The sequence below is a fragment of the Pseudomonas sp. W22_MBD1_FP4 genome (assembly GCF_052113765.1).
Classification (GTDB): Bacteria; Pseudomonadota; Gammaproteobacteria; order Pseudomonadales; family Pseudomonadaceae; genus Aquipseudomonas; species Aquipseudomonas sivasensis.
The window spans coordinates 1-55822 of record NZ_JBGQOI010000010.1; the positions used below are offsets into that span (position 1 = coordinate 1).

The 55822-nt window shown below is 61.3% G+C and carries 54 protein-coding genes; 25 read left to right on the top strand and 29 right to left on the bottom strand.

The annotated features are described in order from the left end of the window. Positions 1-444 precede the first annotated feature (444 nt). The 5 genes from ACEN2T_RS14400 to ACEN2T_RS14420 all read right to left on the bottom strand — a co-directional run bounded on the left by ACEN2T_RS14400 (position 445) and on the right by ACEN2T_RS14420 (position 6938). Positions 445-1218 (bottom strand): TonB family protein, encoded by a 774-nt coding sequence (locus ACEN2T_RS14400; protein WP_442116886.1) that lies wholly within the window; start codon positions 1216-1218, stop codon positions 445-447. Then, positions 1215-1661: a protein TolR gene (tolR, locus tag ACEN2T_RS14405; protein ID WP_032889397.1), complete on the bottom strand. Its 447-nt coding sequence runs from the start codon at positions 1659-1661 to the stop codon at positions 1215-1217. The genes ACEN2T_RS14400 and tolR overlap by 4 nt, the downstream gene beginning before the upstream one ends. Positions 1662-1675: 14 nt before the next feature. Next, on the bottom strand, positions 1676-2368 hold the full coding sequence (gene tolQ, locus ACEN2T_RS14410) for a protein TolQ (protein ID WP_442116887.1): 693 nt from the start codon (positions 2366-2368) through the stop codon (positions 1676-1678). A 46-nt stretch (positions 2369-2414) separates the two neighbouring features. Continuing rightward, a complete protein-coding gene (locus ACEN2T_RS14415; protein ID WP_032889402.1) occupies positions 2415-4280 on the bottom strand; it encodes a phytase in 1866 nt (621 codons plus the stop codon). A 144-nt stretch (positions 4281-4424) separates the two neighbouring features. Next, a complete protein-coding gene (locus ACEN2T_RS14420) occupies positions 4425-6938 on the bottom strand; it encodes a TonB-dependent receptor (protein WP_442116888.1) in 2514 nt (837 codons plus the stop codon). Positions 6939-7320: 382 nt separating this feature from the next. Here ACEN2T_RS14420 and ACEN2T_RS14425 point away from each other — a divergent pair, with 382 nt between their 5' ends. Continuing rightward, positions 7321-8235, top strand: coding sequence for a GGDEF domain-containing protein (locus ACEN2T_RS14425; RefSeq protein WP_032889407.1), 915 nt, complete (start codon positions 7321-7323; stop codon positions 8233-8235). 1 nt (position 8236) lies between these two features. Next, positions 8237-9274, top strand: a complete 1038-nt coding sequence (locus tag ACEN2T_RS14430) for an AraC family transcriptional regulator (RefSeq protein ID WP_095184515.1) — start codon at positions 8237-8239, stop codon at positions 9272-9274. On the opposite strand, the gene ACEN2T_RS14435 is transcribed toward ACEN2T_RS14430, so the two are convergent. The 6 genes from ACEN2T_RS14435 to ACEN2T_RS14460 form a co-directional block, all read right to left on the bottom strand. Then, positions 9261-10142 (bottom strand): LysR family transcriptional regulator, encoded by an 882-nt coding sequence (locus ACEN2T_RS14435; protein WP_095184514.1) that lies wholly within the window; start codon positions 10140-10142, stop codon positions 9261-9263. The genes ACEN2T_RS14430 and ACEN2T_RS14435 overlap by 14 nt on opposite strands. Positions 10143-10321: 179 nt before the next feature. Continuing rightward, on the bottom strand, positions 10322-10939 hold the full coding sequence (gene ycaC / locus ACEN2T_RS14440; protein ID WP_032889415.1) for an isochorismate family cysteine hydrolase YcaC: 618 nt from the start codon (positions 10937-10939) through the stop codon (positions 10322-10324). Positions 10940-10960: 21 nt separating this feature from the next. Further along, positions 10961-12799: an amidohydrolase gene (locus ACEN2T_RS14445; protein ID WP_181639940.1), complete on the bottom strand. Its 1839-nt coding sequence runs from the start codon at positions 12797-12799 to the stop codon at positions 10961-10963. Next, positions 12796-13386 carry an antibiotic biosynthesis monooxygenase gene (locus ACEN2T_RS14450; RefSeq protein ID WP_122681833.1) on the bottom strand — a complete coding sequence of 197 codons (591 nt, stop codon included), beginning with the start codon at positions 13384-13386 and terminating at the stop codon, positions 12796-12798. Before ACEN2T_RS14450 ends, ACEN2T_RS14445 begins: the two co-directional genes overlap by 4 nt. A gap of 88 nt (positions 13387-13474) precedes the next feature. Next, positions 13475-14062 (bottom strand): NUDIX domain-containing protein, encoded by a 588-nt coding sequence (locus ACEN2T_RS14455; protein WP_442116889.1) that lies wholly within the window; start codon positions 14060-14062, stop codon positions 13475-13477. Positions 14063-14097: 35 nt separating this feature from the next. After that, positions 14098-14943: an SDR family NAD(P)-dependent oxidoreductase gene (locus tag ACEN2T_RS14460; RefSeq protein ID WP_442116890.1), complete on the bottom strand. Its 846-nt coding sequence runs from the start codon at positions 14941-14943 to the stop codon at positions 14098-14100. Positions 14944-15105: 162 nt separating this feature from the next. On the opposite strand from ACEN2T_RS14460, the gene ACEN2T_RS14465 reads away from it, so the two are divergent. Further along, positions 15106-16032, top strand: a complete 927-nt coding sequence (locus ACEN2T_RS14465; RefSeq protein WP_032889428.1) for an alpha/beta hydrolase — start codon at positions 15106-15108, stop codon at positions 16030-16032. 192 nt (positions 16033-16224) lie between these two features. Here ACEN2T_RS14465 and ACEN2T_RS14470 read toward each other — a convergent pair whose 3' ends face one another. Next, positions 16225-17385 carry an alpha-hydroxy acid oxidase gene (locus ACEN2T_RS14470; protein WP_032889430.1) on the bottom strand — a complete coding sequence of 387 codons (1161 nt, stop codon included), beginning with the start codon at positions 17383-17385 and terminating at the stop codon, positions 16225-16227. A 121-nt stretch (positions 17386-17506) separates the two neighbouring features. Here ACEN2T_RS14470 and ACEN2T_RS14475 point away from each other — a divergent pair, with 121 nt between their 5' ends. Continuing rightward, on the top strand, positions 17507-18292 hold the full coding sequence (locus ACEN2T_RS14475; RefSeq protein WP_032889432.1) for a DeoR/GlpR family DNA-binding transcription regulator: 786 nt from the start codon (positions 17507-17509) through the stop codon (positions 18290-18292). Here the strand turns inward: ACEN2T_RS14475 and ACEN2T_RS14480 are convergent. Next, positions 18257-18994 carry a DUF72 domain-containing protein gene (locus tag ACEN2T_RS14480; protein ID WP_241089547.1) on the bottom strand — a complete coding sequence of 246 codons (738 nt, stop codon included), beginning with the start codon at positions 18992-18994 and terminating at the stop codon, positions 18257-18259. The genes ACEN2T_RS14475 and ACEN2T_RS14480 overlap by 36 nt on opposite strands. Continuing rightward, positions 18991-19422, bottom strand: a complete 432-nt coding sequence (locus ACEN2T_RS14485; protein WP_095184510.1) for a DNA methylase — start codon at positions 19420-19422, stop codon at positions 18991-18993. Before ACEN2T_RS14485 ends, ACEN2T_RS14480 begins: the two co-directional genes overlap by 4 nt. Before the next feature lie 340 nt (positions 19423-19762). Here ACEN2T_RS14485 and ACEN2T_RS14490 point away from each other — a divergent pair, with 340 nt between their 5' ends. Continuing rightward, on the top strand, positions 19763-20323 hold the full coding sequence (locus ACEN2T_RS14490; RefSeq protein ID WP_032889437.1) for a type 1 glutamine amidotransferase domain-containing protein: 561 nt from the start codon (positions 19763-19765) through the stop codon (positions 20321-20323). 62 nt (positions 20324-20385) lie between these two features. On the opposite strand, the gene ACEN2T_RS14495 is transcribed toward ACEN2T_RS14490, so the two are convergent. After that, complete coding sequence (locus ACEN2T_RS14495; RefSeq protein ID WP_095184509.1) at positions 20386-20592, bottom strand: PLDc N-terminal domain-containing protein; 207 nt, start codon at positions 20590-20592, stop codon at positions 20386-20388. 324 nt (positions 20593-20916) lie between these two features. Here ACEN2T_RS14495 and ACEN2T_RS14500 point away from each other — a divergent pair, with 324 nt between their 5' ends. Together ACEN2T_RS14500 and ACEN2T_RS14505 are read left to right on the top strand one after the other, a co-directional pair. Then, positions 20917-21393, top strand: coding sequence for a hemerythrin domain-containing protein (locus tag ACEN2T_RS14500; RefSeq protein ID WP_032889441.1), 477 nt, complete (start codon positions 20917-20919; stop codon positions 21391-21393). 61 nt (positions 21394-21454) lie between these two features. Beyond that, positions 21455-21736: a hypothetical protein gene (locus ACEN2T_RS14505; protein ID WP_442116891.1), complete on the top strand. Its 282-nt coding sequence runs from the start codon at positions 21455-21457 to the stop codon at positions 21734-21736. A 124-nt stretch (positions 21737-21860) separates the two neighbouring features. On the opposite strand, the gene ACEN2T_RS14510 is transcribed toward ACEN2T_RS14505, so the two are convergent. After that, positions 21861-22406, bottom strand: a complete 546-nt coding sequence (locus ACEN2T_RS14510; RefSeq protein ID WP_032889445.1) for a putative natural product biosynthesis protein — start codon at positions 22404-22406, stop codon at positions 21861-21863. A 62-nt stretch (positions 22407-22468) separates the two neighbouring features. Next, on the bottom strand, positions 22469-22852 hold the full coding sequence (locus tag ACEN2T_RS14515) for a DUF2946 domain-containing protein (protein ID WP_442116892.1): 384 nt from the start codon (positions 22850-22852) through the stop codon (positions 22469-22471). Between the two features lie 181 nt (positions 22853-23033). Here ACEN2T_RS14515 and ACEN2T_RS14520 point away from each other — a divergent pair, with 181 nt between their 5' ends. Further along, positions 23034-23639: an SCO family protein gene (locus ACEN2T_RS14520; RefSeq protein ID WP_032889449.1), complete on the top strand. Its 606-nt coding sequence runs from the start codon at positions 23034-23036 to the stop codon at positions 23637-23639. Then, positions 23639-24121, top strand: a complete 483-nt coding sequence (locus tag ACEN2T_RS14525; protein ID WP_095184506.1) for a copper chaperone PCu(A)C — start codon at positions 23639-23641, stop codon at positions 24119-24121. Before ACEN2T_RS14520 ends, ACEN2T_RS14525 begins: the two co-directional genes overlap by 1 nt. A 10-nt stretch (positions 24122-24131) precedes the next feature. Here the strand turns inward: ACEN2T_RS14525 and ACEN2T_RS14530 are convergent, their stop codons facing one another. Continuing rightward, positions 24132-24461 (bottom strand): DHCW motif cupin fold protein, encoded by a 330-nt coding sequence (locus ACEN2T_RS14530; protein ID WP_122756576.1) that lies wholly within the window; start codon positions 24459-24461, stop codon positions 24132-24134. 140 nt (positions 24462-24601) lie between these two features. On the opposite strand from ACEN2T_RS14530, the gene ACEN2T_RS14535 reads away from it, so the two are divergent. Then, positions 24602-25087, top strand: coding sequence for an HIT family protein (locus tag ACEN2T_RS14535; RefSeq protein ID WP_442116893.1), 486 nt, complete (start codon positions 24602-24604; stop codon positions 25085-25087). Between the two features lie 80 nt (positions 25088-25167). On the opposite strand, the gene ACEN2T_RS14540 is transcribed toward ACEN2T_RS14535, so the two are convergent. Beyond that, the gene (locus ACEN2T_RS14540; RefSeq protein WP_442116894.1) at positions 25168-25635 is read right to left on the bottom strand and encodes a GNAT family N-acetyltransferase; all 468 of its coding nucleotides are present in this window, start codon (positions 25633-25635) and stop codon (positions 25168-25170) included. 206 nt (positions 25636-25841) lie between these two features. Here ACEN2T_RS14540 and ACEN2T_RS14545 point away from each other — a divergent pair, with 206 nt between their 5' ends. The 3 genes from ACEN2T_RS14545 (at position 25842) to ACEN2T_RS14555 (ending at position 28050) form a co-directional block, all read left to right on the top strand. Further along, positions 25842-26342 (top strand): GNAT family N-acetyltransferase, encoded by a 501-nt coding sequence (locus tag ACEN2T_RS14545; RefSeq protein ID WP_442116895.1) that lies wholly within the window; start codon positions 25842-25844, stop codon positions 26340-26342. Between the two features lie 144 nt (positions 26343-26486). Then, complete coding sequence (locus ACEN2T_RS14550; protein WP_442116896.1) at positions 26487-27578, top strand: hypothetical protein; 1092 nt, start codon at positions 26487-26489, stop codon at positions 27576-27578. Between the two features lie 46 nt (positions 27579-27624). Further along, positions 27625-28050 (top strand): GNAT family N-acetyltransferase, encoded by a 426-nt coding sequence (locus ACEN2T_RS14555; RefSeq protein WP_442116897.1) that lies wholly within the window; start codon positions 27625-27627, stop codon positions 28048-28050. 20 nt (positions 28051-28070) lie between these two features. Here ACEN2T_RS14555 and ACEN2T_RS14560 read toward each other — a convergent pair whose 3' ends face one another. Then, entirely contained in the window at positions 28071-29300 is a 1230-nt protein-coding gene (locus ACEN2T_RS14560) for a TPM domain-containing protein (protein ID WP_442116898.1), read from the bottom strand. A gap of 128 nt (positions 29301-29428) precedes the next feature. Between ACEN2T_RS14560 and ACEN2T_RS14565 the strand changes: the two genes are divergently transcribed. Both ACEN2T_RS14565 and ACEN2T_RS14570 read left to right on the top strand, forming a co-directional pair. Continuing rightward, a complete protein-coding gene (locus ACEN2T_RS14565) occupies positions 29429-30244 on the top strand; it encodes an alpha/beta fold hydrolase (RefSeq protein WP_099602237.1) in 816 nt (271 codons plus the stop codon). Continuing rightward, the gene (locus tag ACEN2T_RS14570; protein ID WP_032889468.1) at positions 30234-31376 is read left to right on the top strand and encodes a PAS domain-containing sensor histidine kinase; all 1143 of its coding nucleotides are present in this window, start codon (positions 30234-30236) and stop codon (positions 31374-31376) included. Before ACEN2T_RS14565 ends, ACEN2T_RS14570 begins: the two co-directional genes overlap by 11 nt. On the opposite strand, the gene dapF is transcribed toward ACEN2T_RS14570, so the two are convergent. Then, positions 31364-32167: a diaminopimelate epimerase gene (gene dapF, locus ACEN2T_RS14575; protein WP_032889470.1), complete on the bottom strand. Its 804-nt coding sequence runs from the start codon at positions 32165-32167 to the stop codon at positions 31364-31366. The two genes, ACEN2T_RS14570 and dapF, sit on opposite strands and share 13 nt — an antisense overlap. A 79-nt stretch (positions 32168-32246) precedes the next feature. Between dapF and ACEN2T_RS14580 the strand changes: the two genes are divergently transcribed. The 6 genes from ACEN2T_RS14580 (at position 32247) to ACEN2T_RS14605 (ending at position 41910) form a co-directional block, all read left to right on the top strand. Next, complete coding sequence (locus ACEN2T_RS14580) at positions 32247-32738, top strand: AAA family ATPase (protein WP_442116899.1); 492 nt, start codon at positions 32247-32249, stop codon at positions 32736-32738. A 121-nt stretch (positions 32739-32859) separates the two neighbouring features. Continuing rightward, positions 32860-33363 (top strand): sigma-70 family RNA polymerase sigma factor, encoded by a 504-nt coding sequence (locus tag ACEN2T_RS14585; protein WP_032889474.1) that lies wholly within the window; start codon positions 32860-32862, stop codon positions 33361-33363. A gap of 109 nt (positions 33364-33472) precedes the next feature. After that, positions 33473-34432 carry a FecR family protein gene (locus ACEN2T_RS14590; protein ID WP_442116900.1) on the top strand — a complete coding sequence of 320 codons (960 nt, stop codon included), beginning with the start codon at positions 33473-33475 and terminating at the stop codon, positions 34430-34432. A gap of 139 nt (positions 34433-34571) precedes the next feature. After that, positions 34572-37391: a TonB-dependent receptor gene (locus tag ACEN2T_RS14595; RefSeq protein ID WP_099602235.1), complete on the top strand. Its 2820-nt coding sequence runs from the start codon at positions 34572-34574 to the stop codon at positions 37389-37391. 29 nt (positions 37392-37420) lie between these two features. Further along, entirely contained in the window at positions 37421-40177 is a 2757-nt protein-coding gene (locus ACEN2T_RS14600; RefSeq protein WP_442116901.1) for an insulinase family protein, read from the top strand. Next, the gene (locus ACEN2T_RS14605; protein WP_442116902.1) at positions 40174-41910 is read left to right on the top strand and encodes an ABC transporter ATP-binding protein/permease; all 1737 of its coding nucleotides are present in this window, start codon (positions 40174-40176) and stop codon (positions 41908-41910) included. The genes ACEN2T_RS14600 and ACEN2T_RS14605 overlap by 4 nt, the downstream gene beginning before the upstream one ends. Before the next feature lie 7 nt (positions 41911-41917). Here ACEN2T_RS14605 and ACEN2T_RS14610 read toward each other — a convergent pair whose 3' ends face one another. Next, positions 41918-43519, bottom strand: a complete 1602-nt coding sequence (locus tag ACEN2T_RS14610) for a L,D-transpeptidase family protein (RefSeq protein ID WP_099602232.1) — start codon at positions 43517-43519, stop codon at positions 41918-41920. Between the two features lie 40 nt (positions 43520-43559). On the opposite strand from ACEN2T_RS14610, the gene ACEN2T_RS14615 reads away from it, so the two are divergent. Further along, complete coding sequence (locus ACEN2T_RS14615; protein WP_442116903.1) at positions 43560-44270, top strand: murein L,D-transpeptidase catalytic domain family protein; 711 nt, start codon at positions 43560-43562, stop codon at positions 44268-44270. Between the two features lie 30 nt (positions 44271-44300). Next, positions 44301-45047 carry a creatininase family protein gene (locus ACEN2T_RS14620; RefSeq protein ID WP_099602230.1) on the top strand — a complete coding sequence of 249 codons (747 nt, stop codon included), beginning with the start codon at positions 44301-44303 and terminating at the stop codon, positions 45045-45047. A gap of 99 nt (positions 45048-45146) precedes the next feature. Here the strand turns inward: ACEN2T_RS14620 and ACEN2T_RS14625 are convergent, their stop codons facing one another. Both ACEN2T_RS14625 and ACEN2T_RS14630 read right to left on the bottom strand, forming a co-directional pair. Then, positions 45147-45479 (bottom strand): hypothetical protein, encoded by a 333-nt coding sequence (locus ACEN2T_RS14625; RefSeq protein ID WP_095185009.1) that lies wholly within the window; start codon positions 45477-45479, stop codon positions 45147-45149. A gap of 34 nt (positions 45480-45513) precedes the next feature. Further along, positions 45514-46158, bottom strand: a complete 645-nt coding sequence (locus tag ACEN2T_RS14630) for a hypothetical protein (protein WP_032889485.1) — start codon at positions 46156-46158, stop codon at positions 45514-45516. Positions 46159-46288: 130 nt separating this feature from the next. Between ACEN2T_RS14630 and ACEN2T_RS14635 the strand changes: the two genes are divergently transcribed. Continuing rightward, positions 46289-46561 (top strand): hypothetical protein, encoded by a 273-nt coding sequence (locus ACEN2T_RS14635; RefSeq protein ID WP_179178824.1) that lies wholly within the window; start codon positions 46289-46291, stop codon positions 46559-46561. Here ACEN2T_RS14635 and yfcF read toward each other — a convergent pair. The 4 genes from yfcF to ACEN2T_RS14655 form a co-directional block, all read right to left on the bottom strand. Next, complete coding sequence (yfcF, locus tag ACEN2T_RS14640) at positions 46536-47168, bottom strand: glutathione transferase (protein ID WP_442116904.1); 633 nt, start codon at positions 47166-47168, stop codon at positions 46536-46538. The two genes, ACEN2T_RS14635 and yfcF, sit on opposite strands and share 26 nt — an antisense overlap. A gap of 233 nt (positions 47169-47401) precedes the next feature. Further along, the gene (locus ACEN2T_RS14645) at positions 47402-49837 is read right to left on the bottom strand and encodes a TonB-dependent siderophore receptor (RefSeq protein WP_442116905.1); all 2436 of its coding nucleotides are present in this window, start codon (positions 49835-49837) and stop codon (positions 47402-47404) included. Between the two features lie 89 nt (positions 49838-49926). Next, on the bottom strand, positions 49927-50880 hold the full coding sequence (locus ACEN2T_RS14650) for a FecR domain-containing protein (protein ID WP_442116906.1): 954 nt from the start codon (positions 50878-50880) through the stop codon (positions 49927-49929). Further along, the gene (locus ACEN2T_RS14655; protein ID WP_095184486.1) at positions 50877-51374 is read right to left on the bottom strand and encodes a sigma-70 family RNA polymerase sigma factor; all 498 of its coding nucleotides are present in this window, start codon (positions 51372-51374) and stop codon (positions 50877-50879) included. The genes ACEN2T_RS14650 and ACEN2T_RS14655 overlap by 4 nt, the downstream gene beginning before the upstream one ends. A gap of 134 nt (positions 51375-51508) precedes the next feature. Between ACEN2T_RS14655 and ACEN2T_RS14660 the strand changes: the two genes are divergently transcribed. Then, a complete protein-coding gene (locus tag ACEN2T_RS14660) occupies positions 51509-52663 on the top strand; it encodes a DUF1624 domain-containing protein (protein ID WP_442116907.1) in 1155 nt (384 codons plus the stop codon). 729 nt (positions 52664-53392) lie between these two features. Here the strand turns inward: ACEN2T_RS14660 and metE are convergent. Further along, positions 53393-55681 carry a 5-methyltetrahydropteroyltriglutamate--homocysteine S-methyltransferase gene (gene metE, locus ACEN2T_RS14665; RefSeq protein WP_122756505.1) on the bottom strand — a complete coding sequence of 763 codons (2289 nt, stop codon included), beginning with the start codon at positions 55679-55681 and terminating at the stop codon, positions 53393-53395. Between the last annotated feature and the right edge of the window lie 141 nt (positions 55682-55822).

Genomic DNA, 55822 nt, shown 5'->3' on the forward strand with positions numbered 1-55822 from the left:
CCTCATCGGGAGCAAGCCCCCTCCCACATTTGGACGGAGTTGGAGCTGAGAACCCGGTCGGCTCTAAGGCCGCCGCGGCCTTGCTTTTGATCTGAAATCGCCCCGTCAACCACGATGGCCGGAATTCGACGTTGATTTGGGGGGTAAACCGGCAGGGATGCCGGTTTAGCCGCCCTGCGCCATGGATGGCGCGTGGCGGCGGCCCCCCAAATCAATGTCGGATTACGGGCACACCGAGCCTAAGCGAGGTGCCGAGTGGTGGGGCGAAGGCCTTTTGGTTACTTTTGTGCCTTTACAAAAGTGACCCGCTGTAAGAGCGGAACCATAGGCGGCCGTTACCGCAGCAACGGATATGCACTCGATCCCATCCAACATCCTGGTCAACTAAACACCACCTGCGGTGAACCAAGCTCACCACAACAGCAGCATTGCCAACCGAACGGATCATTTGATGCGGTAGTGAAAGGTATTCCGCACAGCCGGCACCACAACAGCCTTGCCATCAACGATCCTTGGCTGATAACGGAAGGTGTTCGCCGCCGCCAGTGAAGGACGCATGAACAACGGGTGGCAGCCGTCCAACACCTTGGGATTTTCCACGCGGCCTTGGGTGTTGACGCTGTACTCCAGGGTGCAATCGCCTTCGATGTTCTTGTCCAAAGCACGCTCTGGGTAATCCGGCGCTTCCTTGCTCAGAGGCTGGTATTGGCGGCTGTCAAAGGCCGGTGCCGCTGAAGGCGCAGGTGTGGCGACGCGGGCTTTTTCCGCAGCCAATCGCTCCTGGGCCTGGCGCTGTAGTTCCAGCTCGCGGGTGCGTTGTTCGGTGGCCAGGCGTTCCTGTTGTTGCTCGATTTTCTTTTCTTCGACGCGTTTACGCGCCAGGGCGGCTTTCTCCAGTTTTTGCGCCTGGATTCGGGGGTCGACCGCAGGTTTCACTGGTACCGGAATCACCACCGGCTCCGGCGGCGCAGGTGCCGGTGCAGCAACCACCGGTTCTGGTACTGCCACCGGTGCAGGCGGCAGCATGACCAACTGCGTGTGCATCACCCGAGGTGCCTCCACCATCGGTTTTTCCGTCGACCAGCCCACCATCAACGCCGCCAACACGCCCACGTGCAGCGCCACCGCCAGGCTGGCGGCGAAGCTGTTTCGCCACACGCCGGAGGTATCCCTGGGTTCCATCACAAGCGTCGGACTGTGCATGATCATCGCCGTCATTGCGGGGCCTCGGTCACCAGCCCCAGGTTGCTGACACCGCCTTTTTGCAACACCGCCATGGCTGCAACCACACGTCCGTAGCCGGCGTTGTCGTCGGCGCGGATGTACACCTGGGTGTCGCTGCGTGCCGCTACCACCTGCATGACCTTGGCGCCCATTTCGTCCAGGCTCACGGCACTGTCGGTCTGGTGCTGGGTGTCGAGCTCGCCGCCGAGGTTCCAGTAGTAGCCGCCATCGGCCTTTACCGACAGCGTCAGGATCTGCTGGCGGGTATCGGTGGCCAGCGCCTCGGCGGCGACCTTGGGCAGCTCGATCTTCACGCCCTGGGTCAGCATTGGCGCGGTGACCATGAAGATCACCAGCAGCACCAGCATCACGTCGATATACGGCACCACGTTCATTTCGGCCTTGGGCCCGTGCTTGCGTTGCGGCCTGACTAACATGGGAGTTGCTCCTTTCAGGCGGCCACGGCCAGGTTGATCGGCGCACCGCGCAGGGTGCGGTGCAGGCGCACTTGCAGCTCATTGCCAAACGCGTAGTAACGGGTGAGCAGCGTCTGGCCACGCGCCGCGAAGCGGTTATAGGCGATCACCGCCGGGATGGCTGCAAACAGGCCGATGGCTGTGGCGATCAGCGCTTCGGCAATGCCCGGCGCCACTGTCGACAACGTGGCCTGTTGCACTTGGGACAAACCGATAAAGGAATTCATGATCCCCCACACCGTGCCAAACAAACCGATGTACGGGCTGACCGAACCCACGGTCGCGAGAAATTGCAGGCCCTTTTCCAGTTCGATTTCCTGCTCGGTGATCGCCACCTGCAAGGCCCGCTTAACACCTTCGAGCACCGCAGGGTCATGGCTGTGCAGGTGCTGGTATTCCTGGACGCCGGCAATAAAGATCGGCGCAATCCCGCCCTCGCCCGCCTGCACGGTTTCGCGGTACAGCGGTTGCAAGTCCGACGCTGCGCGAAAGCGCTGCACGAAGCCATTCAACTGGCGCTCCAGGCGGCGCAGTACGCTGCCGCGCTGGATGATCAGGTACCAGCTAAGCAACGACGCCAGCAGCAAGGTGATCATGACCGCCTTGACCAACAGGCTGGCGTCACTGATAAGGCCCCAGATCGTCATATGTTCCATCGTCGCGTGCATGGTGATGTCCTATTCGATTAAAAAGTGATGACGGGGTGATGACGGTTCACGGCAATTTCAGCGCACGGGTCACGTCAGCCCACGGTACGAATTTAAAATTCTGGGTTTGCTCGGGCATGCGCTTGCGGCCGTCCTGCACCACCAGCATGCCTTGGCTCCAAGGCCCGCCCAGGTTGATGGCGGTGACCTCCAAGCCATCGGTTTCCGAGGCGCCGTCGATACCGGCGGCGGCATTAAGGCCGACGCGAAACCCACCGTGAATCGCAAACGGCGGCTCGGCATCCACCACCAGGTAGCTGTCGTTGCCTTGGCTTGAGATCACCAAATAGTCGCGTTTGTCGCTCTGATACAGCGCCAGGCCCTCGACGTCCGCGTGCAACTGCGGGCCGACCTTGATCACGCTAGTGAGGGTGGCCGGTTGATCGGCACGAGCGTCCACCGCCCACACCCCCACGTCTTCTTCGCCGATAAACAAGCGCTGGCGCTGGTCGTCGGCCACGCAGCCTTCAGGCTGGCTGTCGACCTTGAACTGGCGCACCAGCTCACCTTGCACACGGCCATCCGGGGCGCTCAGGCGGTATTGCAGGAAGGTGCCGTCCTTGCCGTTGGCGATGGCATAGATCTCGCCGCTGGCGGGCTGATACAGGCAGATGCCATAGATTTCCTTGAGCGGCGTAGGCACTTCACCGGCTTCGCGCAACTCGCCGCTCTGACGGTCGATGCTGAATACGCTGAGGCTGTTGTGATCACGATTGCTGGCGACAGCCAGATCCACGGTCTGGGCGCCCAGCTTGAAGTTGGGGCGGACGTCGACGTTGTTCAGGCGTCCGACCGCCAGTTCCTGCAACAGCTTGCCGTCAAGGTCATAGGCCAACAGGCCTTGTTTTTTGTTGGTGCCAAGCACGCGGCTTTTGGCCGGGGTGTCGGGGTGAATCCAGATCGCCGGATCATCCGCCGCATCGCCCTGGCGACCCACTGGGTCGGTTTGGCGCACGGCGGCGACTTCCGGCAGTACAGGATCTGCCGCTACAGGCTTGGCCTGCCAGTTGAGCTTGCCCTGGTAGAGCGTGCCGCTGTCGTCGTCGCGTACCAGCAGCTGTTGGCCGTTGACGCTCAATTGCTCGGGTTCTTTCAGGCCAGGCAAGCTCAGGCTCGGCTGTTCCACCCAGCGCTCGCCCGTCCTTTGGAACAGGTGAAGTTGCGCAGTCTTTGGATCGAGCGCGACCACGCCACCCGGCACCAGGGCGACGGCACCGGCTTCACGTTTGGGATTATCGAACACCGCCACCGGGGTGCGTTTCACGTCCGCTTCCGGGTGCGCCGGGTAGGCCCACCAGCCGACATTTTCTTCATTGACTATCAGTTGATTCGTCCCGTCGTCCACCTGGCAGAACTGCGCCGATGGTGGCAGCGGCAAACCGCGCACACGCTGGGGTTCAGTCAGCAGCGTCGCGCCATTGCCCACCAACCATTGCTCGCCCTTGCCCTCCTCACCCACCAAAAACACAAACAGGTTGGCCGCTGAATCGCGATACAGGCACAGGCCGTTCACCGGGTAATCGCGGGCCGGCAGGTAAAGCGGTTTGCCCCAGGTTTTGCTGGCGGCGTCGAGGGTGATCAACAGTGCTTGTTGACGATCATTGTCGAGGCTGGCGACCAGTACCTGGGCGCCTGCGGTGCGGGTGTCGAGGCTGCTGAAGTTGCCTTTGAACCGGGTCAGTTCAGTGCCTTTGGCGTCGAGCAGTTGCAGGCCGTCGCGGGTGCTGGCGGCCAGGCGCTCGGGGGTGCTGGGGAGGAAAGCCACTGCTTCGGCGTTCAGGGATGTCGCCCAAGGCGTCAGGGTCAGGTCGGCAGCCAGTGCATGAGTGCAGGTCAACACCGATATCAGCAAGTACAACGTGGAGATTCTCATGTACAAACAAATCCTTCGAAAACAATGGAGTTCCCATGTGGGAGGGGTCTTGCTCCCGATGAGGGTGTGTCAGTCAGCAGATGTATTCACTGAACCACCGCTATCGGGAGCAAGCGCCCTCCTACATTGGAATCGAGGTGTGAGTTAGAAATGGGTGAAGGTCAGGCCGAGCTTGTAGGTCGGGCCGTACTCTTCGTATTGGCCGTTGTAGCTGCGGTGGCCGGTGTAGACGAAGTACGACTCATCGGTGAGGTTCTGGGCCTCGAAGCTGACTTGCAGGTTCTTGGTCAGCGAGTAGCGCGCGCTGAAATCGACGAAGGTCTGCGCGTCCACATGGAGGTCGTGGGCCTTGTCGTTGATCGAGGCCAGTTCATACAGGTAGGCCGATTTGTAGTTGGCCGACAGGCGCAGGCTGAGCTTGTCGTCTTCCCAACCGAGCATCAGGTTGCCGACGGTGTCTGATTGGTTCGGCAGGCTGATGTTGCGTTTGCGGTTCGTGCCGCTGGCGGCGTCGAAGCCTTCGATATCCGCGCTGGAGCGGCTGAAGGTGCTGTTGGCGCCGATCAGCAGACCGTTCCAGGGCGCGGGCAGCCAGTCGAATTTCTGCGAGTAGGCCAGTTCCAGGCCATAGAGCTTGGCGCTGTCGCCGTTGGCGTAGGTGTGGGCCTCGGAGAAGTTGGTCCAGGCGCCGGTGCCGGCCACGTCGGTGTTGTAGACGAAGTTCTTGATGTCTTTGTAAAACACGAACGCTGAGACGGTGCCGGCGCGGCCCATGAAGTGCTCGATGCCAAGGTCGAGGTTGCTCGATTCCAGGGGCTTGAGGTCCGGGTTGCCAAAGGTGGCTTCGTCATCGTCGATCACAAAACCCGGCGCCAGTTGGCCGAAGGTCGGGCGCACCACGGACTTGGTCCAGGCCGCGCGCACCTGGGTGTTTTTGTCGATCTGGTAGCGCGCATGCAGGCCCGGCAGCCAGTGGTGATACTGGCGCTTGGTCTCGGTGGCAGTGAACACGCCATCGGTGGCGCCGGTACCCTTGGCTTCGAACTCGGTGCCTTCGTAGCGCAGACCGGCGATAAAGCGCCAGTCGTCGATGTCGATGGTGTTCATCAGGTAGCCGGCGTTGATGTCTTCGCGAATGGTGAAGTCGTTGACCCGGGACTCGGTCTCGTCATAAAAGTCCGCCGCATTGAGGCTGCCGATCAGTTGCTTGATGCCGCTGGCGCTGATGCCTGGCCCGTAGTTGCCCAAGCGATAGTCGACACTGCCCTTCTGGAACTGGGTCAGGTTGAGCTGGTCGGCGCTGTAGCCAAGGGTGTCGAAGTCCTTGTAGACCCAGGCCTCCAGGTCATTGTCCTTATTACGGCGACTCACCTTGCCACCGAATTTGACCTGGGACGCATAGCCGCTCAGGTCGTAGTCGCGGGCCAGGTCCAGGCGCAGGTTTTTCTCGGTGTCCTTGGTGTTCTGTTTTTCCCAATCAACTTTGTCGAGCGTGAAGTTGCTTGGGTCGTAGAAACCGGCACCGATGATTGGCCGTGGCTTGTCCTTGTCGTAGAAACCGCTGTTGGCAAAGTCGCCGCCGTCGAAGGTGGCTCCGGCGATGTGCGCCGGGCTGTCTTCGCTCGATTGGCTGTAGCCGGCCTGACCGCTGAGGGTCCACAGGCCAAGCATGCGCTCACCGCCGAACACGTAGGACTGGATTTCCTGGGTTTCCTCACGGTTCTTCAGCTTGCGCTTGGCTTCAGCGTCGCCCAGTTCACCAGCGGCTTGGGGGTCGGCAAATTCAATGCTGGTGGAGTTGCGGGTTTCGGTGTCTTTGTAGCGGCTGTAGAGGGTGCGCAGGTAGTAGCTGCTGAGGTCATCGGGCTTATAGTCGAAGTTCAGTCCACCGCCGGCGCGTTCGCGGCTGATGTCGTAATCACGCTGTTCGAATTCGTTGAGTTTGGCGCCGTCGGTGAAGTCCCAGGCACCGCCGGTTTCGACGTTGTCCGAGCCAAAATCACGCTTCTGCCAGCTTAGGGCTGCGGCTACGCCAAAGTTGTCGATGCCATCGCCGAGGCTGAAGCGGTTGCTCGCCGCGCCGGAGAATTTGGGGCTGGTCTGACTCGTATTCTTGTCGTAACTGGCTTCGGTGCTGCCGGTGTAGAACAGGCCTTTGTGGTCGAAGGCCGACAGGCTCTGCACGTCGACGGTGCCACCGAGGGAGTTAGCGTCCATGTCCGGGGTGAGGGTCTTGATCACCGACAGCGACTGCACCAGTTCTGACGGCAGCACATCGAGGGCCACGGCGCGGCGCGCGCTTTCCGGGGCGGGCACCAGGGTGCCGTTGATGGTTACGCTGTTGAGGTCCGGACCGAGGCCACGCACGCTGACAAATCGCCCTTCGCCCTGATCGCGCTCGACGCTGATGCCGGGCAAACGCTGCACCGCTTCTGCGACGTTTTCATCCGGCAACTGGGCCACGCCGTCGGCATGCACCACGCTTTTGATGCTGTCAGAGCTGCGCTGCTCTTTAAGCGCTTGATCGATGGCAGCGGCCTGGCCGACCACTTCGACATGCTCGGTGGTGGTGGCCTCGGCGGCGCTCAACCGTTCGCTGGCAATCGCCAGGGCCAAGGCGGTGAGCGTGAAGCTGACGAGCCCGGTGCGCTTGTACATGAAATCCTCCCCAAGAATCCGTTGGCGCCAGGCAAATGGCCCGGCAACTGGGAGGGCAAGCTAGGGGTGGGGGATGACGGTTCTGTGACAGGAGTTGGCGGCGAGGCCCGTAAACCGGGGGTTTTGCCCGAACCCGGACGTGGAATGAGCTGATATGACCTGTGGAGATCCCCTGTGGGAGGGGGCTTGCCCCCGATAGCGGTGGGTCAGCTGGCCTATCTGTTGACTGATACACCGCCATCGGGAGCAAGCCCCCTCCCACATTTCTTGATCTCCAGTGTGTTTGAGGTGAGCTGATTCGACCCTCCCACGCCGTCATCCAACCGTCACATCCATCTGCTGTGCTGGCGCCCATCGCTCATTCGCCCAAGGACCCGCGGCCATGTTTTCCGTGCTCAAACCTCATCGCTGGAAACTCGCGCTCTTGCTCATTGCCGCCAACGCCGGGCTGATCCTGCACCTGGCCTGCGGCGAGTTGAAAAGCGTCAGCGAGTGGGTCTGGCTGGATATTTTCGGCGAAGGCGGTTCCGCCCTGCTCGCCCTGGTGTGGCTGGGCCTGGTGCTTAAAAGCCGCCCCGCCGGGCGCGTCACCAATTACCTGGCGCTGGGGCTGTCGTGCATCTTCTTTTCGTGGTGGATCGACAGCCTCGATGAGTTTATCCGCCTGCCTGACAGCATCACCTGGGACCACTGGCTGGAATCCGGCCCGATGCCAGTGGGCATGATTCTGCTGACCATCGGCATCTACCACTGGCACCGCGAACAACTGGCGATCAGCGCGCAGATGGAAAAGCGCGAACGGCTGTTTCGCGAGCACCGGCTGTTCGACAAACTCACGCCCCTGGCCGGTGCCGACTACCTCAAGCGCCAATTGGCCGACAGCCTGCACGACAGCCGCGAACAGCAACAACCGCTGTCACTGCTGGCCCTGGACCTGGACAACTTCGCCGCCATTAACCAGGCCTACGGGCATGCCGAAGGTGACGCCGTGCTCCAGGCCCTCAGCCATTTGTTGTTGCTCAATCTGCGCCGCCAGGACTTGCTTTGTCGACTGGCCGGTGACCGCTTTGTGGTGCTGCTGCCCAACACCGGCGAGCGCCAGGCCAAAGAGCTCGCGCTGGAGTTGCAGCAAGCGGTACATGGCCTGGCCCACAAAACCCGGCAACAGGGCGAACGCCTGCAACTGGCGGCGACCACAGCGGTAGTAATGGCCCTGGACGAGCCGCCCCAGGACTTGCTCAAGCGCCTGAACCTGGCGTTGGCCAGGGCCAAGCAACCTCTCGCGAAAAGCGCCTGAGATGGCGGTGAAAACCAACTGGTATGAGGCCGACAGCCGCTTCATCCCAGGGCACAACCAACCCGCCACGCTGATTGACCTGGCCTTGTCCCGTGACATCGACAGCCATCGTTTGCTGCGCGGCACCGGGCTGTTCCATGAGGACATCCTGGCCGGAACGGCGCGCTTGAGCCCGCAGCAGTTCCTGGCACTGATCGGTAACAGTCGAAAGCTGCTGGATGCCGACGACAGCAGTTTTCTGTTGGGCCAGCGCTTGCTGCCCGGCTATTACGGCGCAGCCAGCCATGCCTTGGGCCATGCACAGAATCTGCATCAGGCGCTGGAGATCCTTATTCAGCAACAGGTGCTGCTCAGCCCGTTGGTCACCCTGCAAGTGGAGCTGGATGAGCACCACGCCTACCTGTATTGGCTGGACAGTTGCGGCGCTGGCGAGCAGTGGCGTTTTCTGCTGGAAGCGAGCATGACGTCGCTGGTTGCCATGAGCCAATGGCTCAGCGGCGAGCGTCTGCCGTGGGTGTGCAGTTTCAGCCATGCCGAGCCGCGTTATGTCGAGCAGTATTGGGTGCATCTGGGCGAAGAGACGCGCTTCGAGCGCCCGCTGGACATGATGTGCATCCCCCGCGAACACCTCACCCGCGCCTGGCCCGGGGCTTCGGCTACCGCCGGCCAGGTCGCGCGCCAGCAGGCTCGCGAACAGATCGAACATTTGGGCTTTGCCGGCAGTTTTCTCGATTGCCTCTACGACTATTTGCGCGAGCAGGTGCGCCAACCGCCGAGCCTGGAACAGGCGGCCCAGGCCTTCGCCATGAGCCCAGCGACCCTCAAGCGCAAGCTGCACAAACACCACACCGGCTTTCAGCAGCAAGTGGACCGGGTACGCAAACAGGTGGCGCTGCACCTGTACCAGGTCAAGGGCTACAGCAATGATGAAGTGGCGGCGTACCTGAACTTCAATGATGCGGCGAACTTTAGACGCTCATTCAAGCGCTGGACTGGCAGCACCCCGAACCTGATCCGCCAGTTGTTCAACAGCCGCTAGCCAGGCGCTCGCGCAGGAACTCCACCAACGCCTGCACCGGCCGCGAGCTTTGCCGATGTTGGGGATAGACCGCCGACAAGGTCAGGGCTTCGGGGGCGAAGTCGTCGAGAATGGTGATCAGGCGACCGTCCTTCAACGCGTCGCCAACGATAAAGGTCGGCAGATAAGTGACGCCCAGCCCGGCGATGGCGGTGTCACGCAACAGCTCACCGTTATTCACGCGCATGCGACCGCTGACATTCAGCGCCTGCACCTTGCCCTTGAAGCGCCATTGCACTTGACGACCATGGCCATAAGGCAGGCAGTCGTGTTGAGCCAGATCATCGGGTTGCAAGGGTGTGCCGCGCAGAGCCAGGTAGTCGGGGCTGGCGCAATACACCCGCTGGATGCTGGCGATACGGCGGGCGATCAGGGTGGAGTCTTCCAGGGTGCCGATGCGCAACACCAGGTCGTAGCCTTCGCCGATCAGGTCCACGGGGCGATCGCTGAGGTCGACTTCCACCGACACTTGGGGATGGCGCTGCAAAAACAACGGTAACAGGCAACCCAGGTGCGCCATGGCAAACGACAACGGCGCACTGAGGCGAATGGTGCCGCGCGGTTCGCTGTTCTGGCCGGCGATGCCCTGCTCCACTTGCTCGACTTCACCGAGCAGGCGCAAGGCGGATTCGTAGTAGCTCTGGCCCAGGGGCGTGACATCCAGCCGGCGCGTCGAGCGGTTGAGCAGGCGCACGCCGAGGCGATCTTCCAGCTGGATCAGGCGGCGGCTGACGAATTGCTTGGACAGGCCCAATTGTTCGGCGGCAGCGGTGAAGCTGCCGGATTCCATGACCTGGCAAAACAGGCGCATGTCTTCGAAGGGGTTCATTGTCGCTTCTCGGTGGACGATGGGCTGATTTATAACTGGATGGTCGCAACACCACAAATCAAATGTGGGAGGGAGCTTGCTCCCGATTGCGGTGTGTCAGTCTCAATAGCTTTGACTGAGGCACCGCTATCGGGAGCAAGCCCCCTCCCACATTGATCACCTACAGGCTTGAAAAACGGTTACTTGGCAGTAAACGCCGAGTAGCTGTTCATCAGGTTGCGGTAGTTGGGGATGCGCGGCGACAGCAGGTTGGCTAGGCCTTCCATGTCGTTGCGCCAGTCCACTTGCAGCTCGCAGGCCACGGAGAACCAGTTCACCAGCTGGGCGCCGGCGGCGGTCATGCGCGCCCAGGCGGCTTGTTGCACGGTTTCATTGAAGGTCCCGGAAGCATCGGTGACGACGAACACTTCGAAGCCTTCAGCGAGGGCACACAGGGTCGGGAACGCTACGCACACGTCCGTCACTACACCGGCAATGATGATCTGCTTGCGGCCGGTGGCCTTGACCGCCTTGACGAAGTCTTCGTTGTCCCAGGCGTTGATCTGGCCAGGACGGGCGATGTACGGCGCGTCCGGGAACAGTGCCTTGAGTTCTGGCACCAGTGGGCCGTTAGGACCGCCTTCAAAACTGGTGGTCAGGATGGTCGGCAGGTTGAAGAACTTCGCCACGTCGGCCAGGGCCAGTACGTTGTTCTTGAATTCATTGGGGGAGAAATCCTGTACCAGGGAGATCAGGCCCGTCTGGTGGTCGACCAACAGTACGACGGCGTCATCTTTGTTCAAGCGCTTGTAAGTCATGGGTTAACTCCTTGGGGGGTTTTAAAAGGCAAAACACGAGCAGCCGAACGCACCCCAGAAACCCTGGAAGTCGCTAACCGGCACGCTGGAAAGACGGGCTTTCTCATGGCTGTGGGAATGCACGCCGCACGGGCCGCTGCATTGGTGTACTTGAGCTTGCAAAGGCGAATTTGGACGCCAGTGACCCGGCACCTTGACCACCGGCGACCAGTCCGGCAGCACCGGCACGCGCGGCGGTGCGTAGTCTTCGAAGTCGCCGGCGCCGTACACGACCTTGCCGCCCACCACGGTGAGCACTGACTCGATCCACTTGATGGCTTCTTCATCGACACTGAAGAAGTCCGCTGACAGCGCGGCGACGTCCGCCAATTGGCCGACCTTGATCTGGCCTTTCTTGCCCTGCTCGGACGAGAACCAGGCGCTGCCATGGGTGAACAGCTCCAGCGCGGTGAGGCGCGGCAGACCTTCGGCGTGCAGTTCCAGGCCGCCGACGGTACGGCCGCTGACCATCCAGTACAGCGAGGTCCACGGGTTGTAGCTCGACACCCGTGTGGCGTCGGTGCCCGCCCCTACTGGCACGCCTTCGGCGAGCATGCGCTTGATCGGTGGCGTGGCTTCGGCAGCCTTGGCACCGTAGCGCTCGACAAAATACTCACCCTGGAACGCCATGCGGTCCTGGATCGCAATGCCGCCGCCGAGGGCTCGAACGCGCTCGATATTTTTCGGGGTGATGGTCTCGGCGTGGTCGAAAAACCACGGCAGCCCATTGAACGGGATGTCGCGGTTGACCTTTTCGAACACGTCGAGCATGCGCGAGATGGACTCGTCATAGGTGGCATGCAAGCGGAACGGCCAGCGTTGTTCCACCAGGTGGCGCACCACCGGTTCCAGCTCCTGCTCCATGGTCAGGGGCAGATCCGGGCGCGGCTCCAGAAAGTCTTCAAAGTCTGCCGCCGAGAACACCAGCATCTCGCCGGCGCCGTTATGGCGCAGGTAGTCATCGCCCTGATGCAGGGTGACGCTGCCGGTCCAGTTCTTGAAGTCGCTGAGTTCTTCCTTGGGCTTCTGGGTGAACAGGTTGTAGGCGATGCGCACCGTCAGCTGTTCGTCCTTGGCCAGTTGCTCGATCACCGCGTAGTCATCGGGGTAGTTCTGGAAACCGCCGCCAGCGTCGATGGCGCTGGTGAGGCCCAGGCGATTGAGTTCACGCATGAACTGGCGCGTGGAGTTGACCTGGTATTCCAGCGGCAGTTTCGGGCCCTTGGCCAGGGTCGAATACAAAATCATCGCGTTGGGCCGCGCCACCAGCATGCCGGTGGGGTTGCCGTTGCTGTCGCGCACGATCTCGCCGCCCGGCGGGTTCGGCGTGTCTTTGGTGTAGCCGGCCACGCGCAACGCGGCGCGGTTGAGCAAGGCGCGGTCATACAGGTGCAGCACAAACACCGGCGTGTCCGGCGCGGCCTGGTTGAGTTCTTCCAGGGTCGGCATGCGTTTTTCGGCGAACTGGAATTCGTTCCAGCCGCCCACCACGCGCACCCATTGCGGCGTGGGCGTGCGGTCGGCCTGGTCCTTGAGCATGCGCAGTGCATCGGCCAGGGACGGCACGCCTTCCCAGCGTAGTTCGAGGTTGTAGTTCAGCCCGCCACGGATCAGGTGCAGGTGGGAATCATTGAGGCCGGGAATCACGGTGCGGCCCTTGAGGTCGATGACCTGGGTGCCGCTGCCACGCAGGGCCATGGCCTCGCCATCGGTGCCGACGGCGACAAAGCGGCCCTGGCTGATGGCGACGGCGGTTGCGCGCGGGTTTTCACGGTCCACGGTGTGGAACTGGCCATTGAACAGAATCAGATCGGCGTTCATAGGGTTTCCTTTACAGAGGCTTCAAGCCAGGGTGCGAACAGGCGGGTAGCCGCCGGCATCAGCAGGTACACCACCAGCAGCACGATGGTCAGGGTGACCAGGAAGGTGGAGACCACGTAGTTGGACAGGAACGGGTGCAGACGCAGGATGGGCCCCCAGATAAACGGCAACAGCAAGGTCTGCGGCAAAATCACAAACAGGCTGACGACGGCCTGTTTCCAGCGCGGCGGCTTGGCGGCGCTGTCGGCCAGGGGCGCGAACCAGAATTCGTTGGCCGCACCGATCTCGGTCTTGTCGCCATCGGCCAGCATCGGCGAAGCTTCGACAATCAGGGTTTTACGCTCGGGGGAGTCGAGCCAGGTTTCCAGGTCGTCGGTGGAGCGGTAGCGCAATACGCAAGTGAATAGCGCCAGGTTGTTCTGTTTGCTGCGCACCACGTCGACACCCAAGTGCCCTGGGCGCTCGCCGGCGATGCGCACGATGCGGCGCAGCCAGGCTTCGTAGTTGGCTTCCTGGCCTTGCTTGATCAAGTGTTTGACGACCAGGGTGACGACTTCGTCGGGTCCCGTCTGTGGTGCTGGGTCCATGGTGTGCCCCTCTGCCTTGAAATGTCAGCGATGAGGGGAGTTTGCCGCGGATGGTGGGTGGGAAAATTGGATGTACGTGCTGTTTAAGTCACCAGCCTTCTTTCAACATACGCAACTCCAGGTGCTGCAGCAGCATGATGGTCTTGCCGTCGGCGATCTCGCCGCTCTGCACCATCGCCAGGGCCTGCTCGAAGACCAGTTCCAGCACCTCGATGTCCTCGCCCTCCTCTTCCAGGCCACCGCCACCACTGACCCGATCCCCCGGCTGGTATTCGCCGATAAAAAAGTGAATCCGCTCAGTGACCGAGCCTGGGCTCATGAACGCCGCGTAGACCTTCTCAACCTGCCCCACGCGATAACCGGTCTCTTCCTCGGCTTCCAGGCGAATACGCTCCTCGGGGCTGGCATTGTCCAGCAAGCCCGCCGCCGCTTCGATCAGGTAACCGTGGTAGTCATTGACGAAGGTGGGCATGCGGAACTGGCGAATCAGCAACACGGTGCGTTGCGCGCGGTTGTACAGCAGGATGGTCGCGCCATTGCCTCGGTCGTACACCTCGCGGGTCTGAGCTTGCCAACTGCCGTCGCGACGACGCAGGTCGAAGCTGTATTTTTTCAGCAGGTACCAGTTGTCCGAGAGGGTCTCTTCGGCGGTGATGCGAACGGGGCTGTTGTCCATGGTCGGGCTCTTTGCTCCAAGGAGTAATCGGGGGTTCACGTTTGTTTGATGCGAGGCCACGCGGCCGCGACTTCTTCAGCACTGCCTGCGTTGATCCGCGCCAGGTTGCGCGGGTAGTCCACCCCGGGATTCTCAGTGAAGCGCGTTGCGGTGAATTGACCGTTGCTGGCCCGCAGGATGTAGCCCGTGTCCTCGCACAGCGTGGAGGCGAGAAACAATACCCCCGGGGTTACCCAATCCGGCTTGAGTTCGTCAGGTTCCTCGGTCACGCCCCACATCCGCGTCTTGGCCACCGGCGAGATCGCATTGACCCGGATGCCGGCCTCGGCGCCCTCATGGCTCAGCGCGTTCATGATCCCCAGTTGCGCCATCTTGCCAGCGCTGTAGGCCACCAGGCCGGTCTGCTCGTATTGTGCGTACATGGCGCGGTCGGACGTGGTGAGGATAATCCGTGGCGCGGTTGAGCGCAGAAGGTGCGGCCACGCGTGCTTGCACAGCCAAAGTGGCGCGTAGAGGTTGATGTCCATGGCCCGCTGCAGGAACGCGGCATCCAGGTCTTGGATGTTCTGGTAACCCACCCAACCGGCGTTGTGAATAAGGATATCGAGTTGACCGAATGCCTCGATGGCGTACGCAACCAGTTGCTGACAGCCCTCGTTGGTGGACAAGTCACCGCCATGTCCGATCACCGCGAGCCCTTCGGCCTGCAAGGCTTCTGCCGCCGCCTGGACCACCGAGGCATCGTTGCCGGCGCCCACCTTGTCGGCGCCGATATCGCTGATCACCACCCGGGCACCGCCCAGGGCCAGTGCCCGTGCATAACTGAGTCCCAACCCACGCGCACCGCCGGTGACGATGGCGGTTTTACCTGTGAAATCCATGTGCTTGCTCTCCTGTTCGGCCGCCTACCCTAACAACCGGTGTACGGGTTGTTCAATGCTGTAACACTTTGCAAGCAATCGCCGTGGGCGGCCGTCGAATTTATACCTGCCTGTGTAGGCCATCTGGTAAAACCCCAGCTTCACCTTTGTTCAGGAATCTTCATGCCCTCTCGTTTTCTATCGCGCCTGAGCCTGCGCTGGTTGCCCCTGCTGTGCATGGCGTTGTTGATCGTCGGCCTGCCGGTGGGGTGCAGCGTGCTGCAACACAAGGAGCGCGAACTGGTGTTTCGCATCGAACCGGGCACCGCCAGTTGGTACAGCGGCTTGCCCAAGGCGGTGCAGGAATTTGAACTCAAGCCCGCCAGTTTTAAGTCGGGGCAGAACATTCATGGTTGGTGGTACCCGGCGGACAAAAAGGACGCGCCAGCGATCCTCTACCTGCATGGGGTACGCTGGAACCTCACCGGGCAATTGTTCCGCATCGAGCAATTGCATGCCCTCGGCTATTCGGTTCTGGCCATCGACTATCGCGGCTTTGGCCAAAGCCGCGGCGAGCTGCCGTCGGAAACCACCGTGTACGAAGATGCGCGTATCGCCTGGGAACGTTTCCAAGTGCTGCAACCCGACCCGAGCAAGCGCCTGATCTACGGGCATTCCCTCGGTGGCGCGGTCGCCATCGACCTGGCTGCCGAACTGGGCAAGCAAACGCCTCGGCCGGTGCGCGGCCTGGTGATCGAATCCACCTTTACCTCCCTGGCAGACGTGGCGACGGCGGTGGCCAACACGTCGTTGCCGGTGCGCTGGTTGCTGTCGCAAAAGTTTGATTCCATCGACAAGATTGCCGACATCCATATGCCGTTGCTGGTGGTGCATGGCCTCGACGACCGCTACGTGCCGCCACGCTTCAGCCAGCAATTGTTTGAAGCTGCCCAGGAACCCAAGCGGCTGTTGCTGGTGCCCGGCGCCAGCCATAACAACAGCATGAGTCTGGCCGGTCGCAGTTATCGCCAGGCTCTCGACAACTTGATGCAGGCCAAGATGCCCGCCCACGTTGTCACGCACTCCGCGGAGCGCAAGGGCGAGTCATAAAACAGCTTTTCGGCACTGGGTTCGCGCTTGGCTGTCAAGCGCAAACCCTGCCCATACTGGGCCTCGCTGAAAGTTGATCAAATATTGACCGCGGGCTAAATCGCCATACCCGCCGGGGTCTTGCAAAGTTATCCACAGAGATACCCACGGTTTTCGTGGACAACTCTTTTCGTATTTTTACGATTTTTTTGCTCAAACAATGCTTTCGGGAAAGGTCCCCGGCAGCAAAATCTCACGGTTCACATCGCGTATATCGTTATAGCCACACAGCGCCATCGACACGTCCAATTCACGTGCGATGATGTCAAGTGCCTTGGTCACCCCCGCCTCACCCATCGCACCCAAACCATACAAATGCGCACGACCGATCATGGTGCCTTTAGCGCCGAGCGCCATCGCCTTGAGTACGTCCTGGCCGGAACGAATACCGCCATCGAGCCACACCTCGATACGCTCGCCTACCGCGTCGACAATCGCCGGCAACTGGCTGATGCTCGACGGCGCGCCGTCCAACTGACGGCCACCGTGGTTGCTCACCACCAAGGCATCCGCACCGGAATCAGCCGCCAGGCGCGCGTCTTCGACATCGAGGATGCCCTTGATGATCAACTTGCCGCCCCAGCATTTCTTGATCCACGCCACATCGTCCCAGCTCAGGCGCGGGTCGAATTGCTGGGCGGTCCACGACGACAGCGAACTCATGTCCGCCACACCCTTCACATGCCCAACGATATTGCCGAAACCGCGCCGTTGGGTGCCGAGCATGCCCATCACCCAACGCGGTTTGGTCGCCATATTGAGGATATTCGGCAGGGTCAGTTTGGGCGGCGCAGACAGGCCGTTGATCAGGTCCTTGTGCCGTTGCCCCAGGATCTGCAAGTCCAGGGTCAGCACCAGCGCATCCACGCCAGCGGCCTTGGCGCGTTCGATCAGTTGCTCGACGAAGCCACGGTCACGCATCACATACAGCTGGAACCAGAACGGCTGGCCCACCTGTTCAGCGATGTCTTCAAGGGAGCAGATGCTCATGGTCGACAAGGTGTAGCGCAGGCCGAACCTGGCGGCAGCGCGGGCGGTGAGAATCTCGCCATCGGCATGCTGCATGCCCGCCAGGCCGGTGGGAGCCAGGGCCACGGGCATGGCCATGTCCTGGCCGATCATAGCGGTGCGGATCGAGCGCTCATCAATGTTGCGCGCCACCCGCTGGCGGAATTTGATCCGGGCAAAATCGCTTTCATTCGCCCGGTAGGTGCTCTCAGTCCAAGAGCCGGAATCGGCATAATCGTAGAACATCCTTGGGACACGTTTTTGCGCCAGCTTGCGTAAATCTTCGATGGTTGTGATCAACGACATCTAGGTCACCTCTCCCTGAACTGAGCGCAGAGAGTAGCCGCCCCACGGTCGCTCAACCAGTGATTGCGTTTATATCTACGGGCGACTAATCTCGCACAAACCCGCAAAAAAGCGCAAAAACATGCACGACACTCATCAAGCCATCGACCTGCCTTCCCTCCGCAAACAGAAGATTCTGTTGCTGCTGGAGCGCGACGGCAAAGTCACCGCCTCGGAACTGGTGGAACACTTTGCGGTGTCTCAGGACACCATCCGTCGCGACCTCGGCGAACTCGCCGCCGCCGGCCTGTTGCAGCGCGTACACGGCGGCGCCCTGCCTCGGCCCAAGGACACAGGCAAAGATTTTTTCACCCGGGTCGGCGAGACCAATGACGCCAAACGCCAACTCGCGCAGTTGGCCGCACAGAGGGTGGAAGACGGCCAGATTGTGCTGTTCGATTCCGGCTCGACCACGCTGCAGATCGCCCAGTCATTGCCGCGCGCAATCCGGCTGACGGTGGTCACAACCTCACCGATGATCGCCATTGCCTTGGCCGACCACCCCAATGTGACCGTGATTCTGGCCGGCGGCCAACTCAACCCGGCCACGCTGTCCACCGGCGGCCACGAAGCCGTACGCCTGATCCAGAGCATCAAGGCGGACCTGTTGTTTACCGGCGTATGCGCATTGCATCCGCAAGTAGGCATCAGCTCGCTGCACTTTGATGAAGTCGCGGTCAAGCAAGCCTTGCTCGACAGCGCTTCCCAGGTGGTCGCGGTGACCATGGCGGACAAACTCGGCGCGGTGGAGCCGTTTGTGGTGGCGCCGTGCAGCCGGATTCACACGTTGATTACCGAGTGGCATGTGCCGAGTGTGGAGGCGTACGAGCAGCTAGGGTTGGAAGTGTTGCGGGTTGAGGTCGAGTAGGTACAGGGCATCGGCCACCGCATGGCCGCTGGCGGTGTTGTCGAAAATGCACCAGGTAGGAACGCCGTCTGCGGCCGACCGGCTCAGGTGCCTTGCGAACCCGAGTACACGCTCCGGGCCATAGGCGCTGTGATAGATGCGCGGTGATCCGTGCAGGCGCCAATAGCGCACGCCTTGCCATCCCGCGCAGGTGGGCGTGGCGTCGATCACGGGTGGGTCGACTGCCACCCGTCCTATGTGCAAATCCTGCAACATCGCCTCAGCTGCCAGCCAACTGGCGTGGCGCGGCTCAAGCACCACATTGCCGGCAAAACATCGGCGAACAGCCATGAAAAAGGCGCTGGCACTGGAGGGCTCATAGCTCAATGAGGGAGGCAGTTGCACCAGCAGGCAGCCCAGGTGTTCACGCAGTGGCGCGCACTGTTCGAGAAACTCATCCAGCGCAGCTTCACAACGCTGCAGGCCCAACTCGTGGGTAATACGTTTGGGCACTTTCACCGAAAAACGAAACGCAGACGGCACGGATTGGCCCCAACGTGCGTACGTTTTCGGCAGGTGTGGACGATAGAACGAGCTGTTGATCTCCACCGCGTTAAAGCGCGACGCGTAGCGCTGCAAATGCGTGCCCGCGTCGCTGAACGCCGGCCAGTGCTCACGCGGCAAGCTCCAGCCCGCACAGCCGACGTACAACAATCCCGTCAAAACAGCACCGCCGCCGCATCGCGCATGAAAATCTCGATGGTCTTGGGGCCTACGCCATCGAACTCGGCCAAGCGGTTCTCAAACGCCTTTCGGTCTGCACTGGCGCGACGTACGTGAGTGATCTTTCCCCCGTAATCGGCGTTCAGCTTCGCGCTGAGGTCCAGCAGCCGCTGCGCAGTAGATTCGTCGTAGCGAACGTAATGGGCACGCCCCAGCATTGCCACCAACTCTCGCGACGTACAGTGCTGCAACTTGCGGGCAGTGTCGCGTCCCTGCTGCTCCACAATCACCCTGTATGCCTGTGCGGCAATGGGTGCCTGGATTCGCTTGCCCATCAGGAAACTGGCGATAAACCACTTGAACAAGCCGCTGTCGTCGTCAGGCTTGAGTTCGATCCCCAATTCAGCAGCGGTAATCGCGCGCGCCATGCTTATTGACCCCGCTTGCGATCAGCCGTGGCGGCTGAGTCTGCACTTTTCCGTGCCTCTTGCGAGCTCATACGGTCAGGCGTTTTAAAGGCAGTTATGGGAGCGGCCACGGTATCTCTCCAAGCAATTAAGGGCGCACAAAAAATCGCGTCCTGTGTGAAGCAGAGCTTTGGGTATTTCGATAGTTCAAGGAAATTGCAGCGTAGAAATCGGCGCAAAAAAATTTAAACCTTTTGCCCACGCGCGCCCTCAACAGTCAGGTATCGGCCAAGCTGAAATGGCCAGGAAGCGACAGGCCAGACACGACCATTAACCCCCTTCACCCAGGAGACACTCGACCATGACCTCGCAACTCAACGGAAAGAAAATCCTCATCATCACCTCCAACACCGGCATCGAGCGCGACGAGTTGCTCAAGCCCCTGGAAGCGCTGCGCGGTTTTGGCGCGACGGTGACCCACGCTTCCAGCAAGGGCGGCAGCACCCAAACGTTTGTCGGTGATACCGAAAAGGACAGGACCGTGGAATCCGAGGTGCAACTGTCGGATGTGCAGAGCAGCGATTTTGATGCGCTGGTGATCCCCGGCGGTACCGTGAACGCCGACACCCTGCGCCAGGACGCAGCGGCGCTGCGCTTGATCAAGGACTTCGCCGCCGACGGCAAAACCATTGCGGCCATTTGTCATGGGCCGTGGACGCTGATCGACGCGGGCGTGATCAAAGGCAAGACGTTGACCTCCTACAAAAGCGTCCGCATCGACCTGGAAAACGCCGGTGCTGCCGGTTGGGTCGACGCCGAGGTCAAGCAATGCAACGCCAATGGCTGGACCTTGATCACCTCCCGTACACCCGACGATTTGCCGGCATTCAATGAGGCGATTGCCAAGGCGCTGGCTGGCTGATATCCGGCACCTGAACGTAAACAGGCGCCCATAGGGCGCCTGTTTGCTAACGGCCTTAGGCGTCAGCTCTTGCGGTGTTCCGGCATCTCGCGTTTGGGCCCGAACATCGCCCATGCGATAAGGCCCAGCAACGGCACAAAGATCAGGATCACCAGCCACAGCCCCTTGGTCTCCCAGCCGCCGGTACTGCGCAATACGACGTTAATTGCCCACAATTCCAAGAGCAGCAGAATTACTGCCAAACCGATCCAGACATAATTTATTTCCATGATTCACCTCCTGAGGTCTAAGGGTTAGGTCAAGCATTCCCCCCAAGGGTTCCATCGAAATTACGCCAGGGCGCTCTCGCCCAATGGTTGCGGCACATGCCGAGCCACCTCCGTCTGTCCAGTGCGCAGGTAGAAGCGGGTTTAATGCAACCTGGTTGGGGACCGACCATGCAAGCTGCACGACACAGGTTTTCTAAAATCAATCTCAACTTATTGATTCGAATGACGTTTAACCGATCATCCATGATGGTCTGACTTATGCAATTTCCCACCAGAGAACGCGCGCACCTCGACGCGCCCATACCCTGACTGTGAGGTTTCATCATGAATGCCATCGACCTGCTCAAAGCCGACCATGAACGTGTTAAAGCATTGTTGACCCAACTGAGCGAATCCACCGAACGCGGGGTTAAAAAGCGCACCGAGTTGCTGGCTAAACTCGAAATGGAAATCAGCCTGCACACCAAGCTTGAAGAAGAGATTCTGTACCCGGCGTTCCGAAAAGCCGGCGGCAAGGAGCAGGACATCATGTACCACGAAGCCAAGGAAGAGCATCGCACCGTCGACTCGCTGGTGCTGCCTGACCTGAAGCAGACGGAGCCGTCCACCACCGAGTTTTCCGGTCGGGTGAAGGTGGTCAAGGAACTGCTGGAACACCACATTGAAGAAGAGGAAACCGAGATGTTTCCTCAAGCGAAGAAACTGCTGGGCAAAGCTCTACTGGAAGAACTGGGTGAACAAATGCAAGCCATGAAGGCCGCGCATAAGAAGGCGATGGCGGACAAGCCAATGGCTGCGTGACGCACCCGTCGACCCGTGGACAAGTCCACGGGTGTGTTCGATGAATCAAGAGGATTGAATCATGACGAATAGACAAAGGATCGTGCTTGCACTCTGCCTGACGGCTCTTTCAGGCCAACCCGCCCTCGCCGCTTTCGGCGACAACCCGACACCTGCAGCCAATGTTGTTGCAGGCGACGGGGCTGCAGGCTCCGCGCTGCCACCCGGCACGTACCCGAGCAGCCCGGCCGACAGCGGCAAAAAAAGCCAGGACACCGTCAAACAGCCGGACAAAACTCCCAAGCCTGATGACCGCGACGATAGAGACAAAGACGGTCAGCAAAAACCGCGCACCGGCAGCTGACAGCTCAACCGTAATCGGCAGCGCAGCCTGTCAGTCAGCGAGCGCTGTTCCGGGCCACGCCACCGACGCTGCGATGTGCTCCACCATTTAGTGCCAACGCAATACGCACGCGCCTTGATACCGATCAAGGCACAGGCAACCAGCCGTTGAAGCGTCCTTGGGCGTTCAACGGGCACCAGGCGAAATCCCATGGCGAGGGTGGCAAGGCTGAGGGTGCAGCGTCGGCGAACATCGCTTGCTTGCAATCGAACACCGTCATCGATTGCCAGGCCAGGACTACCCCCTGCGCGTGGCTGGTATCGGTGTTGACCCAACACGCTGCGGCGGCCGCCATGAACGCTTCGATGGGTTCATCGTCGATGTGCTGGCGATACGTCGAGCTCAGCAACCAGCGGCACACATTCAGGTGGTAGGTCCAATCCTGCGCGGGCTGGTTGCGATAGGCCCAGGTCATAAAGCTGCGGAACAGGTTCAAGCCCTCGGGCGGGTCGAGCTTGAGCAGGGCTGGGCAGATATCGAACAGGGTGTGCCAGTAGGGCAAAAGGCGTGCATCCAGGTGCACGAAGCAGCGGGAGTTACTCGGGTATTCAGCCCGCGCCGGTTCCGCGCGCAGGCGACGGGACGCCTTGCTGACCAGGCGACTGGCGCCTGCAGGCAATTGTTGGTTCATGAAATGCACTCACAGTCGTGACGATAGAACGCCTCCTGGTCACAGGAAGCCCAAGGCACACGTCAGAATGCGGGGGAAGCGCGGGGATTGGCCGATGGCCAGGCATGGCGCGGCGGCGCCTTGTTGCGTTGTTCATGGGCCGGGCGCGGGGTTTGTCCGAGGCCCAACAGCCACGCCAGTCCAATCAGGAACACCAGGGCGACCGTCAGGGCGGCGCACACCGGGCAGGCAAAGTAGTTCGAGATGTTGCTGGAAGACGGGCTGCCCAACCCTTTGTCGGAAAGTGGCGCCTGCTTACCGTCCACCGAACAGAACGCGCTGCCGATTCCATTGAGCTCCTGGCCCATCATCTGGCCATGGCCCAAACCGCACACGAACAGGTTCATCAGTACGCAGAAGTACAGGGTCCAGACGATTGGCGAACGGTCGGGGTGGCTCGATTTCATGGCGGCGACTCTACCACCGAAGCCGCAAAGGGATGAAATACGGCGGCCCCCTGTGGCAGAACGTCGCAGATTACGTGCCATCGCCAGGGTTGGTAGACTTGGCGCCCTCCTCGTTTACTCCTTTTCAAAGCCTGATGTGTAGATCCAGAGCAATGCAGGCGTTTCACAGGATGCACAGTTGATGAGTACGTTATTCACCCGCCGCAAGGTCCTGACCGGCATGGGCCTGCTGGGTCTGGGCCTGCTGACCGGTTGTGACAACAGCCCCAGGTTGAACTTCAAGTACGGCAAGGACTTGAGCGACAAGATCATGGGCCGCACCTTCAAGCTCAAGAACACCGAGGGCGACACCGTCACCCTCAGCTCCTACCGTGGCCTGATGCCGGTGGTGTTCTTCGGCTTCACCCAGTGCCCTGCAGTGTGCCCGACCACCCTCGCCCGCGCCGCCCAAGCCAAGAAGCTGATGGGCCGCGACGGCGAGATCATGCAGGTGATCTTTATCACCCTCGACCCGGAACGCGACACACCGGAGATTCTCGACAAGTACGTCAAGGCCTTCGATCCGAGCTTCGAAGCGCTGTACGGCACCCCCGAAGAAATCGCCGTGGCCGCCAAGGAGTTCGGGATCTTTTATGAAAAGATCCCCGCCGGCGACACCTACACGCTGTCCCACACGGCCACCAGTTTCGTCTTCGACACGCGCGGCAACCTGCGCCTGGGCCTGCAAGCATCCCTTACCGCAAAAGAGTGCGCAGAAGATCTGCTCACCGTCATGGAGGTCTGCTAATGACTGCCGTTCAACACCTCAAGCGCTTCACCTTCGGCCTCGCCCTCTTGGGTTTCGCCGCCCACGCCAGCGCCCAAGTGCAAGTGACCGACGCCTGGGTGCGCGCCACGGTGCAGGGCCAGCCATCCAGCGGCGCGTTCATGACCGTCACGGCGGACAGCGACAGCAAGTTACTGCGTGTGGCATCGCCGGTGGCAAAGGACGTGCAGATCCATGAAATGAGCATGAAAGACGACGTCATGCGCATGGGCCCGGTAGACGCAGTGGCCTTGCCCGCAGGCAAGGCCGTCACACTCGACCCGAATGGCTACCACGTGATGCTGATGGGCCTGACCGGGCAGATCAAGGAAGGCGACCAAGTACCGCTGACCCTGACGGTGGAAAACGCCAAGGGTGAACAGCAGACCGTGGAAGTGACCGCGCCAGCACGTGGTTTGGATGGTGTGGACCATAGCCATATGGACCACAGCAAGATGCACTGACCCTGCTGCATCAATCCACGATAAACAGCTTCGCCCCAACGCGCGTCGATGAGCGATGCGCTTCCATGTCATTACCTACCTGGTAACTCATCCCGGCCGTCAGCGTGAACTGACGGCCGTCTTCCAACTCCGTGTCCAACTCGCCTTCCAGGCACAACAACACATGCCCGCGTTTGCACCAGTGATCGGCCAGGTAGCCGGGGGTGTACTCCACCATGCGTACACGAGTGTTTCCGAAATGGCAGGTGCGCCACAGCGCATGGCCGGTAACGCCGGGGTAAACGACGGGGTCGATGGCGGACCAGTCGGTGGTGCCAAAGGGGACAGCGGTGAGGTTCATGGGGGGCTCAGTCGTGAGTGATGGTGGAGGGAGGCTATCGGCCTGCAACGGTAGGCGACAGACACAGATCCCATGCTTTTGTGGGATACAGGTGGCGACGCTTGTTATCCTGCCGATCTTGTTCCCGTGGATGCGCGCTGATGCAGATCGACCCTGCTTACATCCTGCTTGAGACCGAGCACTGGCAGCTCAACCATCACCTAGCGTCAAAACTGCCGGGCTACCTGATGCTGGGCGCCAAGGCGCATATTCATTCCCTGGCCGACATGCCGGAAGCCGCACTGGCCGAACTGGGTGGGTTACTGGCCAGGACCCAGCGGGTCATGGAGGCCCAACTCGAACCCAAGTGGCTGTACATCAGCCGCTACGGGCATATGCCAGGGTTCCCGCTGCATTTTCATTTCATCCCGGTGTATGACTGGGTGGAGGATGCGTTCTGGCGGGATGAGCGTTATCGACTGCTGCATAGCTTTGCCGCGCCTGGCCATGCGCAGGCGCAGACCGACGGCGCCGAGTTGACGCTGTTTGTGTGGCGCGAATTTGGGGAAAGTCGGGTGCCGCCGCAGGTTCATGGGGATTCGGTTGACGCGGTTATAGAGCGGCTGCGCGCGGCTTTCCGTACCTGATGAGGGGCAAGGACGGCGTCGAGAGCTTTGTTGCCTGAACCACCGCTATCGCCAGTAAGCCCCTCATTGGGCAGCGCTGCTCATTCAATCCGCTTAGTCATCGGTATACACGCCAACTCCAGCCCCGACGGCGAGCGGTAGATCGCCGGCTGCTCCCCCACATAGCCGCATGCCCGATAGAAACTCGCCGCATTCAACGTCGCATCCAGCACCACCTCTGCTAACTCCAGTTCCCGCGCAAGCGCCTCAAGATGATCCAGCATCGCCTTGCCGTACCCACGCCCGGTGAACTGCGGCAGTACAAACAACGCGCCCACTTCATTGTTGTCGAGGTCGAGCATGCCGGTGGCGACCGGTTCATCGTTTACCCAGCCGAGGTAAAACGGTTTTTCCATCAACGTGCTGTAACCATCGTCGGCACTGCCGCGAGTCCAGAGCGCCATTTGCTCAGCGGTGTAGGCACCGATGCATTGGCTGCGGATGGCTTCGCGGCGGATGTCAAAAGCGGCGTTGGCGTCTTCGGGGGTGGCGCGTTTTATTTCCAGCACAGGGTCCTTCCTTTATGCGTGTTGGTGACTTCAAGGCTTGATCGATACCTTGGAGCCAGACGTGGTTTTTTATATTAGCGCGATCGAGTGGCGCGATGCTGGGGGCAGTGCAACAGTCAGGATGTCGCGACATACACCGTAGACTGTGCCACGTGGCGGGTTTGTATCTATCATGTGCCCTTTCAATCAATGCCCCAGGAACCTGCATGCCCGCCCTCACCCTGCGCAACGCCCTCCCCGCCGACGCTGCCCGTTGCTTTGAGATAGAAATCACTGCCTACGAAGGCGACGAAGCCGCGACCCTGGAGAAGATCGCCACGCGCATTGCGTTGTACCCGCAAGGCTTCCTGATTCTTGAAGCCGATGGCGAGGTGGTGGGATTTATCAACAGTGGCTGCGCCCATGAAGTGGTGATGTCGGACGAAGCATTCAAGGAGTTGGTGGGGCATGCACCCGAGGCGCCGAATGTGGTGATCATGTCGGTGGTGGTCGAACCCGCGCATCAGGGCAACGGCTATTCCACGGTGTTGATGAGCGAGTTTGTGCAACGCATGAAAACGCTAGGCAAACGGACCATTCACCTGATGTGCAAGGAGCGGCATGTGCCGTTGTATGCGCGGCTGGGTTACACCTATGTTCGGCCTTCGCCTTCGGATCACGGCGGGATGGCGTGGCATGAGATGGTGATGCGCCTCAGCCATCCTTGAACCCTGCCCATCGACCACCCGTGAAGGAACCACGACGTGATTCACGCAAGACCGCTGACCTTTCAACAAGCCCTGAAAAAAAACCTCAAACGGGTCCTGACCTACTGGGCGCCCCTCAGCGTTATTTTCGCCGGGCTGGGCACCTTGCTGGGGTTTTATACGCTGTCGACCTATGCCACTGCGATTGGCCGGCCGGATGTGATGGCTGCCGCGATTGAGGCAAAGTCCGCGCTGATCCCCTGGTTGGCAACAGTGATCGGCATGCTTGGGGTATATCTGCTGATTCTGCTCTCAACCACAGTACTGTTCGGGCTCACGGTGTCCTTGTTCAATGACATCACCTCTCTGCAGAACCGGTTGGTGGGTCTGCTTCTGCTGCCTGTGCTGACAGGCATCCTGCTATTGCTGTGGCAGATCTTTGAAGGGCCTGCATTGAGTGACGGGGAAAAACTCGGCTGGACACTGCTCTGGCTCGTTGTGTCACTAGGCACCCTGCTGGCAACCAAGACCTTCAGGGTCGCGGTCGACACATGCGCAACCATGGCGAGCCCCAGCAATGCCAATAGCTGGTCCCTACGCTGCTGGTTCATGTTGATGGTGGCATTGTTGCTGGTCAGTACAGTGATTTCCGCGGTGTTTCCTGCCAGCCTTGTACTGAAAGCCTATACGGGCGAGGACACGCCTGAAGCCGTCAGGCAGTTGATGTTCATCTCGATGTTCGCCGCCAGCGTCACGCTAGCGCCCGTGGTGGTGTTCTATGTCAGCAAGGCTGACCTGTTCAAGCGCCTGGGCCTGTGCCTGCTGGCAGTGCTCATTACCGGGAGCATGGTGATTGGTATTTCGCCGGGGAGCCCTGCGACAATCGTTTACGCGGCAGCACGTGTCATGGACGCGCACACCGTGGTCGAGGCCAGGTTCCTGCTGACGAAAACCTACGCCAAGGAAGACTTCGACAGCGCAGTGTGGGGCAATGTCGAGACCTTGCGTGGACAACCGGTGGTATCGGCATTCCCACTGTTTTCCTTCGGCGATGTGCTGCTTTTGTGCCCAACCCGCCTGATCAACAAAACGCTCAAGGAGTGGCCGGAACATTCCGACTACTGTGTGCTCACTCAAAGCAGCAACGCGATTCGCACACCCAGGAAGTCGGCGCCGGCAACAGACGCTGCAACGCCCTCTGGAAACAAAACAGGACAAGCATCACCCGAACACTCATCAGACGCCTCGCCCCACTGAACCACGGGCCAGCGCCAAGGTTAGGCACAACACGGACGCCATCGCGATGCAGCATGCTCAGATTGAAATCAGCGACCAACCCAACCCCGACGCAGAGCGTATCCTGAGTAGCGGCCTGGCCGCCTTCAACGAACAGGCCGCCGGTTACCATGACCGGCGCCCTTTGACGGTGTTGATCAGAAACCCGCACACCCAGGAAGTCTTGGGAGGCATTACGGGTAGAACAGCGTTCGGCATGGCCTTCCTTGACCTGTTTCACCTGCCCGACTCCCTGCGTGGCACGGGCCTCGGCAGCCAGTTGCTGCAAGCTTTTGAAGACGAAGCTCGGCGTCGGGGCTGCCTGAATGCGGTGCTGTACACCATTAGCTTTCAGGCGCCGGGGTTTTACGAGAAAAATGGATGGGTGCGGTTTGGGGAAATACCCTGCGCGCCCCAAGGCAGCAGCCGCGTTTTTCTCTCTAAACAGCTGTAAAGGTCAAGGCCTCGTCAGGCTTACCAACTCCCCGAAGCCCCGCCGCCGCCACTGGAACCGCCGCCCCCCGAGGAATTGCTGGAGCTGGAGCCACTGGAGCTGGAGCTAGAGCTGGAGCCACTAGAGCTGGAGCTTGAACCGGAACTCCGACTCGAACCCGACCCGGAACTGGCAATGCTCTGCACAAACACAATAAACGCCACGAAGGAGGCCACGGGGATCGCCACGATCCAGCCCTGGTAACCGTGCCCCAGCAGCATCCCTGCGGCAACGTAGACAGCCGTGACCGCCAACGCACGCAGGAGGAAAAAGCGCGGGCTCTTTTTCCAGGATGCTTTGATGACGAAGTACAACCCAAGGTATAAGCCCAGCACTAACGCCCCGCCAAACGGCCACACCAGCCAATGGACATAACTGACTTCTACAAACCGGTTGGCTATCACCACACCGACGACATAGGCCAGCCCCCCCATCACGCAGTAGAACGCCGTGCGCGCCAGCCACAATGCGCCGAAGGTGGCGCCGCCAATCAGGATGCTCAGCGGCAATACCAGCAGATACACCGGCCATTCCCGGCCACCGGCGAACACCACCAGCAACACAGTGACGGCGGCCGTGGCGATTAACGCCCCGCGCCAACCCAGCTTTCGCGCGGCCATCAGCACGCCGCCAATCGCACCAACGATAAACGCGAGCAACACCGCGATGGCCTCGGGCGCAACGCCGGGGCCTGTCACCTGAGGCAACTCTCCGCCGTCCACCAGCACGACCAGATCATCCACGCCTTGGCTGATGCCGCCCACGTAGTCGCCCCGACGAAACGCCGGCGTGATGTGCTCCTCAATGATGCGGTGGGCCAACAGGTCGGTGACGGTGCCTTCCAGGCCGTAGCCCACTTCGATACGCACCTTGCGATCAGCCTTGGCCACCAGCAGCAGGATGCCGTCGTTGACGTCCTTGCGCCCCAGTTTCCAGGCGCGGAACAGTTGGTTGGCGTAATCCTCGATGCTCGCCTCGCCAGTGGAGGGCACCAGCAACACGGCCACCTGGGCGCCTTTGCGTTGTTCGAGGGCGGCGAGCTGCTCTTTCAGACGAGTGGTGGTGCTGGTGTCGAGGGTGTTGGTGAGGTCGATCACCCGCTGGTCAAGGGCGATGCCAATCGGCGAGGTGTCAGCCTGGGCGCTGATTAACGGGCTGGTGAACACCACTACCAGCAGAATCGAGAGAGATTGCCGTAACCACCGCATCATGTTTGTTACCTGAAGTTTCTTCCTGAAGGCGCCGACTTTACCTTATCAGCGCTATAACGCGTGACCCCACGCCGATGACTATCTAAACTGCCGCGTATATAGCAATACGCCATAATTTCGGGACCCACATGGACCTACGCCACCGCAACAACGTTACTGTGATGGGCCGTGGGGCTTCGACCCTGGTGTTTTCCCATGGATTCGGCTGCAACCAGGCCATGTGGAAATACTTGGCACCGCAGTTTGAAGACCGCTTTCGCGTGGTGATGTATGACTTGGTGGGCGCCGGTCTGTCTGACCTGAGCGCCTTCGACAAGACCAAATACAACGTGCTGGAAGGCTACGCCCGCGACCTCAACGAGATCATCGACGCCTATGCCGAAGGCCCGGTGATTCTGGTGGGGCACTCGGTCAGCGCGATGATCGGCACCCTCGCCGATCGCCTGAGCCCCGGCCGTGTCGCTGCCCATGTGATGATCGGTCCCTCACCGCGCTATATCGATATCGATGACTACGTAGGCGGCTTCAAGCGCAGCGATATCGACGACCTGCTCGACACCCTCGACAGCAACTACCTCGGTTGGTCCAGCGCCATGGCCCCGGTGATCATGGGCGCGCCTGGGCAACCAGCGCTGAGTGACGAACTGACCGACAGTTTCTGCCGCACCGAACCGGACATCGCCAAGCAATTCGCTCGCGTCACCTTCATGTCCGACAACCGCCAGGACGTGATCGGCCTGACCACCCCGGTGTTGATCCTGCAATCGAGCGACGACCTGATTGCCCCCGTGGCCGTGGGCGAATACCTGCACCGCGTGTTGCCCAACAGCACCTATTGCCTGGTGGCTAACGTCGGCCACTGCCCCCACATGAGCGCGCCGCAAGCCTGCGCGGCGGCCATGGACACATTCCTCGCGCCTTGGGCGGTTTCCCGTGCCCACTGAGCTGTTCGACAGCGCCGCCTGCGCCTTGGCCGTCACCTCGGAAGACGGCACGATCCTGCAAGCCAACGCGCGCTTCAGTGATTGGTTGGGGTTCAGCAATGCCGAGTTGTGCGGCCATCGCTTCCAGGACCTGCTGACCATAGGCGGGCGGATCTTCCACCAGACCCACCTGGCGCCGATGCTGCGCATGCACGGCAGCGTCACCGAAGTGAAGTTGGACATGCTGCACCACGACGGGCACAAGGTGACCGTGCTGCTCAACGGCAACAAACGCGAACAGGCCGGCGCTGTAGTGCACGACCTGGCGTTGTTCGGCACCACCGACCGGGACAAGTACGAGCGCGAGTTGCTCAACGCACGCAACCTGGCCGAAGCGCTGCTGCAGGAAAAGACCGCTACCGAACTGGCGCTGCACCAGGCACAGGCCGAACTGAGCGAGGCCTACGCCATTGCCCAGCGCCGCGCACTGTTTGCCGAGCAGATGGTTGCGATTGTCAGCCATGACCTGAAAAACCCCCTTACGGCGATCCGCATGGCGTCGGACTTTCTCAACCGTGGCGAGCGCACCGCCAAAGAACGCCAGCTACTTGGGCATATCAGCCAATCATCCGAACGCGCCCAACGCATGATTGCCGACCTGTTGGACTTCACCCAGGCCCGGGTCGGCCAGGGCATCAGCATCAAGGCGGCGCCGCTGGACCTGCATGACGTGATTCATCGCACGGTGGATGAGCTGCGTGTGGCATTCCCCAAAGCGACGTTGGAGCATCAGGCCAAAGGCAGTGGCGGCGCGTGTCTGGACGCAGACCGCGTGCAGCAGATCATCGGTAACCTGGTGGCCAACAGCGTGGCTTATGGCGACCCGCTGCAACCCATCACCATCACCTCGAACCTGGGTGATGGCGCGTGTGAAGTCGCCGTGCACAACCACGGCCCGGCAATTCCCGAAGCCTTGCTGACCGGGCTGTTCGAGCCCATGACCCGCGGCACCGACCAGGGCAGTGACGTACGCAGTGTGGGCCTGGGGCTGTATATCGTGCGCGAGCTGGCCAAAGTGCATGGCGGCGATGTGGCGGTGAGTTCCTGCGCCAACGCCGGCACCACGTTTACGGTGAAGTTTCAGGACAGATAGACACTGCCCTGCATGATCGGCTCGACACTGCCGGTCAACACCACGCCGCCCTCGCCCGCCCAGTGCACGGTGACCGTGCCGCCATCGCACTGCACCTGCACCGTGGCATCCAGCAAGCCGCGCCGGATGCCATTGACCACCGCCCCGCAACAGCACGAACCGGAACCCAACGGCACGCCACCGCCACGCTCCCAGATGCGCAGGCGGATATGCCCACGGTCCAGCACCTGCACAAAATGCACATTGGTCCTGGCCGGGAACAACGGATGAAGTTCCAGCGCCGGGCCTACTGCGGCCACATCGATGGCGTTGATGTCGTCGACAAAAAACGTGCAATGGGGATTGCCCATACTGCACGCCGCCGGGCTGCCGTCGATCGGCAATGTGCCCGTGTCCATGGCCTCGGCCAGCGGCACTGATGCCCAGTCCAACGACGGCTCGCCCATGTTCACCGACACCCGCCGCCCCGACTCGCGCACGCAGGTCAGCAGGCCACGGTCAGTGCGCAGCACAACCGAATCGCCGCCGATTTCATGCATCAAACGGTCGGCCACGCCTCGGGTGGCGCTCCCGCAGGTTTGCAGCGCTGTGCCGTTGGGGTTCCAGAACTTGATACGTGCGACGGCATCTTCGCAATCAAGCACCACGGCCAGTTGATTGAAGCCGATGCCAGTGTGGCGATTGCCCAGGCGGCGGGCGATCTGTGGGGTGATCGGGTCGTCCAGGCCACGGCGGTCGACGATGATGAAGTCATCGCCATGGGCGTGCATTTTTACGAACTGCAAGGGCATGGAGTGTCCTGGGGTCGACCTGTGGAGGAAGTGGAGGATACCCTGAACGCGCCCCTGTGACCTATCGAAGGACCGAACCATGCTTATCGTCTTCAGCGGCTTGCCCGGCACCGGCAAGACCACGATTGCCCGCGAACTGGCACGCCGGTTCAATGCGGTTTACCTGCGCATCGATGTCATCGAGCAAGCGCTTCGCGATGCAGCTGTGGTGCCGGGCGCCAGCGGCTATGGCGTGGCGAACGCTCTGGGCTTGAGCAACTTGCAGTTGGGGCATACGGTGGTCGCCGACTGCGTGAACCCGGTGCAGGAAAGCCGCGCGGCGTGGCGAGCAACTGCCGCAACGGCGGGGGTGGCGTTGGTCGATATCCAAATCGTTTGCTCTGATACGCGCGAGCACCAACGCCGCGTCGAAAGCCGTGAGAGCGATATTCCAGGGCTAATTGCGCCGAGCTGGCAGTCGGTATTGGTTCATGAATACGAACCTTGGGATGACGCGCCATTGACGGTCGACACCGCCCAGATCGATGCGGCGCAGGCTGTTGAAAAGCTCCTCAAGCACTTGCGCGGTTGATTGCCGCGCAACAAAAGCGATCAAGTTGTTGATAACCATTATCAACCACCGCTAAACTCCGCGCCCTCTCACTTCCCAGTCTGTGCCACGCGGCACAGTCGCGCGCAGGCAGCTGACTCTCTTGGCGGATGAAAAACTCCAGCTTTACCTGACCCACCGGGCCGCGCTGCTGGACTATGCCACGCCCATCGTGGGCTGCCGCGCGCGCGCCGAGGACGTGGTGCAGGAAGCCTGGTTGCGTTTCAGCGGCCAGGATGAGCAGGCCGATATCCGCCACCCGGCCAGCTATCTGTACCGCATCGTACGCAACCTTGCCCTGGACCTGACGCGCCGCACCGCCACCGAGCGGGTGCAGCCCGGTGGCGACGAATTGCTCAACGACTTGCCCTCCAGCAGCGCCTCCCCTGAGCGTGAAGTGAGCAGCCAGAATGAATTGGAAGCCATCTCCCGCGCCTTGGCCCAATTGCCCGAGCGCACCCGCCGCGCTTTTGAAATGCATCGGCTGGGCGGATTCACGTTGCAACAGGTAGCCGCCGCTTTGGGGGTGTCGACTGCATTGGTGCATCAACTGGTTCACGACGCGCTGCGCCACTGCATGGACTGCCTGGAGGTGGACGATGACTGAGCGCACCGACACTTTTCTGAAAAAAAACTCTGCTGATGCGTCTTTTGCGGTGAAGGGCGAATCCATGGGATCCTGCCCGCCGTTTTTTGCCTGCGGAGATACGCCATTCATGCCCACCGAGGATAGCGCCAACGCCCGCCGCGACCAGGCCCTGGACTGGCTGATGCGCGTGCAACAGGCCCCGCTGGATGCGGACCTGCGTGGGCAAGTGGCCGATTGGTGCGCAGCCAGCGAGGCCAATGCCAAGGCCTATCGCAAGGCTGAACGCGTATGGCAGTTGACTGGGCATGTAGCGCCGGTCAGCGCAGAACATTGGCCACAGCCCGCAGCGCCACTGCAGCGTTACACCGCCCGCCCGCGCCGGGTTCGACGCTGGGTCGCCGCTGCCATCGCGGCGTGTCTGGTGGTGGCGTTGGCGCCGAGCCTGCTGCTGCGCTGGCAAGCCGATTACCGCACCGGCGCTGGGGAAACCCGCGACATCACCCTCAGTGACGGCAGCGTGGTGCAACTCGACAGCCATTCGGCGATTGCCGTCGACATCGCCGACAATCACCGCGATGTGCGATTGCTGACCGGCCAGGCGTTTTTCAAGGTGACGCCGGACAAGAGCAAACCCTTTCATGTATTGACCACGACATTGCGCGTGACCGTGACCGGCACCGCGTTCAACGTCAATGCTACGCCGGATGATCCGAGCGTCGCCGTGCAACAAGGCTCGGTCAATGTCACCGATGCGCAAGCCCGCCGCCCCCTCGCCAGCCTCGTGCCGGGGCAACGCCTCACCTTGCGCGCCGGGCGCGCCGAGCTCGGCAGTTTTTCCCCCAGCCAGGCTGCTTCCTGGCGTCAGGGCCAGTTGATTGCCGATGACCTGCCGATCAACGAGGTACTGGAACAACTGCGCCGCTATACACCCGCCATCATTGTGCTGCGCGATAAGCAACTGGGTGCGCAGCGGGTCACGGGGGTTTACGACCTGCGCAAACCCAAGGCGGCGTTGCAGGCCGTGCTGCAACCCTACGGCGCAAAAGTCAGCGCCTACAGCCCGTGGCTGCTGGTGTTGAGCAAGTAATTTCCCGGCATTTAAAAATAATTCAGCTTTTTTCTGAAAATCCCCCGCGCTGTCCCGTCTTCTGTCCCGCGCGCAGCAATTGAGATTTATTCGTATTCATTGACTGGCCGGTTTTTTGTGCCGGCGCGGGGATCTTTGCATGACACACACCCTTCACCCGTTCGGTACGCCGGGCACGTGGCCGCTGCGCCTGAAAAAAGGTGCTGCCGCCAGCGTGCTCGGGCTTTGCTGCGCGTTTGGCCCGCTGCCGCTGGCCCTGGCGCAACCCGATGCGCCCGCCTCGGGCCACGTGTTCAACATCCCGCCGCAGCCGCTGGCCGGCGCCTTGATCGCCTTCGGCCTACAGAGCGGCAAGCAAGTGAGCGTTGACCCGCAACTGCTCAAGGGCGTGAGTTCCCCCGGTGTGAATGGCGACATGAGCAACGACGCTGCCCTCGCTTACCTGTTGCAAGGGACCGGCATCGGCTGGGGCTATCAGGATGGCGCACTAGTATTCCATCGCCTGCCCAATGCCGCTGCCGGTGAACCCTTAATGCTGGACAGCACGGTGGTGCTGGGTTTCACCCAGGAAAACTCGTTCCAGGGCGCCACCGTTATTGATCAAAAGGCGATCCAGGCCTTCCCCGGCGCCAATGGTGACATCACCACGCTGCTGCAAATGCACCCCAGCGTGCAGTTCAGCGGTGCGCAGCAGAGTTCCAAGACCCCCGGAGAAATCGACCCGGCGGACATCAGCATCAACGGTGCCAAGTTCTACCAGAACAACTTCATGATCGACGGTATCTCGATCAACAACGACCTCGACCCCGGCGCCCACGGCTACGGCGAAACCCGTCAGTTCGATGCAGCACCGAGTCGCTCCCACGGCATCGCCCTGGACGCCGACCTGCTGCAGGAAGTGACGGTCTACGACAGCAACGTGCCCGCCGAATATGGGGGATTCAACGGTGGTGTAGTCGACGCTATCACCCGTCGGCCCACGCAGGCGCTGCACGGTAAATTCTCCTATTCCATGAGCCGGTCGGCGTGGACGAGTTACCACATCACCGAAAAAGACCAAGCTAACTTCGACAACGCATCCAACGAGCAATACCAGCCCGAGTTCGAGAAGACGACGCTGCGCGGCAGACTCGAAGGCCACCTGACCGAAGACTTCGGCGGCATCCTGAGCTTCTCGCAAAAGCGCTCGGTCATTCCGTTGAACACCTACACCGGGGGCTACAACAGCCCCACCGGCGAGAACACTCGGGACCAGACGCGTCAACTCGACAACTACATGGTCAAGTCCTACTGGAACGTCAACGACAGGCTCAGCCTCGACGGTTCATTTATCCAGGCGCCCCAGGAAAACACCTATTTCCGCGAAAACTACCGCAACGCTGATTTCACCAACATCAACGGCGGCTGGCAGGGCTCGGTCAAAGCCGTATGGGAAGGCGACACGGCGCGCTGGTCGCACACGCTGGCGGTCAGCGACCTCAACAGCTCGCGCCGCTCCGAATCCAATGACGCGATCGCCTGGTTCTACTCCACGACCAAAGACTGGGGTCGCCCGGAAACTACCAACTCCCGTAGTGGCGAGGGTGCCTATGGCAACCTGGACCAGACCCAGAGCAGCATCGACTACAAACTCAAGGCTGACTGGCAGGCCTTCAACTGGGCGGGCACCGAACACAAAGTGGTCACCGGCCTGCAACTGACCCGCACCCAAGCGACCTGGGAGCGGGAAAAAATGGCCACCTCCGCCACCATCAACAAGCGCGACAGCATTGCCACCTGCGCCAACAACGACAACCTGTGTTCCATCGGTACGCTGCTCAACGGGTCCACCCGCCAGTGGGCCGGTACGCGCCTGGAGTACGGCGCCGGCAAGATCGACCTGACGGAAAACAAATACGCAGTGTTCGTCGAAGACGCGATGCAGATCGGCAAGCTCGGCCTGCGTCCGGGGTTACGCCTGGAAGGCGACGACTACATGCAACAACAGAACCTGGCCCCACGTTTTGCCGGTGACTACGACTTCTTCGGTGACCGCAGTACCGTGCTGGTATTCGGCGTCAACCGCTACTACGGCCGTAACCTGTTCAAATACCGCCTGGCCGACGGTCGCCAGGGTTTTAACACGCTCTACACCCGCACCACCCAAGACGGCGCGTGGCGTTCCACTCAAGTGGAAAACCTGAACAAGCTGACCGACCTCAAGGTGCCCTACGATGACGAATGGACCCTGGGGCTTGATCAGGTTTGGCTCGACACCGACTTTCGCCTCAAGTACGTGCACCGCGAAGGCAAGGACAAAATCGTCAAGGCCTCCTCTCGCGTGCTGGGCCTGGGAGCACAAGCCGGCTATGACAGCATCTACTACACCTACACCAACCAAGCTTCCAGCGAGAGCGATAACATCAGCCTGACCATCACCCCCAAAGGGGAATTCAATTGGCAAGGCACCCGCACCAGCGTGCAAGCAGCCTTTGACTGGTCACGCACCAAAGACGCCTACGGCACTTACGAGTCAGGTATCGACGCCGATGAATTCGCCGATGCTGACGTGATCTACGACGGCAAGCGCATGGCCTATAGCGACCTGCCTGCCAGCGACTTCAATCGCCCCTGGACAGCCCGCCTGACCACCATCACCGAGATCCCGCAGTGGAACCTCACCGTCAGTAACTTCCTGCGCTATCGCGGCCCCTACGAACAGATCGTCAGCACCAGCAAAACCGTGACCGTCGACGGCGATGACCTGGCGGTGTACGACGCCGCGACTGTCAAGGCCGCCCCCACGTGGGACATGCGCATCAGTTGGGAAATCCCCACGGGCAAGGAGCAGGCGCTGTTCGCCGCGGTGGACATCACCAACGTCACCGACCACGTCAACGAGATCGTCGGCAGTGGCAGCTCGACCGTCACCTATGAAGTCGGCCGCCAATATTGGCTCGAAGTCGGCTACCGCTTCTAACCAGCCACCTGATTAGCCTGGAACCCTTGATGAATAAGTTACTTGCAGGCCTGCTCGGCCCACTGCTGCTGTGCGCCTGCGCATCGCCCGTCACCCAAGAACCGCTGCCGTGGGCGCCCCAGGTGGTGCGCGGCCAACTGGCCAATGGCTTGGAATACCGCTTGGTGCAGGACAGCACCCAAACCGGTCGCCTGGACCTGCGCCTGACCGTGCGCGCCGGCTCGGTGGATGAAGACGACGACCAGGTGGGCGTGGCCCATATGCTCGAACACCTGACCTTCCGCAGCCGTGCGGGCCAAGCCAGCGACCTGCGTGCGCAGATGACCGCGTTGGGTTGGGTGCAGGGCCGCAACTACAACGCCATGACCAGCTATGACCGCACCCAGTACCTGCTCAGCCCCATGGCCGGTACCACGCAAACACCGATAGCCTTGGAAAAGCTTGCGCAACTGGTGTTCGCGGGTGATTACAACGCCGCAGACCTTGAGCGCGAACGCCCCATCGTCATCGAAGAATGGCGCGGCGGCCTTGGCGTGGCCCAACGCATGAATGACCAACGCGCGGCCACTCAACGGGTGGGTTCGCGTTACCCACAACACCGCACCATCGGCAATGAAACGGCGATCCGCGAAGCGTCGCTCGGTGCCTTGCAGCGCTTTCAACAGCGTTGGTACGTACCCAATAACATGGTGTTGTCGGTGGTCGGCGACTTCGAGCCACAGCAGTTGACGCAGCAGATCCAGCAGGCCTTCGGCGCCCCGGCCGCCAAGGCACTACCGGAACGTGAACACCGCGAACTGCCTCTCGATAACCAGCTCAAAATCTTCCGCCTGCAAGACCCGCAAACCGGCAGCAACCAAGTGTCCCTGCTGTTTCGCCTGCACGAACCGGACAGCCGTGGCATCACGGCCGAGGCCAGCCGCGAGCGTTTGGTCGACCGCATGGCCCTGTCGGCGCTGTTGGCCCAGTTACGCCGCCAACCCCTGCCAACCGGCGTGCGCAGCCTTACCGCACAGAAGACCTTGATCGGCGAGTATTCCAGCGTACTGGGTGTCGCGGCCGGTGTTGACGGTGCTCATCATGACGATGCCCTGAAGCAGCTGCTGACCGAGTTGGAGCGTGTGCGCCAACACGGGTTGACTGCGCAGGATCTGGACCGGGAACGGAGCAAAATCCGCTTATTGGCAGACGCCATGCTGGCCAAGGATGAGTCGCGCACCTTCGAGCAATGGGTGACCTCGCTCAACGATGCCGCCGTGCAGAACCGCCCCGTCGTCGCGCCGCATCAGATCGCCCAGCGCACGCTTAACGCGCTGGACACCATCGACCTCGCAGCCCTCAATGCCCGCCTGAACCGTTGGCTGAACAGCACCGACCAAGTGCTGCAATTCACAGCGCCGGGCAACCGTGTGGTGCGCCTGCCGACGGTGGACGATGTGCAACAGTTGCGCGCGTCCATTGCCCACTCATCACTGGCAGCGCCGCAGTCGGCCCCGCCGGTGGCACCGCCTGCCGCCACCTTCACACTGCCATCGGCTGGTGCCCCCGGTTCGGTGCTGGGCAAACGCAGCTTTACCGCTGAACAGGTCGAGCACTGGCAACTGAGCAACGGTGATCGCCTGGTCTGGCTGCGCCGCAATGCCGAAGACGGCCAATGGCGACTGCAAGCCGAATCGTCCGCCGGTTACGAGCGCCGCGACGTACCCGCCTGGCGCCTGCAAATGGCGGCGCAACTGGGCAACCAGAGTGGCGCGCCAGGATTGGAGGCGTGGCGTAAACAGCACAAGGCAACCTTGAGCCTTGAACAAAGTGCTACGCGCCTGCAATTAAGCGCCCGCTCAAACGCCTCGATTGTCGCCCTGACCACACTGCTGCAAAGCTATCGCCAGAGCCAGGTGGGCGCGCCGATCGATGACGAACTGTTCAGCGCTGCCCGCGATGACCTGCTGACCCGCGTGAGCACCCGACCCGACGCCATCGCCGCCGCCCGACGTGAACTGCGCTACGGCGTCGACACCTGGCAAGCCCCGGATCAACACGCCTTGGAGGCATTGCAATCAAGCACCCTGAACGAGGACTGGCAGCAGCTCACGCAGGCCCCGGTCACCTACTACCTGATGGCGGACATGGATCCGGCGCACCTGGCAAAAGCCGTGGGTGAGCAACTGGCCAATATCCCGCGCGGCGTTGCCCAACCCGGCCGCCCTGCCCTGCAAAAACCCGGTCAACGCCGCGCCGACATCGCCGTAGCCCTGGAACCACGCGTGGTACTCGAAGCCAACAGCTTCAGCGAACAGCCATGGACGCCCGAAGCGGCGGCCCGTGTCGCAGCCCTGCGTGAACTGGCCAACCAGCAGCTCAAGCAACGCCTGCGTGGCGAGGCGTCCGGCGTCTACCGCCTGCGCTTCGACAGCGAACTGAACCCCGACACCCAGCGCATCGAAAGCCAGTTGAGCTTCACCTGCGACCCCCAACGCGCCGACGAACTGTGGGCGCTGGCCCAGCAGACTCTGGCGCAGTTAGGCCGTTCGGTGGATGCGAAATGGGTCGCTGACGAACGCATGGAACTGCGCCGTCAGGAGCGAAAGCGCTTGCTCGATCCCACCACCCAATGGCGCCGCCTGTTGCTCAGCGAACGCCAATGGCAAGACCCGCGCTACCTGAGCCGCCAGACCCGTTTGCCGGACGGCCTGCGCCTGGAATTGCTCAAACCCTTGGCCAGCCAGTTGTTCCCGGCGAATAACCAAGTGCTGCTGCGCGTCCTGCCAAAGGTGGATGCCCCTTGAAGAGCCTGCGTACGTTCTACCGCCTGGCCGCGCCGTTCTGGCGCCAGGGCTCGCAGTGGCTGGGCTGGCTGATGCTGGTCAGCATCATCGGCATGGGCCTGTTGATCGTACAGATCAATGTCTTGATCAACGCCTGGAGCAAAAGCTTCTACGACACCCTCGGCGCATTCGACACGCCTGCGCTGTACGCGCTGATGGGCCGCTACGTGATTTACCTCGGCGCCTATGTGCTGATCGTCGTCGCCCTGGACTGGGTGCGCAAAGCCTTGGTGCTGCGTTGGCGCCAAGCCATGACCGAGCAGTTCACCCATGCCTGGCTCGCTGACCAGGCCTTCTACCGCCTGGGCCTGAACGGCGAGCCGGACAACCCCGACCAGCGCATCAGCGAGGACGTGGATATCGTTGCCGACCTGAGTGTGGAGTTGGTGGCTTCGTTCATCATCAACATGGCCCAGGTCGGCGCTTTCATGAGCATTCTCTGGCAACTGTCGGGGGTGCAGACGTTCAGCGTCGGCGAATACAGCATCACACTGTCGGGCTACCTGGTGTGGATTGTGGTGCTCTACACCCTGGCCGGCAGCTTGATCACCCACTGGGTCGGCCGTCCGCTGCACCGCCTGAACGTGGACCGCCAGCACTATGAAGCTGACTTTCGTGCCAGCCTGCTGCGCAAGCGTGAACACGCCGAACAGATCGCCCTGTACCGGGGCGAGGCGGTGGAGCGCGCGCACCTGGCTGAGCGTTTCCAGGCGATTGCGCACAACTGGCGGCAACTGATGGGCCGCGAGCGTAACCTCAGCCTGTTTACCGTCAGCTATGAACGGGTCAGCCTGATCATTCCGGTGTTTGCCGCCCTGCCCGCGTTTCTGGCCGAGACCATCACGTTAGGCGGGTTGATGCAGATCCGCAGCGCGTTTGGCGCGGTGCAAGGCTCCCTCAGTTGGTTTATCAAGCTGTACCCGAAGTTGATGCGCTGGAGTTCGGCGGTGGAACGGCTGGGGCAGTTTGAACACGCCATCGCCGCCAGCCGCTGCCAGGCCCAGGCACCGGTGATTGGCGACTGCCTGTGCGTCAGCGGCCTGGATGTACTGCGCCCTGACGCGGGCCTGCTGCTGGGCGATGTGTCAGTACAAGTGGCTCAGGGGGAGTGGCTGTTGATTGCCGGCCGCAGCGGTATCGGCAAATCCACGTTGCTGCGCACCTTGCAGGGCATCTGGCCGTATTGCCGGGGCGGCTGGCAATTGCCGCCAGGGCGCAGCCTTTTGCTGCCGCAGAAGCCTTATCTGCCGAGCATGCCGCTGCGTCAGTTGCTGGCTTACCCTGCGGTTGAAGTGCCGAGTGGCGTGCGCTTGGTTGCCGTGCTGCTACAGGTGGGGTTGCCGGGGTTGGTAAAGCGCCTGGACGAACAACGTGAATGGGCGCGGGAACTGTCGGGCGGTGAACAACAGCGCATCGGTCTGGCGCGCGCGCTGCTGTATGCGCCGGATACGTTGTACCTGGATGAAGCGACCAATCAGCTCGACGAGGCCAGTGCGCATGCCCTATTGGTGCTGGTGCGTGAGCAATTGCCTGAATGCACAGTGATTGGCATCAGTCATCAGGTGGCGCTGGCGCCACTGTTTGATCGCACCTGGTCCCCTGAAACGGCAAAAAACGCTGGGGTTGTGGCAGGTTTTGGGGCTGCTGCGCAGCCCAGCGCGGGACAAGCCCGCTCACCACAGCAAGAGCACTGACCGGGGACTAGAGCACGCTGCCCATCGCCTTCATCAACACCAGGTCCCGCGCGTAAATATCCGGCGCGTAGACCAACCCACCCTGGCGGTCGACTTCGACCGTCCAGTAACCGAGCAACACCGGCACCGGTGTGGACAGCCTGAATTCATGGGTCACGCCAGTGGCCAGCAGTTCATCGGTGCGCGCCCGTTCGGCAGGGCTGACCAGCAGATCGCGCAGCAACAACGGTTGTTCCACCCGCACGCAACCGGAGCTGAATGCGCGAGGGCCTTTGGTGAACAGCGGCTGGCTCGGGGTGTCGTGCAGGTACACCGAGTACGGGTTGGGAAAGCGCATCACGATCTTGCCCAACGGGTTGCGCGGCCCGGCTTCCTGGCGCAGCAGGATATTGCCGGGGCGCGCCCAGTCGATCTGCTCGGGCGCCAGCGGGTGGCCTTCGGCGTCGAGCACTTGCAGGTTTTGCTGGCGCAGGTATTCAGGGTTCAGGCGGATGGCCGGGAGTTTATCCTCGCGCATGATGGTCGGCGGGATCGTCCAGGTGGGGTTGAGCGTCAGCCGGGTAATGCGGGATTTGAGCAGCGGCGTCTGGCGTTCGGCGCGGCCCACTTGCAGGCGGGTTTGCCACACCGGGATGCCGCTCTGGTACACGCTCAATTGCGCAGCGGCGACGTTAACCAGCACGCCTTCGGGCTCCAGGTCCTGGGCCAGCCAGCGGAAGCGTTCAAGGTTGATGCGCAGTTGCTCGCGGCGCATGGCCGGGCTGATGTTGAGTTCGGCCACGGTGCCGGCGCCGATCACACCGTCCGATTGCAAGGAGTGGCTGACCTGAAAAGCCTTCACCGCCGTGACTAACTCAGGACGGTATTGCTTGCCGACGCCCTTCGGTTCGCTGGGCAGATACCCACCGCTGTAGAGCCGGCGCGCCAGTTCCGGAACGCGTGGGTCTTCCATGCCGGGACGCAACAACGGGCCGCTGCCAACCGCCTCCCAATGGGGCAATGGCTGCTGGCGCACCGTGGAATAGGCATTGCGCAGGCTGCGGTACAAATCTGCGCTGGGGCGGGCCTGGTCGAACGCTTGCGCCATGTCATTCAAGCCGATGGCGGCAAAGGCCAGCACGTCGGTGTTGGGATCGCGGGTGGGAGGCTGGGAATGCCACAGCGGTTCGAAGCGCGATTGCTGCAGCCGGCCGAAGTGCAAGTCCTGGAGGGCTTGCAGGTAGTGTTGGCTGCTGTCGATATCGCTGCACAGTACGTTTTGCGTGGCGTGCGGCGCGGGCAGACTATAGTGGGTGGGATCCAGGCCATCGTCGGCGAGCATCAGCAATTGCGTTTGGAGTGCTTGGCGGCGCGTCTCGTCCGACCATAACGGTGCATCGCCTTGCTGCTGATAGAACGCTTGCAGGCGCGCAAGGGCTGGCGCGTCGATCTGCGGCGCCAGGCCTGGGCAAACACTGGGCAACTGCGCCAGGGCTTGTTGCAACGGGGCCAGGTCCACCGGCGCGGGGGTCGTGACCGGCAGCGGTTCCACCGGCAGCGCATCCGCTGTGGCGACCAATGGTGCAACGAGCAGGCAAATGCTCAAGTAACATGCGTGTTTTTTGAACAATGGCTTGGCTCCAATCCACAGTGGGGGAGATGTACTGTAGATGCTGACTTTTATGTATCGCCTGGGGATCGCCTTGAGTTTGGCTGTATTGAGCAATTCTGCGCTCGCCGCCAATGGCAACCCTCCTTCCTTGTATAGCAGCCTGGCGCGCTCGGCTCCAGAACTCAATCCCACTGTGCTGAAAAGTGCCCTGAGCGCGATGCAGTGCGCAGTCAGCAATGGCGAGGAACGCTCCGAGCGCCTGGCCGTGATTGACTATTCTCAGCCGTCGACCGCCCGTCGGCTGTGGATCTTCGACCTGCGCAAGAAAACCCTGGTGCTGCGCGACCTGGTGGCCCACGGCGCCAAGTCCGGGGAGAACTTCGCCACCCAGTTCTCCAACGCCGAAGGTAGCCATCAATCCAGCCTGGGCCTGTTCCGCACCCAGGAAAGTTACCTGGGCACCCACGGTTACTCGCTGCGCATGGATGGCTTGGAGCCGGGGTTCAATGACCAGGCCCGTGATCGCGCCATCGTGATTCACGCCGCCGACTACGTAAGCCCGCTGTGGAGCAAGCGCGAAGGCCGTATCGGCCGCAGCCAGGGTTGCCCGGCGGTGCGCCCGCAGGTGGCGCGCCAGGTGGTGGATAAACTCAAGGACGGGCAGTTTATGTTTTCGTGGTACCCCGACCAGCGCTGGTTGAAGTCCTCGACGTACCTCAATTGCAAACCCCAACAGGTGGCAAGTAGTCGTACAATCCGTGGCGGTTAGCCTGTCCCCACAGATAAAAGAGAGCGTTCAATGCTTCTACACCAATCGACCTGGATCGAGATCGGGCAGTTTCTGGAGCGCAGTCGCACGGTGGTGATCCCCATCGGCTCCAACGAGCAGCACGGCCCGACCGGTCTGCTGGGCACCGACTGGATGTGTCCGGAAATCATCGCCGTTGAGGCGCAAAAAAACGCCGACATCCTGATCGGGCCGACCTTCAATATCGGTATGGCCCAGCATCACCTGGGTTTCCCCGGCACCATTTCCTTGCGCCCTTCCACCTTTATCGCCGCGATTGGCGATTGGGTGCGTTCGCTGGCCGGGCATGGTTTCGACAAGATCCTGTTCCTCAACGGCCATGGCGGGAATATCGCAACCATCGAGGCGGCGTTTTCCGAGCTGTACGCCGAAGCCAGTTTTGCCCGTCGACCCGCCGGCTTCGCCCTGAAGCTGGTGAACTGGTGGGACCTGGAAGGCGTCAGTGACCTGGCCCACCGCCAATTCCCGGTAGGCCACGGCAGTCATGCCACGCCGTCAGAGATCGCGGTGACGCAGTGGGCGTATCCGGACTCGATCAAGTCGGCCGACTATTCGCCGCAGATCGCCAACACCGGTCCGATCCGCGAAGCCCTGGACTTCCGTGCACGCTTCCCCGATGGACGCATGGGCTCGGACCCGGCGCTGGCGACGGTGGAGAAAGGCGGTGAATTGGTGGCGTTGGCGGCTCAAGGGCTGGTCAAGACCGTCAACAGTTTCAGCAACGAAGCCAAAGCCTAGGTCGAGTACACATCAACCTGTGGGGAGGGGCTGCTTCGCAGACCAGCGCAGGGCAAGCCTGCTCACCACAGCAAGCCTCCTCCAAATTGGATGTGTGTGCTACTTACATTCCTGCGCCGCCAACTCCAGTCGCGACGGCGTTAACGCCGACGCCAGCGGCTTGCGCTCATACAGGAACACCTTGGCGCCCTCTCCAGCCTTGTAGGCTTCCAGCACATCGTCGGCCGCAATCTTGCTGGTCAACACCGCGCGGGCGTGGCGCGAGTTCTGGGTCACGGTCGACGTAATCCCGTGTTTTTCCAGCTTGGGCAAGACGCATTGGAAATAGGCGTCAGGGCCTTTGCTGGTTTGCAGGGTCAAGGTTGGAGTGTTTGGGGCAGAGACACAGCCGGCCATCAACAGAGCCGTAGCCGGTACAAAAAAAGAGCGCATGAAAAAATCCTGATATTGAATATAAACGTTCATATCAACCGGCACGTACCAGCGCCTTGAGCGACGCATCAAACTGCTTCAAAGCATCCAACTGCACATCCCGCTGCTGCTCGATCTGCGCGGCAATTTCCGGCGCGTCCTTGTCACGGACCCACACCGACGGCACCTGTTTGTGCACCGAGCCTTCGGCCTTGGCGATGTATTGCAGGTCGGCGTCATAGAACCGCGCAATAAAGCGCGCCTCGACCTGATCGTTACGCTGGGTGAGCAGTTGATTATGGGTATCGAGCATCACCACTACATCGGGATGAGCCTGCACCAAGGCATCCAGGTTGTCGTAGACGGTCACCGACAAAAAGGCGCCCTGCAGCGAACTCATCAACCAATCAATGGCCAACTCCGGGTCGGAGCTGTTGACGAACGCCTGGCGGATACGCCCGTCGAGGGCATCCTTGGCGCCATTCAAGGCCATATCGTGGTAGCGTTCCAGATAGCTGAGGTTGTCGCGAGTATTGTCGCTCAACAACACACCTACTGACTGCGTGTGCTGCAGGGAGTTTACGCTACCGGCGATGGGTAGCAAATGGCCTGTACGCAGTTCGCCAGCGATGGCCGCGTTGCTCACTGCCACCGTACCCAGCATCAGAATCATTAGACCAAGCTGAATAATCGTCCTCATCGCGCATTTCCTTGAACAGCGTCTCGATGAAGGGATTTTGCGCTTTCCGTGCGAAAACAGAACTTGCGTTGCGTGATGGTGACTATTATCTGAAGCGATAGTGTTGCGATAAAACCGATAAGGAGCCGCCATGAAGCCCCACCAGAAAACCTTCGACCGCATCCGTGAAGCCGTCTTGCCGGAATTTCGCGAGCGGGTCGCCGATTACCTGGTCGACTATGAAACCGTGCTGCAGGACATCAACGCCGACACCGACCAAGTCTGTGCCAGCGCCCAACAACTGCGCGGTTACCTGCGCGGCTTGAACACCACGCGGGTGCTGGGCATGGCCGATTGGGAAGACCTGGATCGGCGTGTGGAACACATCACCGCAAACGCTACAGCGCAGGACGTTGCTGATTGACCCATTCCTGCACCGACGGCCGCTGCCACTGACGCTGGGCATACGCCACCAACTCAGCCGGTACGCGGTCGCCGTTGAGGATCAGGCGGTTGAGCATGATCGCCAGATCCACATCAGCAATCGACCACTCACCGAACAGGTTCGTCGGGTTACCCGCCAACAACGCCTGCGCCCCAGTGATCAACCGCTTGGCGGCCGCTTCGGCCACGGGTGACAACGGCGGCATCTGCTGGCCGTAGAACACCACCAGCGTGGAACGCTCCTGACGAATTGGCAGCAAATCACTGCGCAACCACGCCTGTACCTGCCGCGCCCTCGCCCGCTGCTTTGGATCGGCGGGGTACACCGCTGTCCCAGGGTAGGCCTCTTCCAGATACTCGGTGATCGCCGAAGATTCCGACAACGCAAAGTCACCTTCCACCAGGGTTGGCACCCGTTGGGTCACAGACAGCCGGGCGAAATCGGCGGTCTGGTTTTGCGCGGCATCCAGGTCCAAGGTAACCAGTTCGAAGGTCAGGCCCTTTTCCCACAGGGTGACGAACACCGACATCGCGTAGGGGCTGGTGAACAGCGAATCAACGTAAAGGCGCAACGGGCTCTGGCTCATGGGCAATCTCCTTGAATGAGCCGTCACGCTACGAGATGTGCGCGTATAAAGACAATGCAGGGTTTTTATGGGGGCATTCCTGGCGGGAATACTGCTTAAAACGCCTGAATATCGACCTCGCCCGTGTAGGGCTGCCGTTGGGTGCCTACACGTCCTTTATAGATCGGTTTTGGGTGGGCGTCAGGCGTCTGGCGCCCACCCAAACACGTTCGACAGTGGACCGTGTTTACCCTTTAGAAGTCCACCGTTGCCGATAGCTTCACCGTGCGTGGCTCGCCCTGGGTCAGGTAGTTATTGGCGGTCGACGCCGACGCCCAGTACGCCTTGTTCGCGACATTCTCGACGTTGGCGCGCAAGGTGATGAACTTGTCGTCGGCCTTGAAGCCATAACGCGCACCGAGGTCAACACGGGTCCAGGCCGGAATGCTGAGTGTGTTGTCAGCGTTGACGTACTCGCCGCCGGTGCGCAGCAGCCGTGCGTTAACCGCAGCGCCCTGGATGCCCGGAATGTCCCAGTCGGCGCCCACGTTGAACTGAAAACGCGGCACACCGGCGGCGCGGTTGCCGTCGGTGAGGCCGTTGGCGGTGTTCTTCAACTCGGTGTTCATCCAGGTTGCACCGGCCAGCACGCGCAGGCCGTCGAGGGGTTCGCCGAAGACGTTGAGCTCCACACCTTTGTTGATCTGCTGACCGTCGACGCTGAAGGTATTGGTGCCATTGGCGTTGGTGTTGGTCGCACTGTTCGGCTGTTCGATGCGGTAGACGCCGAGGGTAGCGCCATAGCTGTCCCAATCGAACTTGACCCCGGCTTCGGTCTGTTTGCTGCGGTTGGGCGCAAAGACTTCGCCGGGGTTGGTCACGTTGGTCAGCGGCGCCGTCGGACCTTGGGCCAAGCCTTCGATTCGGTTGGCGTAGAACGCCACATGCTCCCAAGGCTTGACCACCAGGCCATAAACCGGCGTGGTGATCGACTCGGCATAGTTGGCACTGCGCACGCCGGTGGTGGTGTTCCAGGCGTCCACTTCGATGGTCTGGCGGCGCACGCCCAACGTCAGCAATACGCGATCGTCGATAAAGCCCAAGGTGTCGGACACCGCAGCACTCTTGATGCGGTTTTTGCCAACGATGCGTGGGTCGTGCACATCGCTGCCGAAATAGGTGACGGTCGGGCGCGCTATCTGGGTCGGGTTGTACAGATCGCCGGGCTTGCGATTGCCCCGCAGGATCGCTTCAAACGCCGAACGCTGTTCGCCCCAGACTCCCGACAAACCGACGTTCATCTGATGGGTCACCGGCCCAGTGCTGAAGTGCCCGTTCAAACCGGCCATGGCACTCTTGTTGTCCTCATCATGGGGCGAATACAAAAAGCCCACTTGCCCGGCACCGTTGTTGCCCACATACAACGACGAATACTGACCATTCTCCCGCGTGTGCTTGGCGCCGCCGCCCACGTACGCCGTCCAGTTGTCATTGAGGTCGTACTCGGCATTGAACATGCCGTAGGTGTCTTCCAACTCCGACCAGCTCCAATCCTGGGCGTAGTTATGCTTCGCCGATGGCGCCTTCGGCACTTGGGTACCTGTGGGGTAGACCACCGAGCGGCCGCTGTTGATGCGCTCTTTCTGGTAGCCGAAATCGGTGGACATGCGCAGGCGCTCGCCACGGTAATCCAGGGCGATGGCGATCAGTTGTGAGCTTTTGAATTCATCCTCGATGGCCGTGTCACCGCCGTGTTTGGCCAGGTTGACCCGCGCACCGAAACGGTTGTCTTCGCCAAAGCGCTGGCCCAGGTCGAGGTGCCCACCGGCCTGGCCGTCGGTGGTGGTGTCGAGGCTGATGCTGCGGGTCGCGGTGTCTTCGGCGCGCTTGGGCACCAGGTTGACGCTGCCGCCAATCCCGCTGCCCGCCGGCGATACGCCGTTGACGAAGGCGTTGGGGCCTTTGAACAACTCCACACGCTCCAGGGCCTCGGTGGTGACGATCTGCCGGGGCAGCACGCCATAGAGGCCGTTGAAAGCAATGTCATCGGTGTTCAGTGGCAGGCCGCGGATGGTAAACACTTGGGAGAAGTTACCGAACCCGGAGGACTGGCGCACCGACGCGTCGTTGAGCAACACGTCGCCCACGGTGCGCGCCTGTTGGTCGGCGATGGTTTTGGAGGTGTAGCTGACCACGCTGAACGGCACGTCATTGATCGAGCGATTGCCCAACACCCCCAGGCGCGCCGAACGCGCTACCTGGCCACCGCCATAGGTGTCCACCTCTGCCCCACTCGTTTCGGCGCTGATGGTGGTGGCGCCCAGTTGCAGCACGTCGCCAGTGGCCTCGGGCACCACGGTGTAGCCGCCGCTGCCGGTGCTTTGCACGGTGTAGCCGCTGCCCTGGAGCAGTTGCATGAAACCCGATTGCGCAGTGTAGCTGCCTTGCAGGCCCGAACTCTGTTGGTCATTGAGCAGCGCGGAATCAAACGACAGCGGCACACCGGATAACGCCGCGAACTGCGCCAACACATTGCCCAAGGGCCCCGGCGCGAGGGCATAGCTGCGCGCGGCGCCCGCTACTGTCTCTGCTGCCATGGCGCTGTGCAGCGGTGCGAGAGTGGCAAGCGCAACAGCCAGGCTCAGCGCCTTGAGGGGACGGGGGCAAAAGAGGTGCAGTCTGGCGTTCATGGGCATTCCTGTCGGCGCGGTGCAACGTTGAGGGTTCTCCCCTACACCGGACGACAACGAAAAAGGTATCAGCGAATCTGAAAGAAATTTCAACGCGGCTCGACGGTGACCCAGTAGCCGGTCAAGCGGCTGACGGTCACCGGCAGGGTTTCCTGCAACAGGCGCAGGCTGGCATCGGTATCACGCAGGGGGAATGCGCCGGAAACGGTCAACCCCGCCACACCGGGGTGGCAACGCAACACGCCGGCACGGTAGCGCCCCAGTTCGTCGAGCAAATCCGCCAGGCGCATATGCTGGGCCAGCAGCATGCCGTTCTCCCAGGTCATGGCGCTGACATCCAGCGGCCCAACCGCCGCCACGCTGTTGTTGCCAAATGCGCTCTGCTCACCGGCCTTGAGGATCAACCCACGGTCGGCGTGGGCCGGCAGCATCTCCACCGCGCCTTCGATCACGGCCACGCGGCTGCTGTGCTCACCGACACGCACGCTGAAGTGCGTGCCCAGCGCACGGGCGGTGCCGTGGCGGGTTTGTACGATAAACGGACGATGGCTTGGTGCAGGGTCCTTGGCGGTGGTGATCATCACTTCGCCTTGCAGCAGTTCGATGCGCCGTACCTGATCGGTGAAGCCGATATTCAACGAGCTGGCGGTGTTGATCAGCAGGCGCGTACCGTCAGGCAAGGTCAAATTGCGTTGCTCGCCGATGGCGGTGCGCTGGTCGGCCGCCCACGACTCCCAGGGCTTTTGCTGCAAGGCCAGCCACGTCGCCGGACCTGCCAGCAGCAACAACCCCAATGCCTGGCGCCGGCCAAGGGATTTTTTGCGGCCGATACGCTTGAGGGTGTCGCCGGCAATCGCACTCGGCACGCTGTTGAAGTCCCCCAGAATCGCCTGCGCACGCTGCCAGGCCTGCGCGTGCTGGGCGCTGCGGCCTTGCCATTGGGCGATGGCGCGGTGGTCTTCGTCGGTCGCGCTGCCGGACTGCAACTGCACCATCCAGTCGGCGGCTTCGCCCAGGATCAGCGGGTCAATCGACGGGTTCATGCCACGCTCAGGCAGGCGAGGAAAGCATCGCGCATATAGCGTTTGACCGACACCAGCGACACCTTCAACTCATCGGCAATCTGCTGGTACGTCAGGCCATCGAGCTGCGACATCAGGAACGCCTGGCGGGTTTTCTCGGGCAAGTCTCGCAGCATGGCTTCGATACGGTACAGCGCTTCGAGAATCAGCCAGCGGGTTTCCGGCGATGGCACTTGCTGCTCGGGCAAGTGGGCGATGGTTTCCAGGTAGGCGCGTTCGACCTCCTGACGACGCCAACTGTCGATCATCAGGCCCTTGGCAATATGAGTGAGCAACGCCCGTGGCTCGCTGCCAAAACCGGCGCAGCTCTGGCGACTCAACAACCGCACGAAGGTGTCGTGAGCCAGGTCGGCCGCATCGCTGGCATTGCCCAGTTTGCGGTCGAGCCAGCGGTACAACCATCCGTGGTGTTCGCAGTACAGCGCCTGAATAGGCAGGTTGAGGGGGGACGACATGCGAGTCACCGGCACCAAGGCCACGGAGTAATTAAGAATTGATCGCATTCTAGTCTGGGCGACGGACCTCAGCAATGTGCAATTTAATGTTATAGGATAACATCCACTTTCCACCCAGCCCTGCGACCACACCCATGACCGATGCTGTTCCGCTCCGACAACGCCTGCTCTCCATCGACGCCCTGCGCGGCCTGGTGATCCTGTTCATGCTGCTCGACCACGTTCGCGAAACCTTCCTTCTGCACCGTCAGGTCGGCGACCCGATGAGCATCGACAACACCGAACCTGCGCTGTTTATCAGCCGCACCCTCGCCCACCTGTGCGCGCCGGTGTTTGTCTTACTCACGGGGTTATCCGCGTTTTTGTACGGCCAGAAATACCAGGGCCGCCGCGATGTGTCGGCGTTCCTGTTCAAGCGCGGGTTGTTCCTGGTGGTGCTGGAATTCACCCTGGTCAACTTCGCGTGGACCTTCCAGCTCCCACCGAGCGTGATCTACATGCAAGTAATCTGGGCGATTGGCATCAGCATGATCGCCCTCGCCGCCCTCGTGTGGCTGCCGCGCCCGCTGCTGATCATCGTGGCGCTGGTGATCATCGGCGGGCACAACCTGCTGGATGGCGTGCACTTTGCTCCAGGTTCGGCGCTGCAGAATCTGTGGGCAATCCTGCATGAACGCAGTTGGATCGACGTGTCCGCCGACCTGCGCTTGCGCACTACCTATCCGGTGTTGCCGTGGATCGGTGTGATTGCACTGGGCTACAGCATCGGTCCGTGGTTCGCCAATGCCACCGTGCCTGCAGCGCGCCAGCGCCATCTGTTGCTGGCCGGTGCGGGTTCGTTGATGGGGTTTGTGATGTTGCGTGCGGTCAACAGCTACGGCGAGAAGCCTTGGCAGACGTACGAGACCGGCGTGCAAACGGTGATGAGCTTTTTCAACGTGACCAAGTACCCGCCTTCGTTGTTGTTCCTGGCGTTGACGTTGGGGATTGGACTGTTGCTGCTGTTGGCGTTTGAACGCGCGGGGCATAAACGTTGGATCGGAGTATTGGCCGTGTTTGGTGCAGCGCCGATGTTCTTTTACCTGCTGCACCTGTACGTGCTGAAGGTGCTGTATGTAGCGTGTGTGGCGGCGTTCGGCCTCAACCATGGCAACTACTTCGGGTTCGACAGCATCGGTGCCGTATGGCTGGCGGCTCTGTTGCTGCCGCTGGTGCTTTACGTGCCAGTGCGCTGGTTTGCCGGCCTGAAAGCGCGTCGACGGGATCTGGCGTGGCTCAAATACCTCTGAGCGTAGATTCAATTGTGGGAGGGGCAGTGTGGCGATGCTACAGGCCCTGACTACGATGTCTCCGAGTCAGGATGCTGGCTGAGTACATATCCGTTGCTGCGATAACGGCGGCTTACGGTTTCGCCCTTACGGCGACCGGATTCTTAAGCCGAACTCCGTCCAAATGTGGGAGGGGGCTTGCTCCCGATGAGGGTGTGTCAGTTGATGCAGCTGTGACTGCCCCACTGCCATCGGGAGCAAGCCCCCTCCCACAGTTTGATCTTCATAGATCAGCCAGATAGGTCCTAGCCTGCTGTCCTGCTTTTGCTCCGCTTTTTCTCTGCTTTTGCTCTGCTTTAGATCTGCTTTTGATTTGGCTCTTACATCCTTTTCGCTGACGAAGTCAGCGGTCTGTTGATCTGCGCTTTTGATCTTGATCTCAGGCGCCCCGTCAAACACGCTGGCCGAACGCAGGCTTGAATCCGTGGGTAACCCGGCAGGACGCCGGGTTAGCCGCGCTGGGCCATGGATGGCCCATCGCGGCGGCCCACGGATTCAAGCCGGAGTGAGGGCACACCGAGCCTAGGCGAGGTGCCGAGTGTTGGGGCAAGAGCCCTTTGGTTACTTTGGGGCTTTTCCAAAGTGACCCGCCGTAAGGGCGGAACCAATACCCGCCGTGACCGCAGAAACGGATATGCACACCAACAAACCGCCATCGAAAGCAAACCTCGCCCCACATTTTTAACCGCGTTACGCCAATTCCGCTCGCAGTTGACGCGCCGCAGTGACCATATGAATCAGCGCCGCCTCAGTCTCCGGCCAGCCGCGCGTCTTCAAGCCGCAATCCGGGTTCACCCACAACCGCTCGGCCGGGATCCGCTTGGCTGCCTTGCGCAGCAGGTTAGCCATTTCCGATGCATCGGGCACCCGTGGCGAGTGGATGTCGTAGACTCCCGGGCCGATGTCATTCGGGTAGGCGAAGGCTTCAAACGCGTCCAGCAACTCCATGTCCGAACGTGAGGTTTCGATGGTGATCACATCGGCATCCATCGCTGCGATGGACTCGATCACATCGTTGAACTCGCTGTAGCACATGTGGGTATGGATCTGGGTGTCGTCACGCACGCCGGAGGCGCACAGGCGGAACACTTCGGTGGCCCAATCCAGGTAGTGCTGCCACTGTGCCTGGCGCAACGGCAGGCCTTCGCGAAACGCGGCTTCGTCGATCTGCACGATCTTGATGCCAGCGGTTTCCAAATCCAGCACTTCATCACGAATCGCCAAGGCCAATTGGCGGGCCTGCACTTCACGGCTTACGTCTTCGCGGGGGAACGACCACATCAGCATGGTCACCGGACCGGTCAGCATGCCTTTCATGACCTTATGGGTCAGGCCTTGGGCATAGCGGATCCACTCCACGGTCATCGCCTTCGGACGGCTCAGGTCGCCGAAAATTACGGCTGGTTTCACGCAACGCGAACCGTAGCTCTGGACCCAGCCGAAGCGCGTGAACACGTACCCGTCCAGTTGCTCGGCGAAGTATTCGACCATGTCGTTACGTTCAGCTTCACCATGCACCAGCACATCCAGGCCGAGGTTTTCCTGCACTTCGACGGCGTGCCTGATTTCGCTGTGCATCGCTTCGACGTATTCGGCCTCGCTCAACTTGCCGGCCTTGTATGACTGGCGCGCCAGGCGGATAGAGGCTGTTTGCGGGAACGAACCGATGGTGGTGGTCGGGAACAACGGCAGTTTGAGGCCAGCGCGCTGTTGCTCGATACGCTGGGCAAACAGCGAGTGGCGCTGGCTGTCCTTGGCAGTAATAGCGGCAACACGTGCCTGGACGGCCGGTTTGTGGATTCTTGGCGAAGCAGCGCGTGCGGCCTGCACGGTGCGGCTGTGCGTCAGAGCAGCAAGCACGTTGGGCGCTTCAGGTTGGTTGACCGCCTGGGCCAGCACCGCCACTTCAGCGCACTTCTGCACAGCGAAGGCCAGCCAGCTTTTCAACTCGGCATCCAGCTTGTCTTCACGGCCCAGGTCCACCGGGCTGTGCAGCAGCGAGCAGGACGGCGCCACCCAAAGGCGATCACCGAGTTTTTCATGAGCATGCTGCAAGGTCGCCAGGGCGTTTTCCAGGTCGCAGCGCCAGACGTTGCGTCCGTTCACTACCCCCAGGGACAGCACCTTGTACGCCGGCAGACGGTCGAGGATGGTCGGGTACTGTTCCGGCGCCCGTATCAGGTCGATGTGCAGGCCATCCACTGGCAGGTTCGCGGCCAGGCCGAGGTTCTCTTCCAGACCACCGAAGTAGGTCGCCACCAACTTTTTCAGTGGGTCGCGCTGGATCAGGTTATAGGCGCGTTCGAAAGCGTTTTTCCACTCTTGTGGCAGGTCGAGCACCAGGATCGGCTCGTCGATCTGTACCCATTCCACGCCCAGGTCCGCCAGGCGTTGGAAGATCTGGCCATACAACGGCAGCAGGCGCTCCAGCAGATCAAGCTTGTCGAAGTCGCCGCCCTTGGCCTTGCCCAGCCACAGGTACGTCAACGGGCCAATCACCACCGGCTTGACGTTGTGGCCCAGTTCGAGAGCTTCCTGCACTTCTTCGAAGAGTTGATCCCAGCCCAGATGGAACTGCTGGTCGACGCTGAATTCAGGCACCAAGTAGTGGTAGTTGGTATCGAACCACTTGGTCATTTCCTGGGCGTGGGCACCGCCGCAGCAGTTGTCGCTGACACCCCGCGCCATACCGAACAGGGTTTGCAGGGTGGCCTTGCCATCCGCCGGGCGAAAGCGCTCAGGGATCACGCCGAACATCAGCGAGTGAGTCAGCACCTGGTCGTACCAGGCGAAATCGCCAGCGGGCAGCAACTCAATACCGGCCTGTTTCTGCAACGCCCAATGGGTCTTGCGCAGGTCACGGCCAACGGCGCGCAGGCCGTCCTCGTCGAGCTCACCCTTCCAGAACGCTTCCTGCGCTTTTTTCAGTTCACGATCGCGTCCAATGCGCGGAAATCCCAGGGAATGAGCGACAGCCATGACTTACAACTCCAATGTCGTTATGTATGGCAGTCATTGTCGGGAATTGATCATAGTGAGGCAAACTCATTCTATTTTAGATCAGCACAAGTTTCGCTCATGTTGAAGCTTGCCTTTAGCCGACACGGCACTCATTCATTG

Excerpts from the sequence above, each read along its gene's own strand:
- ACEN2T_RS14400 (WP_442116886.1), bottom strand. The coding sequence starts at position 1,218 with ATGACGGCGATGATCATGCACAGTCCGACGCTTGTGATGGAACCCAGG.
- tolR (WP_032889397.1), bottom strand. The coding sequence starts at position 1,661 with ATGTTAGTCAGGCCGCAACGCAAGCACGGGCCCAAGGCCGAAATGAAC.
- tolQ (WP_442116887.1), bottom strand. The coding sequence starts at position 2,368 with ATGCACGCGACGATGGAACATATGACGATCTGGGGCCTTATCAGTGAC.
- ACEN2T_RS14415 (WP_032889402.1), bottom strand. The coding sequence starts at position 4,280 with ATGAGAATCTCCACGTTGTACTTGCTGATATCGGTGTTGACCTGCACT.
- ACEN2T_RS14420 (WP_442116888.1), bottom strand. The coding sequence starts at position 6,938 with ATGTACAAGCGCACCGGGCTCGTCAGCTTCACGCTCACCGCCTTGGCC.
- ACEN2T_RS14425 (WP_032889407.1), top strand. The coding sequence starts at position 7,321 with ATGTTTTCCGTGCTCAAACCTCATCGCTGGAAACTCGCGCTCTTGCTC.
- ACEN2T_RS14430 (WP_095184515.1), top strand. The coding sequence starts at position 8,237 with ATGGCGGTGAAAACCAACTGGTATGAGGCCGACAGCCGCTTCATCCCA.
- ACEN2T_RS14435 (WP_095184514.1), bottom strand. The coding sequence starts at position 10,142 with ATGAACCCCTTCGAAGACATGCGCCTGTTTTGCCAGGTCATGGAATCC.
- ycaC (WP_032889415.1), bottom strand. The coding sequence starts at position 10,939 with ATGACTTACAAGCGCTTGAACAAAGATGACGCCGTCGTACTGTTGGTC.
- ACEN2T_RS14445 (WP_181639940.1), bottom strand. The coding sequence starts at position 12,799 with ATGAACGCCGATCTGATTCTGTTCAATGGCCAGTTCCACACCGTGGAC.
- ACEN2T_RS14450 (WP_122681833.1), bottom strand. The coding sequence starts at position 13,386 with ATGGACCCAGCACCACAGACGGGACCCGACGAAGTCGTCACCCTGGTC.
- ACEN2T_RS14455 (WP_442116889.1), bottom strand. The coding sequence starts at position 14,062 with ATGGACAACAGCCCCGTTCGCATCACCGCCGAAGAGACCCTCTCGGAC.
- ACEN2T_RS14460 (WP_442116890.1), bottom strand. The coding sequence starts at position 14,943 with ATGGATTTCACAGGTAAAACCGCCATCGTCACCGGCGGTGCGCGTGGG.
- ACEN2T_RS14465 (WP_032889428.1), top strand. The coding sequence starts at position 15,106 with ATGCCCTCTCGTTTTCTATCGCGCCTGAGCCTGCGCTGGTTGCCCCTG.
- ACEN2T_RS14470 (WP_032889430.1), bottom strand. The coding sequence starts at position 17,385 with ATGTCGTTGATCACAACCATCGAAGATTTACGCAAGCTGGCGCAAAAA.
- ACEN2T_RS14475 (WP_032889432.1), top strand. The coding sequence starts at position 17,507 with ATGCACGACACTCATCAAGCCATCGACCTGCCTTCCCTCCGCAAACAG.
- ACEN2T_RS14485 (WP_095184510.1), bottom strand. The coding sequence starts at position 19,422 with ATGGCGCGCGCGATTACCGCTGCTGAATTGGGGATCGAACTCAAGCCT.
- ACEN2T_RS14490 (WP_032889437.1), top strand. The coding sequence starts at position 19,763 with ATGACCTCGCAACTCAACGGAAAGAAAATCCTCATCATCACCTCCAAC.
- ACEN2T_RS14495 (WP_095184509.1), bottom strand. The coding sequence starts at position 20,592 with ATGGAAATAAATTATGTCTGGATCGGTTTGGCAGTAATTCTGCTGCTC.
- ACEN2T_RS14500 (WP_032889441.1), top strand. The coding sequence starts at position 20,917 with ATGAATGCCATCGACCTGCTCAAAGCCGACCATGAACGTGTTAAAGCA.
- ACEN2T_RS14505 (WP_442116891.1), top strand. The coding sequence starts at position 21,455 with ATGACGAATAGACAAAGGATCGTGCTTGCACTCTGCCTGACGGCTCTT.
- ACEN2T_RS14510 (WP_032889445.1), bottom strand. The coding sequence starts at position 22,406 with ATGAACCAACAATTGCCTGCAGGCGCCAGTCGCCTGGTCAGCAAGGCG.
- ACEN2T_RS14515 (WP_442116892.1), bottom strand. The coding sequence starts at position 22,852 with ATGAAATCGAGCCACCCCGACCGTTCGCCAATCGTCTGGACCCTGTAC.
- ACEN2T_RS14520 (WP_032889449.1), top strand. The coding sequence starts at position 23,034 with ATGAGTACGTTATTCACCCGCCGCAAGGTCCTGACCGGCATGGGCCTG.
- ACEN2T_RS14525 (WP_095184506.1), top strand. The coding sequence starts at position 23,639 with ATGACTGCCGTTCAACACCTCAAGCGCTTCACCTTCGGCCTCGCCCTC.
- ACEN2T_RS14530 (WP_122756576.1), bottom strand. The coding sequence starts at position 24,461 with ATGAACCTCACCGCTGTCCCCTTTGGCACCACCGACTGGTCCGCCATC.
- ACEN2T_RS14535 (WP_442116893.1), top strand. The coding sequence starts at position 24,602 with ATGCAGATCGACCCTGCTTACATCCTGCTTGAGACCGAGCACTGGCAG.
- ACEN2T_RS14545 (WP_442116895.1), top strand. The coding sequence starts at position 25,842 with ATGCCCGCCCTCACCCTGCGCAACGCCCTCCCCGCCGACGCTGCCCGT.
- ACEN2T_RS14555 (WP_442116897.1), top strand. The coding sequence starts at position 27,625 with ATGCAGCATGCTCAGATTGAAATCAGCGACCAACCCAACCCCGACGCA.
- ACEN2T_RS14560 (WP_442116898.1), bottom strand. The coding sequence starts at position 29,300 with ATGATGCGGTGGTTACGGCAATCTCTCTCGATTCTGCTGGTAGTGGTG.
- ACEN2T_RS14565 (WP_099602237.1), top strand. The coding sequence starts at position 29,429 with ATGGACCTACGCCACCGCAACAACGTTACTGTGATGGGCCGTGGGGCT.
- dapF (WP_032889470.1), bottom strand. The coding sequence starts at position 32,167 with ATGCCCTTGCAGTTCGTAAAAATGCACGCCCATGGCGATGACTTCATC.
- ACEN2T_RS14580 (WP_442116899.1), top strand. The coding sequence starts at position 32,247 with ATGCTTATCGTCTTCAGCGGCTTGCCCGGCACCGGCAAGACCACGATT.
- ACEN2T_RS14590 (WP_442116900.1), top strand. The coding sequence starts at position 33,473 with ATGCCCACCGAGGATAGCGCCAACGCCCGCCGCGACCAGGCCCTGGAC.
- ACEN2T_RS14595 (WP_099602235.1), top strand. The coding sequence starts at position 34,572 with ATGACACACACCCTTCACCCGTTCGGTACGCCGGGCACGTGGCCGCTG.
- ACEN2T_RS14600 (WP_442116901.1), top strand. The coding sequence starts at position 37,421 with ATGAATAAGTTACTTGCAGGCCTGCTCGGCCCACTGCTGCTGTGCGCC.
- ACEN2T_RS14615 (WP_442116903.1), top strand. The coding sequence starts at position 43,560 with ATGCTGACTTTTATGTATCGCCTGGGGATCGCCTTGAGTTTGGCTGTA.
- ACEN2T_RS14620 (WP_099602230.1), top strand. The coding sequence starts at position 44,301 with ATGCTTCTACACCAATCGACCTGGATCGAGATCGGGCAGTTTCTGGAG.
- ACEN2T_RS14625 (WP_095185009.1), bottom strand. The coding sequence starts at position 45,479 with ATGCGCTCTTTTTTTGTACCGGCTACGGCTCTGTTGATGGCCGGCTGT.
- ACEN2T_RS14630 (WP_032889485.1), bottom strand. The coding sequence starts at position 46,158 with ATGAGGACGATTATTCAGCTTGGTCTAATGATTCTGATGCTGGGTACG.
- ACEN2T_RS14635 (WP_179178824.1), top strand. The coding sequence starts at position 46,289 with ATGAAGCCCCACCAGAAAACCTTCGACCGCATCCGTGAAGCCGTCTTG.
- yfcF (WP_442116904.1), bottom strand. The coding sequence starts at position 47,168 with ATGAGCCAGAGCCCGTTGCGCCTTTACGTTGATTCGCTGTTCACCAGC.
- ACEN2T_RS14645 (WP_442116905.1), bottom strand. The coding sequence starts at position 49,837 with ATGAACGCCAGACTGCACCTCTTTTGCCCCCGTCCCCTCAAGGCGCTG.
- ACEN2T_RS14650 (WP_442116906.1), bottom strand. The coding sequence starts at position 50,880 with ATGAACCCGTCGATTGACCCGCTGATCCTGGGCGAAGCCGCCGACTGG.
- ACEN2T_RS14655 (WP_095184486.1), bottom strand. The coding sequence starts at position 51,374 with ATGTCGTCCCCCCTCAACCTGCCTATTCAGGCGCTGTACTGCGAACAC.
- ACEN2T_RS14660 (WP_442116907.1), top strand. The coding sequence starts at position 51,509 with ATGACCGATGCTGTTCCGCTCCGACAACGCCTGCTCTCCATCGACGCC.
- metE (WP_122756505.1), bottom strand. The coding sequence starts at position 55,681 with ATGGCTGTCGCTCATTCCCTGGGATTTCCGCGCATTGGACGCGATCGT.